A 57,671-nucleotide genomic window follows, 5' to 3' on the forward strand; every position below is an offset into this window, starting at 1 on the left:
AGTAGCGCCAGTAAATACGAAACCATTTTGAATTGTGGCATCGTCTAAATTGTAGTTGCCAGCGGTTTCAGTTCTTACAACACCACCGCCAGTAGCGGGTTCGCCATTTTTTGTATAGCTAAAAATAGCTTCACCGTTGTTAAGTTCAATATTTACTTGAAAGTCGACATTTTCTAGGGTGTTATTCATATCATTTCCTTTATGAGTAATTATAGTTGGAAGTTCGTAATGCCTAATTTAACTAGGCTTGTTTTTATTTCTGATATCTCGTCTTCTCTGTTTAAACAGGTATAAGCTTGTACTAGTGGGTATGTTATTTTTACGCTCTGACTTATTTTTGCAGCTTCAGAAATTGCTTTGATAGCACTTAAGCAAAATTGCTCTCGCTGTTTATTAGTTGTAGCTAAGTTTGCTTTGATTAAGTTTATTCTTGTATATACTAAGTAATCACCAGTTTTAGTTAGGCTGGCTAATTGATGTTTGTAGTTTTCATTATTCTCAAGCTCAGTTAATAACTCCTGCGCTTTGAGTGGTGATTGTCTATTTATAAAATATTGAATCAGTGTAATTTGTGTATTAATAGTGCTGGTATTTTTAAAATTTTGAGATTTTAAAAAATTAATTATTTTTTCAATTGTTGAGTCAGTAGCTTCATCAGTAGATAGCATTAGTGAATGTGCTAAAGAGCGATAATACATAAGCTGAAATTTATTGTTTTTTGGATCTTGTACTAAAGCTTCATTGATAACTTGATTAGCCAAGCTGGCTTTTTTATGGGCCATCCGTTTATCACTCAAATAGCTCAGTAAATAACTTTGTTGCATATATAGGTTTGCTGACGTGTAAAAAAGGCTTGCATCACTAGGGTAGTCAGCAATCAATTTTGTGATTACGTCAACTGCACCTTCCAATATATTAACTGCTTCATTAAAGTTACTTAGCTTCTCTTCTGTTTTTGCAAGCCAACTAATCGTATCGGATTTATCTCGAAGTAAATCTTTGTTATTAGGTTTCAGTTTAAGCGCTTTATTTTTAAGTAAAAGTGACTCTGCAAAGTTCTTTTTTGCAGCGCTGTAGTTGGATTTTTCTATGTATAAAGAACCTAAAGAATTAGATGAATACGATAATTCCATAATGGAGTTAAAATCATTGGCTGCCAGCGCATACATTTTTTTACTGTAAGCGTGGTATTTTTTAAACATTTGCTCAGTAGCTTGATGATCATTTTGATCATAAGCTAATTGACCAAGCCAAAAGGCATTGGCACCTGCAAGCGTTAGTAGCTCTAAGTTATTAGGCTGTATTTTTAATAATGCCTCAAGGCGGGTGCGGGCGTTTTCAAAGGCGGTAAAGGCTTCATCAGTTTTACCTCGGGAATAAGCTACTTCACCCATTGCTTCGAGGGTTTGTGCGTACTGAAAACGGTTGTTAAATTGTGCTTTATTATCGCTAAAGCTAAAAAGTGAACTTGAATCGTCAGTTTGATTAGTAAAATACTCAAGTGCTTTATTACTAATACCATCAAGTAAGTCCATACGTTCAACGCTACGTAATTTATCGGCAAAGTCGCCGACCATAAACCCTAGTAAGCTTTCGGCCTCAAGCTGCTTGTTTTGCGCATGCTGTTGGGCTTTAAAACTAATGAAGCTCATCAATAACGCGGTAAATGTAAGTAAGCACAATAAAGCAACGGTCACTCGTTTTGCTCTTATTTTTGTTTTTATTTTGTTTACAGAGCTTTTGATAAGAGCATGCTCGTTATCATCTAATTTAAACAGTTTGTCGTTAAGTAATAGCTGCGCTTCTTGTAGTGGTTTACCTGGCGCTAGGAGGTAAGCACTACTTTTGCCTTCATCTACCCAATTTCGTGTTTGATGTTGTAAACGACTTTTTATTGCTAAGGCATCTTTATGGTCATTAATCCATTGTTTTGCGCGCGGCCATTGACGCAATAATGCCTCGTGAGCAAGACTAAAACAGGCTTCTTGGTTTTGTAAATGCGATACAAATAAACGGCTATCGACCATGGCTTGCACAAGCTCTTTTTGACTTGTGTTGGTTAATGTTTGCCAGCGGGCAGCGCGGCTCGTAATGGTTTTACCATCTGGGTTTAAAGTGATCAGTTGTGATAATACGCTTTTTAGTTGCTGCTGTTGCTCATTACTAAGATCAATAAATATATCTTCTGCTTTTTTGCCTATGGCGCCCTCAATACCCCCGAGTTTTGTGTAAACACTGTGCAGTAGCTCGTTATTATCACTGCGCTGTAAGTACAGCTCTTGCAATGTGTATTGCAGCATGGGCAATGCATCGGGGTTATTGGCGGTATCGGCGCACAATATTTCATCCAGTGGTGTTTGGGTTTGTGGGTCATTGGAGAACGTTAAATTAGCGGTTAACGCTGGCAGGCGAATAATTTGTTGGAGTTCTTGGCGGTTTGGCGGTGTTAAATCGTAGTGCGCGCCATGAGCTTTGCCTGCCATTAAACTTGGTTGTTCAACCACTAAAGGATAAAAGTCGTTACGACACGCACTAAATACAATCACAGCTTTAGAGATTGCTAAGCGTTCAATAACCGATAAAAAATGGCTGCGTGTTTCGCTACTAAATATAGGAGAAGAAAGCAGTACTTCTAAGCGGTCAATAAATAAAAATAACTGGGGTGTTTTAAGTTTTGTAGAGGCTTTACTAAGTGCAGCTTGTATGGCGTTAATTACGCCATCTATTGCCAATTCTAGTTGCTCTGCAAGTGTTTGCGCGCTTAATCCTTCAAACACAGGCTGGTCGTTTATATCCCAATCAAGTAATGCAGAAGCTAAGTCTAGAAAAAGTCTATTTTTATGCACATCTGCAAAGTCGATCTGGGTGTAGGAAATAACACCGATGCCATTATAGCCTCGCTCATCTAGCAGTTTTGGTAAAATTCCAGCATTAACAAGCGAGGATTTACCTGTACCACTAGGGCCAAGTATTAAGCAAAAAGCACGACCGTAATTTACCTGGCTAGATATCCTTTCCAGCAGGGTAGCTATAGATTGGGTACGGCCAAAAAAAACGTGGGTATCATTTGGGTTATATGCACGCAGGCCTAAGAAAGGGGATCCTCCCTGCCATGTACTTTTAGTGCTTGGGATAGGATCTGCTAACGGAAAAGATAATTTTGCAATAATGCGGTAGCCACGTTTACGGATAGTTTCAATATAATGTGGTTCATTGGCTTTATCACCGAGCGCTTTTCTTAGCTGAGTGATAGTTTTATGTAATGGATTATCGCCAATATCAGTATTTTTCCAGCATTTATTGAGCAATTCATCGCTGCTTACAATGTCGCCATTTTGTTGACACAAATGCAATAAAACCTCCATCGCTTTGGGCTCTAACTGTTTGGCTTTACCAGTGAGTTGAATTGAGTTAGTTGAAGGTGTTACTTGCCAATCGCCTAGGTAGAAGGGGTTGCGCATCATCATTACTCATTATTGTTTTTTTATTATTAAAATTAAGTGCGTATTGATATTTATTAACACTATTTATATGGCAAATAAATCTATAACACAACTATTTGAGTTTATTCTGAGCAGAGGGGGGTAGTAAAGGATGAGCTTGCAGATATGCAAGCTCAAAATAAAAATAAATTAGCTTTCTAGGTCGGCTTTGTTAATTGTAATGACGCGTTGAGGGAATGGAATTTCAATATCAGCGTTATTAATTGCTTTATAAACACCACCGTTAATAGCCAGTTTGGTTTCGATAATTTTAGTAGTAGGCACCCAATATCGGTAGCTTATTGTAACACCGCTATCGGCGAAGCGTTCAATACCCACTTGTGATAACGGATTTTGTGCGACTAATTCATGTGCTTTAAGTACGTCTTCAATGAGGCTAATCGCGTTATCAGAGCATGCACTATAAGCTATATCTATTTCACCTTTGACCAATGAGTAACTAAATGAGTTATGAAGTATTTCACCCACTATGTGCTTATTTGGAATGGTGATTTCTACTTTTTCTTCATTGATTAAAATAGTGTAGCCAAGCTCAATTGTTTTAACTTGGCCGCTTACATTTTTAACTTCAATAGTATCACCAACAACAAAAGGTCGCGTGGCTATAATGGCAAGGCCTGCACCATAATTAGAAAGCATTCCTTGCAGCGCTAAACCAGCACCTAAAGATGCAGCACCAATGGCTGCTACAAATGGCGTAACGCTGATACCTATTTTGCCAAGTGCAATAATTATAACCATTACAATGAGCAGTACTTTTACCACGCTACTGACAAAGTTAGTGAGCGTAATATCAACGTTATGGCGGGTCATTAACGCGGCTACAAATTTGGCAAGCTTTTGTGCTATCCACAAACCAATGAGGACGATAAAAATAGCGCCAACAATTTGCATACTGTAGGTAACCATATACTCAGTAAGCATGGTGTAATATTTTTCAAATTGTTCGATTTCAGAACTGATCATAAAGCGCTCTATGTTAGGGCTATGTTGTATTTTTCCAACTATAGCAAAATGTTGACTAAAAATGGATATAACAGCGGCACTATAATCGCTGTTAATAAAGCACTTAGTGCCATTGCAACTGATGAGTAAGCGCCTACTTTTGGATGCTCAGCAATAGCAGCAGCGGTCCCAATTGCATGGCAAGCTGTGCCCATGGCAACGCCTTGAGATTCGTGATTAAAAATATTAATGAGTTTAAAAAGCATAAAACCAAATAAAGCGCCTAGTAAACCAATAAAAATAACTAAAGCCGCAGCAAGTGAGCTAATCCCTCCTAACGAGTCGGTAACAATTAAAGATATTGGGGTCGTCACACTGAGTGCGGCAACAGATGCACTTAGCTGTGCAGGTGCGTTAAATAATATGCTTAGCAAAAATGCCACAACGGTTGCGTTAACAATGCCTAAGCTACATGTTGCGACTATGAGTAATAGATTTTTTCGTACGTGTGTAAACTGCTGATATAAAGGAAGCGCTAGAGCCACAATTGCGGGCTCTAATAACCAGCTTAGTAATTTGCTGTGCGTGGCAAATTGCGTATAAGGCAAATTTAGATTAACGAGTAATAAAGCAATAATACTAATACTTAAAAATACGGGGTTGGTGAGCGATTTAAATACGCTGCTTTTTATACTTTGGTTTACGGCCCTTAGCGCTAAAAATAATACAATAATGAAAGGAATACTTAGCCACCATAAATTAGGTTGTAGCTCTGAAATAGCGGAAAAAGTAAAATCAGTCATTATTTTCTCTTCCCTTAAAGTACGCAATTACACTGCTAACAAGCAACAAGGTAGTTATAGGGACTAGCACCACAACTGAGGCTAAAAATGCCCAGTGCGACTTTATAAGGCCGAGATGTTCAATAAATCCCACGCCAGCTGGAATGAAAAAGATAGGCATAATATTTAAAATAGGGGAGGCGCATGGTTTTACATGTTGCTCTTTTACAATACCCGATAAGAGTAAAACTAATAAAATAACCATAGCGAGTAGCGGTGCAGGAAAGCTTCCATCAATAAAGTGCATAATGAGTTTAGCGCAGGCTAAACATAGTAATATAATAGCGCTACTGAGCAGATATTTCATCAAAGTGGCTCACAGAAAAGATAAGAGCTTAACTTTAACAAATCAAACTCTTTTATGCATTGTGCAATAGTCTACCAGTGCTTTGTATTTGCGTAGGTTATATCCGCTTTTCCTTTTGCTTTAGCAATTGCTTTTTTAGTGTTTGGGTTTAGCAGTAAGCGAATTTGGCTGAAAGTTTCTTTAGCGAGTATTTTTCGTTGGTTTGGTTTATAGCTAAGTTGTGTAACACGTTTAATAGCAGCAAGCGTATCGGGTGAGCGCTCAAGTAATGTATTGAGCATGTTTTGCGTGGCTTGTTGAGTATCATCGGTAAGCTGAGTAACTAAACCTAGCTCATTTGCTTGTTGTGCTGTGATTGGGTTTGCGTGGCTTGCAAGCCAAAGTGCTTGGTCACGCTTAACTAAACCGCTCATCATTACATTTGCGCCCATATCGGGGCACAAGCCCCAACGCGCTTCCATAATGGCAAGCTTGGCATCAATATGAACAATCCTGTAATCAGCACCCAGCGCTATTTGTAATCCTCCCCCTAAACAGTTGCCATCAATTTGTGCAATAACAGGCACACTCAGTGACTGCCAGCCTAATACTACTTTTTGCGCTAAATTTTGATTGCCAGGTAACCATTTAAGCAATAATTTTATAATATTCAATGGTGCCGCCATTACGGCTGATATATCAAGCCCTGCACAAAAATGCTCGCCATCGCCTTTTATTACTACAGCACGAATACTGCGATCTCTTTTTATGTTTTTAATGGCTTTGTTTAGCTCTACAAACATTTCAAAGCTTAATGCGTTTTGTTTTTTTGCTCTGCTAAGCGTGACGGTTGCAATGCCATTTTGTTTTTCTAGTTTTATCATTACACACTCCTCTGACCTGTTAGTTGAGCTTATGTTGTTATAAGAATTAAGTAAAGTGACGGTATTTTTTAAATAAATGGAATTTATTGCTAAAGCTGTAGTCTTAAAGGGTTAGATTTAGATGAGAAAAAGCTAAACAATTAGAACTTGAGATAATAAAATTTTTTACGTTGTTATTTTAAGCTTAAATTAAAAAAGTAATCTTGATATTCAATGGGTTAGTTAAATTGTTATTTATTGTTTGAGCTGTATGCTGAATAAAGCATGACTCAGTTACAAAAAAGTCAGTGTTTTACGCTTTTTTTTATCAAAATGATGATGAGATTTGATAATATAGCGCAACTTAAAAGCTTAAGGTTAAGCACATATGTCGGGTCCACGTTTATATACGGTAGAAGAAGCTACTCACCAAGCTTATGATATTTTTTTAGAGCTAGCGCCAAATAACTTGAGTGATAAAGATGTTGAAGACTTTAATGAGTTTAGAGAAGACCTAGGCTTTATCGAAGAAGACGAGCCAGACGATCAGTGGCAAGATTTTGTTGCCCTTGAGATTGAGCCAGAGCACTTTATTCAGGTGCTAGTTGGTTTAGAATTTGAAAATGATGATGTTTTGTTTGCTAAAATTTTGATTAGTCGTGATAAAGATGCTCCGTTTTGTCATATTTTATGGAAAGAGAGTGAATAAGCAATACCGCTTATTTTTTAATTGTGTGCAGAGAGAGTGTTGTGCGTAAGTATTTATTTTTAATTTTTTTAATAATTAGCTGCCCAAGTTGGGCTGTTGATCCATTTGAAGATTTTCATGAATATGGCAAGCTCTCTGATGAAGAAATTCATGAGTTACACAAAGGTGATATGCTTTACGGTGATACTGAATTTGGTTTTATTCTAAGTAAAGGTAACACCAATTCGACCAGTTTTAAGCTCAAAGGTAATTTATACCAAGATTTTGAAAAGTGGCGTAACCAATTTAAAATAGACTCTCTTTATAAGCGTGATGAGAACGATGAAAGCGGTGGCACAGATGTTACTGCTAATCGTATTTTTGTATCAGCGCAAGGTAACTATAAAGTAGGTGTTAAAAACTCCTCATTTTTTATTTACGGTGATTACGAAGAAGATGAGTTTAGTGGACTTGATTTTAAAAGCACGGTGGCGACAGGCTATGGTGCGCGTGTATATCAAGGCTCTAAAAACAAAGTAGATATTGATATAGGACCTGGTTTATACCGTTCAGTCGCCGATGAAGATTCGGATGTGAGCGAAGATGAAATTGATAAAACCGGTTATTTAGTACGTGTTGCAATGCAGTGGGAACGTTTGGTCTCTAAGCGTACTCGTTTTAATCAAGATGTGAGTATAGAGCAGTCGCTTTCAGGTCTTAATTCTCGCTTAAAATCGGAAACCGCACTGATAAGCCAAGTGATTGGCGCGGTATCACTCAAATTTACCTACATGTATCGTTATAATTCAAAACCCGAAGATGATAAACTCAAGTTTGACTCAGAGCTGAGTGCTACATTGGTATACAGCTTTTAAGTATTTATTTAATTTAGAGAATATTATGTATCAGCATAAACAGTATGCGGTGTTTATCTTTTTTGTATTAGCGTGGATTGGCGGTTTTGTGGCGCTTGCGTGGAACTTGTTAGGCGCTGATGGACCTTTAATAATATTTACTGGGATTTTAGTGCTGGTGGGCTTTTTGTTCCATGGCCTAACAGTAAAAGTAGATGATAAAAATATTAGCTGGGCGTTTGGTCCAGGCGTTGCTGGGCAAAGTATTGAGCTTAGCGAAGTAGCAGAAGCAAAAGCAGTTCAAAACTCTTACAGGCACGGTATTGGTATGCGAATTACTCATGATGGTTGGGTATATACAGTATCTGGCTTTAGTGCAATACAGTTAACGCTCAAAGATGGCACCTTGTATAGAGTTGGTACAAACGATCAAAAAGGTTTACTAGCTGCTTTAAAAGAAAAAAACGTATCTATCGCGCTGCCTAGTAAGCCAAAAGCTGAAATGGTTAAGCGTAACAATATGATATAAAAAAAGCGCCTAAGGCGCTTTTTTTATCTGTTTAGCAGTGCATTAGTGGTCGTGGCCACACCCACCTTCGCCATGTACGTGGCCGTGAGTTAATTCATCTTCTGTAGCATCACGTACTTCTAGTATTTCTACATCAAAGTTAAGTGTTATACCTGCAAGTGGGTTATTACCATCTACAATCACTTCTTCATCTTGAATATCGATGATCATTACTGATTGGTCACCATCATCTGTTGATGCACGAAATTGCATGCCAACTTCAATTTCCATACCTTCAAACATTGATTTAGGTACTGCTTGCATTAGGTTTTCGTGGCGCTCGCCGTAACCTTCTTCAGGTTCAACCTTTACGCTAAGCGTGTCGCCTGGTTGCTTGCCCAGCAAAGCATTTTCTAGGCCTGAAATTAAATAGCCTGTGCCAATGATAAAGTGTAGTGGCTCACCACCGAACGAGTTATCAATGCTATTGCCATCATTATCCATTACTGAATAATGCATTTTTACCACTTTGTTTGCCGCAACGATCATAGTCATTCCTATTTATTCATCTTCAAGAGAGTAGGGTAGAGGCAGAATGCTTAGCTCCACCTGAGGTGTGTGTTTTGCACGAAGTACCTGAGTTACATCAGTATCGTTTGGCAACACAACGAGGCCTGTTAATTTATTTGTTTGCTCATCAAAACTTTGTGCGATAAGTTTACCTGCACGGCGCCAATTTTCGCCTAATTGGGTTTCTAAATCAGGCTCTGAAAGAATCCCTTCGCTTTGCCCCGAAACGATATACATTGCACGTTTATTTTTACCAAGGTACTTCATACGGGCTACGGTTTCTTGACCTGTATAACACCCTTTTTTGAAACTTATACCGCCAATAGCATGTAGGTTTACCATTTGAGGAACGTACTCGCCAATTGCATCTGCACTTAGCTGAGGCTCACCGGCAAGCATCGCTGCTTGTTGCCAAGGGGCTTCGTTATCAAGTGTGGATACGTTATCAGGCATGCTAAATTGGTTATCAACCATTATTAAAACACGGTTATCAGCTAATTTTAGCGCTTTACCATTCGTAAAATCACACGCGCTTGCATCGCCTTCAAAGCTAATATCAAGTTGTGCCAGTACATCCGATAAATCATCACCAATTAAACCAATTAAACGCTTTGAGCATTCAGTAATATCAACTTTTGCAAATACAGCGTATTTTTTAAGTTCAGCTAATGATTTTTCAACTTCAGCTTGGCTACCCGCAAGGTAGTAGCTATCTTGGTAAGAAAATAATTTAAATACACCCCAAAGTTTACCTTTGGCGCTGCAATGGCCAGCCCACAAATAATTACTGCTGGTTAATTTATTTAGATCTTGAGTGATTTGTCCGTGCAAATAAGATAATTTATCAGCACCGCAGAGGCTAATAAGTTGATGAGATAACGGACATGCATAAACGCTCGACATAAAAACCTTCTTTGCAATATAAATGAAGTGACATAATAACGCAGTTGTTACGTATGGTACAGACAAGCGCTTATTGGTGCGGGTTTATTATTTAATGAGAGATTAATAGCTGCTAAATAGGCTTGTGTTTGTTAAACTCGAGTCAATTAAGTATGAGGTTTAAAATGGTTGAAATTCATAGTAAAGCACGTATTCGTTGGGCTTGTCGTCGTGGCATGTTAGAGCTAGATGTTTTGTTTATGCCGTTTGTAGAAGAAGCATACGACTCTTTGAGCGCAGAGCAACAGGCTATCTTTCAGCGTTTGCTAACAGAAGAAGACCCTGACTTATTTGCATGGTTTATGGGTCATGAAGAATGTAAAGACGAGCAGTTAAACGGTATGGTTTCGCTGATCTTAGACCGAGTTCGTGTATAGGTTTACGGTTACAAATAATAAAGCTGACCACAAACCAATTGTGGTCTTTTTTTGTATGCTCAGTTTTATATTATGTTTATTTTTAGATTCACTATTAGCCATGCTTTTTTGTTTAATACTAAATGCACTAGCTGGCTTGATAATGTGGCGCAAAGTATTAGCAATCCACCCAAATGAGGGAATTATAATATTAGAACCAAAGTTATTTAGATTTGAGGGCGAGAGCTTAAAAATTCAGGGTGAAATAAGTAACAAAAGCCGATTTTATGGTAATAATATATGGCTTCATATTAAAGGTTTTAGTAACAACCATTGGCTTATAATTTCAGCCAATGGCGTTAATGAGCAAAGTTATGCGCGTCTAAAACGTGCCACTGTCGGCGCAATTAATTGCGTTTTGGAGTCAAAATAGTCGGCGTTGGGTTTTCACTTTGTTCAGGGTAATCAATAGTGTAATGCAAGCCTCTGCTTTCTTTTCGCTCCATAGCACTTCTAATAATTAGCTCTGATACTTGCACTAAATTACGAAGCTCAAGTAAGTTGTTACTTACTCTAAAGTTTGCATAGTAATCGTGTATTTCTTGCTGTAGCAACTCAACTCTATGCAGTGCTCGTTCTAAGCGTTTAGTAGAGCGTACAATACCTACATAATCCCACATAAATAAACGTAGTTCATGCCAGTTATGGGTAATAACAATTTCTTCATCTGAGTTACTAACACGGCTCTCATCCCAATGAGGAAGCGCTATCGGCTCTGGTGCATGTTCAATTTTACTTAAAATATCTTTAGCTGCAGCGTGGGCAAATACAATGCACTCTAATAGTGAATTACTTGCCATACGGTTTGCACCATGTAAGCCTGTGTAAGCAACTTCACCTACAGCATATAAGTTATCGAGATCTGTTTTGCCGTTAAAGTCAGTCATTACACCACCACAGGTGTAATGCGCAGCAGGCACAACTGGGATTGCTTCTTTCGTTATATCGAGGCCTACACTTAAGCATTTTGCGTAAATAGTAGGAAAGTGCTCAATAATAAAGTCTTTATCTTTGTGGCTAATATCTAAATAAACACAATTGGCGCCTAAGCGCTTCATTTCAAAATCGATTGCGCGTGCCACTATATCGCGTGGAGCAAGCTCTTCACGGCTATCAAAGTCTTTCATAAACCGAGTTCCATCAGGGCGCTTTAAATAAGCCCCTTCACCGCGCATGGCTTCGGTAATTAAAAAGTTTTGTAGCTCTGGATGATAAAGACTTGTTGGATGAAATTGATTAAATTCCATGTTGGCAACTTTACAACCTGCACGCCAAGCCATTGCAATACCATCACCACTTGATACGTCTGGATTAGATGTATATAAATACACTTTACTTGCACCACCGGTTGCAAGAGCAACAAATTTAGCTGAAATGGTTTCTACCTTTTTAGCTTTTTTGTTCCACACATACATGCCTTCAATGTGTGAGCCTGTTTTACCGGCGCTTTTATCTGTGATTAAATCAATGGCGTTGTATTGCTCTAAAAGCGTTATATTTTTATGAATTTTAACTTGGCTGATAAGTGTTGTTTGCACCGCTTTGCCTGTTGCATCGGCTGCATGCAATATACGACGATGGCTGTGACCACCTTCACGTGTTAAGTGAAAACGCTCTTTTCCTTTGCTATCAAACTCCATATCAAAGGGTACGCCTTGGTCGATTAACCACTGTAGGCAATCGTGAGCATTGCTGGCGGTATAATGAACAGCGTCTCTATCGCATAAACCGCCGCCTGCATCGAGAGTATCTTCAACATGAGATTCTATGCTGTCGTTTTGTTTATCAAATACAGCAGCTATACCGCCTTGGGCATACAAAGTAGAACCTTCGGTAAGCGCTCCTTTACTGATCACGGTAACGTTACAATAATTAGCTAGAGATAATGCAAGTGATAAGCCTGCTGCGCCGCTACCTATAATAGCGACATCTGCAATGTGATGTTTATTTTGGTTCATGTCAGAGGTACTTTGCGGTTACAATGCTCATATAGAGCAATATTTGTTTTTAATATCTGTAGTTGTATCATATTTGTCATACTACTACGTAGTGATTTTAAAGGCTTAGCGCCGTTATTATCATCTATTTTATAAAAAAATAATATTAAGCAGAACTTTTTATTCATAAAGAGGTCAGAGTATTTGTGAACAATGACGACAATATGAATAACAAGCAAAAATCAGACATAGGAGTACCGGCTCGAATGAGCGAGCAGGAATTAGATTTAGTGCTAGTAAAAAGGGTCCAGCAAGGAGATAAAAACGCCTTCAACCTATTAGTAAAGAAGTATCAAAACAAAATTGCAGGTTTGATCTCACGTTATGTATCTAACCAAGGCGATATTGCTGATGTAGCACAAGAAGCTTTTATTAAAGCTTACCGTGCACTTCCTAACTTTAGAGGTGACAGCGCCTTTTACACGTGGTTATACCGTATTGCCGTTAATTGTGCTAAAAATTACTTAGTAGCCCAGGGGCGTAAGCCGCCAGCAAATGATATAGACGCTGAAGATGCCGAGTTTTATGATTGTGCAGATTCAATGCGATCGAATGCATCTCCTGAAAACCTACTTTTAAGCGAAGAAGTACGCGCTGTTATTTTTAATACGATTGATAGTTTGCCTGAAGATCTTAAAACCGCAATCACCCTTAGAGAAATAGAAGGGATGAGCTATGAAGAAATAGCAGTGGTAATGGATTGCCCAGTCGGGACTGTGCGTTCGCGTATATTTCGTGCCCGTGAAGCAATAGATAACAAATTAAACCCATTAATAGGCGAGTCTTAGTATGACAAAAGCACACCTTAACAAGTTAGATAACGAAGCGTTATCGGCATTACTTGATGGCGAGCAACATCTAACTGATGCAAAAATTGCAGAGCAAGATGTAACTACGTTTGGCCGTTATGCGTTAATTGGTGATGCGATGCGTGCTCAAAAAAATAATAACGACATACATATTGATATTAGCGATCGCGTTGCATTAGCACTAGAAAGCGAGCCTGTTTATGCTGACTTTAGTCAGTCAAAAACACAGCCTCAAGCAATCACTGAAACAGTACAAGATAATAAAGTAGTCGCTTTTAATTGGCGCAAACCAGTTGCTCAATTAGCTATTGCAGCAAGTGTAGCGATGTTTGCTATTGTGGGCGTTAATACGCTTCCTCAAAGTAACAATGAGCAGCAAAGTGAAATTCCATTACTGCAAACCACACCGCTAGCGGGTATGGCCTCGCCAGTAAGTTATTCGTCTGAGCCTGCGCTTGAAAATGCTGAGCAAGGTTTACGTGAACTACAGCAACAGCGTATTGGTGCGTTAGTTCTTGAGCATCAACGCCAAGCACGAGTTGCGAATTCTTTAGAAACAGCGCAAACTAATACCAAAGCGTCTGAGGAAAAAAACTAATTAAATGAAAGTAATCACTTTTGTTCTGTCGTTGGTAGTAAGCTTTAATGCATTTGCCAACGACACAAATCCTGCCAAAGATTTATTACTCAAAATGGCTAATGCCGTTCACACCCGTAATTTTGATGCCTCGTTTGTGGTTGTCAAAGGTAAAACAATGGAACCCTACCGATGGGTGCATGCTTTACAAGGTGACACCGAACTTGAGCATTTAAGTTTACTTAACGGTGCTGGGCTTGAAATGGTCCGTATCGATAATCAAGTTACTTATTTTGAACCTCAGTCTGAACCATATTCTCTAAAAACAGATTCAATAGCAGGTCCAATCCCTGAAGTACTATTTAAAGATATAGACCGCTTAAGTGCGCACTATGATTTTGTACTAGGCGGCAAAGGGCGTATTGCAGGGCGCGCAGCGCAACTTGTTCGCATAGAATCTAAAGACGAGTATAAATATAATTACTGGATTTGGTTGGATATGGAATCGTCGTTGTTACTAAAAGCCGCGTACGTTAACCATGAAGGTGAAGCCTTAGAGCAGTTACAGCTTACACATATTAGTGTGACAGAGCAGCCAGCCGGTATGCTAGTTGAAGTGCTCAATCGAAACTTTCCAACGCCTTTGCCAAACAATGCACTTATAAATGAAGATAGTACTGCCACTAATTGGGAAATCAGTTGGTTACCAGATGGCTTTGAGTTGCTAAAATCAGACAGACATAAGCTCGATTTAAATAACGAATTAACTGATTATTACTTGTTCTCTGATGGTTTTGTTGAGGTTTCTGTATTTATTCAGCGCCCATTACCAGGTAAGCGTTTAAGTGGAGCACTCACTTCTGGTGCAACGACAGTATATGTGCATAATGGCGGTAATTTTGATGTTTCGGTTGTTGGTAATGTACCGAGTATGACCGCAAAAGCGATTGCAGAGTCAGTTACCCGCGCACTATAGACGATTCCGTAAGGATTGTTATGATTGAACAAACCCTCACTGTTGTGGCCCTCGATGGCCACATTGCTCATTTAGAAGCACAGCAAAAACAAGCTTGTGAAGGCTGCAATGGTCGTTGCGGCTCACAAGTGTTTAGTAAATTATTTGGCACTGCAAAAAAAACCTTTCCTTATAAATTTGAATCCTCTGTAGAAATAGGGCAAAAGGTCACTTTGTCACTAGATGATAGTCATGTTGTTAAGCATGCTTTTGCGGTTTACATGCTACCGCTCCTTTTGAGTCTTATTTTTGCATTTGTTGCGGCGCAATTGTTTATAGCTTCCGAAGGCTGGCAGATTTTAGCTGCTGCTCTAGGTGGCGTTACTGGCTTTTTTATAGCTAAAACTCGCGTGAAATCTCTAAAGCACGATATAAAAGTTATAAAAATTCACCCAATTAGTATCCCTTTAACTCAAATAGATGGTGATTGACGCCAATTAAATGTAAAATTGGCGTTTTATACCAAAGTAACTTGGAAATACAGGGAACCGTGGTTTTTTAAATTATTTTATCTGGCTGAATTATTTAAGTTAAGTAAATATAACTTATTGTTATTCAATACATAAAATGGTTGTAACCCATCTTAAAAAGCGTAAGTACAGTTTGTTATATACAAATTTAGCTTATGGCATCCTAAAGCAAGTATTTTCAAGTCACTTAGGTATTCATATTTAGTCCATTAAAATAGAAGTATAGAATCCAGTTTATGAAGCATATCCGTAATTTTTCGATCATCGCCCATATTGACCATGGTAAATCGACCCTTTCAGATCGTTTGATCCAAGTTTGTGGCGGTTTAACCGACCGTGAAATGCAAAAACAAGTTTTGGATTCAATGGATATTGAGCGCGAACGTGGTATTACCATTAAAGCGCAAAGTGTAACGTTGAATTACAAAGCGAACGACGGCGAAACCTACCAACTTAATTTCATTGATACTCCAGGACACGTTGATTTTACGTATGAAGTTTCACGATCTTTAGCTGCTTGTGAAGGCGCGTTGCTTGTTGTTGATGCAGGCCAAGGCGTTGAAGCACAAACACTAGCTAACTGTTACACCGCTATTGAAATGGAATTAGAAGTAATTCCAGTACTTAATAAAATCGATTTACCGCAAGCGGATCCTTTACGTGTTGCAGAAGAAATTGAAGAGATTATTGGTATTGATGCCCTTGATGCAGTGCAGTGTAGCGCTAAAACAGGTGTAGGTATTGCCGAAGTTCTTGAAATGATTGTTAAAGATGTACCGCCGCCAGTAGGCGACAAAGATGCACCTTTACAAGCACTTATTATCGATTCTTGGTTTGACCCATACCAAGGCGTTGTATCACTAGTGCGTATTAAGCACGGTGAATTACGCACTGGCGACAAAATAAAAATAATGTCGAACGAGCATATACATACTGCCGACCAAGTAGGTGTGTTCACTCCTAAGCAAACCAACACCGGTATTTTAAGAACAGGTGAAGTAGGGTTTGTTATTGCTGGTATTAAAGAGATACATGGTGCGCCAGTAGGTGACACTATTACTCATCAAAAAAATGCAGCTCCACTTCGCTTACCTGGCTTTCAAAAAATTAAGCCTCAGGTTTATGCGGGTATGTTCCCAATTGCATCAGATGAGTATGAATCGTTCCGTGATGCACTTAATAAATTAAGCTTAAACGATGCGTCGTTATTCTTTGAACCAGAGAATTCAACTGCACTAGGCTTTGGTTTCCGCTGTGGCTTTTTAGGTATGCTACACATGGAAATCATTCAAGAGCGTTTAGAGCGTGAATACGATATTGATTTAATTACAACAGCACCTACGGTAATCTATGAGATAGTTACTAAAGAAGGTACATTTCAGATTGATAATCCATCTGATTTGCCTGCAGTAAACGATATTGTAGAGATTCGTGAGCCGATTGTTGAAGCTAATATTTTGGTACCACAAGAATACCTAGGTAACGTTATTACTTTGTGTATTGAAAAACGTGGTAGCCAAACAAAAATGACTTATCACGGAAAGCAAGTAGCTGTAACGTACGAGCTACCTATGGCTGAAGTGGTGATGGATTTCTTTGATAAATTAAAATCAACTAGCCGTGGTTTTGCGTCGCTTGATTATAACTTTAAACACTTTCAAACATCAGATATGGTGCGTGTTGATATTTTAATCAATGGTGAGCGCGTTGACGCACTTGCGATAATTGTTCACAGAGATGGTGCACAGTCTCGTGGTCGCCAGTTAGCTGATGCGTTAAAAGAGCTTATCCCACGTCAAATGTTTGATATAGCGATTCAAGCTGCTATCGGACAACATGTTATTGCCCGTACCACGGTAAAACAATTACGTAAAAACGTAATTGCTAAGTGTTACGGTGGTGATGTGAGCCGTAAGAAAAAGCTACTTAAAAAGCAAAAAGATGGTAAAAAACGTATGAAGCAAGTAGGTAATGTTGAAGTGCCTCAAGAAGCGTTTTTAGCTATTTTAAAAGTTGGCAAATAAAAACAAAGGATTATAAATGGCTGGTTATTTTTCAGTTTTATTGGTGTTATTAACTTTAGGCTCAGGCTTAATATGGTTAATAGATCACTTAATGTATGCACCTAAAAGACAGGAGCGCTTAGCGATAGCGCAAACGTCTGCTGGAGCTCCGTTAGATGAAGAAACGGCGGCATTAATTGCACCAGAACCAGTACTAACAGAAACAGCAAAGTCGATTTTCCCGATGATTGCAGCAATTACTATTTTTAGATCATTTATCTTTGAACCGTTTCAAATTCCATCCGGTTCAATGATGCCTACATTATTAGTAGGTGATTTTATTTTAGTACAAAAGTATTCATATGGAATAAAAGACCCTGTTTGGCGTACTCAATTAGTTGATATTGGGCAGCCTGAGCGTGGTGATATTGTTGTTTTTAAATACCCTTTAGATGAAAATGTTGACTATATTAAACGTACAATTGGTTTACCTGGCGATAAAATTGTTTATCGCGATAAACGTTTATATATTCAGCCAAATTGTAAAGAAGGCGAAACCCAGCAGGGTGAGCTTTTATGTAATGAATTCAATAAAATTGATTTTAAACTAATTAATGATAACGAATTTAAACAAGGCCCAATGCCTCTAGCTCGTGTAAATGAAAATTTAACAACAGTTACGCATGATATATTAATCAACCCACAAGCGCCTGAGAGAAAAGGGCGTTACTACCAGCAACCGGGCACGCCTTCTGATGAATGGACTGTTCCTGCTGATCATTATTTTATGATGGGTGATAACCGCGACAACAGCCAAGATGGTCGCTTTTGGGGCTTTGTACCAAAAGAAAACTTGGTGGGTAAAGCTGTCTTTATATGGATGAGTTTTGAATTTGAGAATGGCCCTGATGATATTTTACCAGGATGGGTTCCAACTGGTGTTCGCTTTGAGCGCCTAGGTAATATTCAGTAACGATGAAAAAAAATGTAACAGAATTATATAAAAAAATTGGCTATGAATTTGCCGATCAAGGTCTACTTGAGCAAGCAATGACGCACCGCAGCCACAAAGGCCAGCATAATGAGCGACTAGAATTTTTAGGCGACTCTATTTTAAGCTTTGTGATTGCCAATGCACTTTATGCCAAATTTCCTAAAGCGCGTGAAGGCGATTTAAGCCGCATGCGCTCAACGCTTGTGCGTGGTCAAACACTTGCCGAGTTTGGTCTTGAATTTGGCCTAGGCGATTATTTACGCTTAGGGCCGGGCGAGCTTAAAAGTGGCGGATTCCGTCGCGAGTCAACGCTTGCTGATGCAGTAGAAGCTATTATTGGCGCTGCATTTTTAGATTCAGGTATTGATAGCTGTGGCGATCTTATATTGTCATGGTACGAATCACGATTAGATGCTATTTCACCAGGGCTTAACCAAAAAGATCCGAAGACCCTGCTGCAAGAGTATTTACAAGCCCGTAAATTATCTTTACCGGGTTACACTGTGGTTGATACCAAAGGCCAAGCACACAATCAAACATTCACGGTCGAATGTATTGTTGATGGAATGGATAGCATAATTTCTGTAGGTAGCTCGCGCCGTAAAGCCGAACAAAAAGCTGCTGAAAAAGCATTGAAGATACTTAAAAATGAACCTTGATACCCTAATACAGCCTCATGAAGGTGATGTAGATACGTTTTGTGGAATGGTTGCTATTGTAGGGCGCCCAAACGTAGGTAAGTCGACTTTGCTTAATGAAATTATTGAGCAAAAAGTGAGTATTACCTCACGTAAACCACAAACCACGCGTCATCGTATTATGGGTATTCATACCGAAGATAAACACCAAGCGGTATACATAGATACACCAGGTCTACACGTTGAAGAAAAACGTGCGATTAACCGTTTAATGAACCGTGCCGCGTCTAGTTCTATCGGCGATGTTGAGCTTATTATTTTTGTAGTTGAGGGCACTCATTGGAATGCCGATGACGACATGGTACTTAATAAAGTATCGCAAAGTGGTAAGCCGGTATTATTGGTTATTAATAAAATAGACCAAGTTAAAGACCGTGACCTTGTGTTGCCTCATATGAAGTGGTTAAGTGACAAGTTTGATTTTGTTGGAATTATGCCAGTATCGGCAACGCAAGGTAAAAATGTTGATTTAATCAAAGCAGAAGTAACTAAACGCTTACCTCCTTGCGAATTTTACTTTCCGGAAGATTATGTAACTGACCGTTCAATGCGCTTTATGGCAGCTGAAGTAATTCGTGAAAAACTAATGCGTTTTATGGGCGAAGAATTGCCGTATTCTGTAACTGTTGAAATTGAGCAGTTTAAATGGCAAGACAACGGTATTTGGCATATCAACGGGTTGATTCTTGTTGAGCGCGAAACACAAAAACGCATGGTTATTGGTAATAAAGGCGAAAAGCTAAAAACCATTGGTCGTGAAGCCCGTAAAGACATAGAAGAAATGCTGGATAACAAAGTATTCTTAGAGCTTTGGGTTAAAGTTAAGTCGGGTTGGGCTGACGATGAACGTGCACTAAGAAGCTTAGGTTACAGTGAAGACTAGACCAAGCAGTAGCTTAGTGAATGGATAGCGACTTCTACACCGCGTATTTATTACATCGGCGTCCTTATAGTGACTCCCAAGTAATGTTAGATATGCTTGTAGAAGGCGTTGGTCAGTTAAGAATGCTGGCCCGAATTAGTGGTCGCCAGGCCACTAAACATAAAGCACAACTTCAGCCGTTTCAGGCACTGCTTGTTAATTACAGTGGCAAGTACGATTTAAAATATATCAATAAGTTTGAACTGCATGGGAACTCGCACTTTTTAAAAGGTGATGAGCTTTATTGTGGTTTTTATTTAAATGAGCTTACAAATCGTATCGTTCCTGTTAACGAGCCAATTGAACAAGTATTTGAGCTATATAAAACTCATCTATCAAACCTAAACAGCGGGGCTAATTTACAAGAGGTGCTTCGCTCATACGAGTTTCAACTATTGGAATTACTCGGTTATGGCGTGGATTTTAGTTTTGACGCCAGTGGTGAACCAATAGATGAAAAGCAGACGTATAGTTATTTCCCCGAACTTGGTTTTTTAGTACAAGAAGATACACGTTCTGGATTTAGTGGCAAACAACTCAACGCCATAGCAAATCATGACTTTAGCCAAAATGATGTGCTATATATGGCAAAGCAATTAAGTCGCTATTTATTAAAACCCTTATTAGGTAGTAAACCATTAAAAAGCCGCGAGCTATTTATGGCCTCTCAATAAACGTAATTTTACAGGTAAGAAAATGAAAGATATTCTTTTGGGTGTAAACGTAGATCATATTGCAACACTTCGCCAAGCGCGTGGAACAAGCTATCCAGATCCCGCTCATGCAGCCAGTGTAGCAGAGCATGCAGGCGCAGACGGTATTACGATTCACTTACGTGAAGACAGACGCCATATTCAAGATCGCGACGTTTATGTAATGGCTAAAACCATTCAAACTCGTATGAATCTTGAAACCGCTGTTACCGATGAAATGATAAAAATAGCGCTTGAAGTAAAACCTGAGTACGTGTGCTTAGTACCTGAAAAGCGCGAAGAATTAACAACCGAAGGTGGCTTAGACGTAGCCGGTAATATAGATAAAATTAAAGCAGCAACAAAAACGCTTACCGAAGCGGGTATTAAAGTATCGCTATTTATTGATGCAGATAAAGCACAGTTAGATGCAGCCAAAGAATGTGGTGCTCCTTATGTAGAAATACACACAGGCGCGTACGCCGATGCAACAAATGATACTGATTTACACAAAGAGTTAGAGCACATTCGTGAAGGTGTCAAATACGCAGCAAGCTTAGGTTTGATTGTTAACGCTGGCCATGGTCTTCATTATCATAACGTGAAACCAATCGCTGCAATGCCTGAGATTTATGAGCTAAATATTGGTCACGCTATTATTGCTCGTGCAGCGATAGATGGGCTTGATAAAGCCGTACGCGACATGAAACGATTAATGATTGAAGCAAGAATGTAAGATAAGCAAACATAAGCATTTAAAAAGCTTAATTAAAAAACGCGGTAAATACCGCGTTTTTTGTATCTAAAATTCAAAGCTTATCTTTGTAGTTCGGTCACACTTGCATCTGCAAGTAGGTTTTCAAGCTCATCTTGTAACTCAAATAATTCAGGTTCAATATTCTCTAACAAGCATTTATTTTTAAGCGATGTTTCGATTGTTTCTGCGAGTGATTTAAGTTTAGGTACACCAGTGTAACAACATGCACCATGAAACTTATGGACAATACTTAACACTTGCTGGCAATCGTTACTCTCTATTGCTTTAGCAAGTAATGTAAGGGTCTCAGGGACACTTAAAAGTAGCATGTTAAGCATCTCTAGCGCTAACTCGCTCTTTCCGCCAGCACGCTGCAGGGCTTGTGCCCAATCAATTCTACTACTTTGAAATGGTGCAGGACTTTGTGGTGTATCTGTCTTAGCTTTGTCACGATTAACAGGAGTCTGTGGACTATGGTCGCTAATAATTTGTTTAAGCATATCTTCATCAATAGGCTTAGTTAAATAGCCTTTAAAGCCATCTTTTAGTAGTTGCTCTTTTTCGCTTTGAAGGGCGTGTGCCGTTACAGCGATAATGGGTGTGTCTTCATTAAGTGATGATTCTTGTATAAGCTTACATGCGGTTATACCGTCCATAATTGGCATTTGTATATCCATAAAAATTATGTCGTATTTATGACTTTTACTTAAACTGTATGCCTGTGAACCATTATGAGCCGTTTCTATTACTTCAATCTGTTCACTTAACAAAGTATGGAGAAGTTTTAAATTAGCATCGTTATCATCAACAACCAATACTTTTAACGGCAGTAGAGCTTGATCGTTTTGTTCAATATTATGAGTCGGGTGGTCAAGTCTGTAAGGTGCTGCAAGTACTTCACATAACTTACGGTGATTAAGTGGCTTACTTAAACATGCATCAGCTCCGCTGCCTATAAAGGCTTCTCGCATATTGTGCGATACAGTATTAAGCATTAAATATAAGTAATCAGTAGATTCACGCACGGCTTTTACATAGCTTTTTAGTTGCTGCATATCATCAACTGATGCCATATGGCCAATTAAGCAAACGTCATATTTATGTTCAGTATTTTTTATAGCGTCTAAAAAGCTAGTTTCGTTAAAGCATGCCGTAACGTTTGATTCCCACTGGGTTAATAACGAAAGTACGGCATGGTGCGTATGCTCATGTGGCTCTAAATATAAGATACGCTTACCAATGAGCGATTTAGTCGGTAAGTCATTTGTAAATACGTGATTTGGCAAACTAAACACACTATTGAATGTAAAGCAGGTACCGTTACCAGGCGCAGAATTTAACGTTATACGACCACTCATTGCTTCAACAATATGCTTGGTAATAATAAGACCAAGGCCTGTACCACCAAACTTACGTGTAATGCTTGAGTCTGCTTGCCCAAATGGAGTGAATAAAGAGTCTTGCTTATCCATAGGTATACCCACGCCAGTATCTGTTACTGACACAAGTAAAGAAGTGCGTTCGTCGTCGAGTAACCGATGGCTTATGTCGACCTTAATAGAGCCTTTTTCGGTAAATTTAATCGCATTACTTAACAGGTTTATTAAGACTTGTTTAAAGCGAGTGGGATCGCCTGTTAAGTCATCCGGTACTTGTTGGTTAATGTAAATGGATAGCTCTAATTGCTTATCGTGTGCGCTAGGAGCGAGTAGTGTCATTACTTCATTTACAGCATCACGAAGTTGAAACTGAATCGACTCAAGCTCCATTGCCCCCGCTTCTAGTTTGGAGAAGTCTAAAATGTCGCTAATAATAGTCATTAAACTATTTGCTGAGAGCATAATAGTGTCGAGGTAATCTTTTTGATGTTTATTCAGCGGTGTTTTATAAAGCTGGCGTGTAAATCCAATAACACCGTTTAACGGAGTACGAAGCTCGTGACTCATTTTAGCTAAAAAGTCTGATTTTACACGGTTAGCATCTTGCGCTTCTTTTTTTGCAAACGAGAGCTCTATATTTGACGTTTCGTATTGCTCTAGTGTTTCGCGGTAGTCGCTTGTTGCTTGATCAATATTTTTTTGCATTTCATCTTTTTGCATCACCATAGTGTGAGCAATGGTGTTTAAGCCTTCGCGAAGTAACTCAAACTCACCAATCATGTTGTCGTTAAGGCCAGTACTTCTTTTACCTTCAACCAACTTGTCGGTTGCAAGTACTAACTTATTAAGCGGCGTCATAAACATGCGGCTTAACCTTAAAGCTAAAATAGCTGCAAACACCAATGATAAAATAATCACAATACCGCTAATTAATAAAGCTCGTTGTTGCCCTATAACAGCTTGGTCTTTGTTTAGCTGTATAATAACGGTGCCCAGAGATGACTGAAAAGCCGACGGGTCCCATTTAGAATCGTGACTTGTATGGTTAATAATGGGGGTGAAAAATGTAACAAGCTCATCTGACTTTTGCACATGGGTGGTTTTTAAATTTATGAGCGTTTTTTGATTAATTAACTTTTCAAATGAGCGGTGATAATTACTGGTCATTAATAGCGCATTATTTTTATCAAAAATTGCAATCGACTTAATTGTAGGAGAGTGCTTGTTATGTGTGTAGCTTATAAGGCGATTCAATAGCTGTTTGTTTTTTTCGAGCATGGGTTGCTCAAGCGCAATAGCAAGGGGCTCAGAAATAGTAGTGCCTTGCTGATATAAAATTTCATCAAGCTCAATGTAACGATTTATTGTAAAATAGCCACCAAGTAGTAATCCTATGATCACCGTTGGGATCAGGGTCAGTGTTAAAACAGAATCGCGTAAGCCTAATTTGGTCATAATGAGAGCGTTTTATCGTTATTAGTATGACTTGAGTATATACGGTTCAACACGCATTCTAAAGCATCTAAATATAGGTGCTTCATAAATAAAGTTAAGGTAATGCCTAATGGCGCAAATTTTTAAAGCGAAAAAAAAACCGTTAAAGCAACAAACACTAGAATTGACTATAACGGGAATGGATCATCAAGGGCGTGGCATTGCTAAACATAACAATAAAGTATGTTTTGTAAGCGGTGCATTACCAAACGAAACAGTCAAAGCAACACTCGTCGAAGATAAAGCTAAATACAGTAGTGCAAAAGTAACTAAAGTTATTCAAGCGAGTGAATCAAGAGTAGATGCTTTTTGTGAGCACTATAATCAGTGTGGTGGTTGCCAATTACAGCATTTAGAAGTAAGCCAACAAGTTGTAGAAAAACAAACTGCAGTTACTCAGTTATTTAGTAAGTTTGCTAAATTAAACAGCTTAAACTGGCAAACCCCATTATTAAGTAAACCTGTGCATTACAGACGCAGCGCTCGTATAGCTGTTATGTTTGATAAAGCAGCTAAAAAAATGCGCGTGGGTTACAGAGCAAGTGGCTCAAAAAATATTGTGAGTATTAATAAATGTGCAGTACTTGATGAAGTATTTACAGATGTTTTCACACTTTTTGATGATTTAATTAATCAACACAAAGCACTGCACAGTATAAGCCATTTACAGTTATGCCAAAGTGATAAACAAAACTTTGTTGTTATTCGTCACACTAAAGCAATTAATGATGATACAAAGGCTTTGGTTGAGCACATAACAAAAAGCCAGCAGTTTAAAATTGTATGGCAAAGCGAGAGCGATGCAATAGAACATTCACACTTAGCCATGCCATTTTATTATCTTAAAGAATTTGATCTAAAATTTGAATTTGGTTTAGGTAATTTTATTCAGGTAAATGCGCAAGTTAACGAAGCTATGTTAAAGCAAGCTGCAAATTGGCTTGATTTAAAAGGTGATGAAAATTTATTGGATTTATTTTGTGGGATTGGTAATTTCTCATTAGTGTTAGCAAAACAAGCAAAATCTGTAATTGGTGTAGAAGGTGTGACTTCAGCGGTTGCAATGGCTGCTCAAAATGCGCAAACTAACTCTATTACCAATGCGCAGTTTCATTGCTTTGATTTAACCCAAAGCATACAGAGCGCCCCATGGTTTAGCAAAAACTTAGATGTGCTTGTACTCGATCCTTCGAGGACTGGTGCTATGGCTGTATTAGAGGAATTACCTTTAAAGCAGTTTAAAACTATTTTATATGTCTCTTGTGACCCTGTTACTTTAGCCCGTGACAGCGCAATTATTTCACAAGCTGGCTTTGATCTTAATAAAATTGGGCTAATGAATATGTTTCCTCATACAGGGCATATTGAAACTATGGCGTTATTTCAACGGAGGTAGAACGCATTATGGTAGCTACACGACAATCACATCAACAAGATGAGACAACAGATTTTAGCACTCGGCTTTCATTTCTTGCCTTGTCTGAAGAAAAAACAGAGCTACTTACTAAAGCCCAAGCGCTCTGCGTAAAATGTGATAGTGAAAGCAGGCAAACTACTGCAATCGAAATGGTTGAAATTTTAGCTGAGCTAAATCTCGACCCCGAATCGTTAGCTACTGCGTATTTAACCCCGTATTTTTTAAACGACTTAATATCGCTTGAAACCATCGAAGAGCAGCTTGGGAATAACATTGCCATGCTGCTAACTGGGGTTGCACAAATGGCCACTATTAGTACTTTATCGCATCAAGGTAAAGGCACTATGCAAGTTGATAATATTCGAAAAATGTTATTAACCATGGTTGAAGATGTGCGCGCCGTGGTCATTAAGCTTGCCGAGCAGGTATGTCATTTACGCAATGTAAAAAATGCGGATGAAGAAGACCGCGTCATTGCCGCTAAAGAAACGGCTGATATTTTTGCACCATTGGCAAACAGATTAGGAATAGGGCAATTAAAATGGGAACTGGAAGATTTATCGTTTAGATATTTGCACCCAGGCACCTATAAAAGCATAGCCAAACAACTTGACGACAAACGTCTTGCACGCGAAGCCTACATGGAAGATATGGTTGAGCAAGTAAAAAATCGTTTAAGTGAAGCGGGCATAGAGGCCCAGGTTTATGGCCGTCCTAAGCACATTTACAGCATTTATAAAAAAATGCAGCAAAAAAACTACGAGTTTGATCAGCTTTTTGATATTCGGGCAATGCGTATCGTCGTTGAACGATTGCAAGACTGCTACGGTGCGCTGGGCATTGTGCACACCAATTGGCGTCATCTTAATAAAGAGTTTGACGACTATGTAGCAACCCCAAAACAAAACGGCTATCAGTCAATTCATACCGTGGTATTTGGACCTGAAGGTAAAACGGTAGAGATACAAATTCGTACCAGCGACATGCATCAAGATGCTGAGTTAGGGGTGGCTGCACACTGGATGTACAAAGAAGGTGCATTACCAGGGCGCGGCTCGGGTTATGAGCAAAAAATTAGCTGGTTGCGTAAACTACTCCAATGGCAAGAAGAAGTGGTTGATGGTGGCGATTTAGCAGAAGAGCTTAAAAACCAAGTAGTAGAAGACCGCGTATATATATTTACCCCAAGCGGCGATATTATTGATTTACCACTTGGCGCTACACCGCTTGATTTTGCTTACTACATCCACTCAAATGTGGGGCATCGTTGTATTGGTGCAAAAATATTCGGCAAAATAGTGCCGTTTACGCATCAACTTACAACAGGGGATCAGGTAGAAATACTCACCCAAAAACAACCAAATCCAAGTCGTGATTGGTTAAACCCGTCATTAGGATACATTAAGTCATCCCGTGCTAGAGCTAAAATCCACCACTGGTTTAAACAGCTCGACCGCGACAAAAACTTAAGTGCGGGGAAAGAAATTCTCGACAGCGAACTACAAAAGCTCAATTTAACATATAAAGATTTAGAGCCAGCCATTAAGCGTTTTAACTTTAAAGAGCTGGATGACTTAATGGTTGCGATTGGTGCGGGCGATGTTCGCCTCAATCAAATGCTTAACTTTGTAAGTGATCGGACAGAAGATGAGCCGGTTATTCGCATTAAAGCACCAAGTAAAGTAACTGGTGATAAAAACGGCATTGTGGTTGATGGTGTTGGCAGCTTAATGAGCCATGTAGCCAAGTGCTGTCGCCCAGTACCTGGCGATGAAATAATAGGTTATATAACCCAAGGTCGAGGAATAGGTGTTCATAAGGAAGACTGTGATTCGTTTAATAACTTAAAAAACCAGCATCCTGAGCGTGTTATTTCGGTAAGTTGGTCAGATGATATTAACGGCTCGTACGCACTAAGTATTAAAATAGAAGCCACCGATCGTTCAGGGTTGATACGCGATATAAGCTCAGTACTTGCTAACGAAAAAGTAAATGTTTTAAACATGAACGTAAATACGGTTGAAGATAATCAGTTAGCTATATTTACAATGCAAATAGAAGTACATGACTTATCGGGTACTAACCGTGTTCTTTCTAAATTACACCAAATTGAAGGTGTACATGATGCCAAGCGTGGTCATTAATCATGAATGATAATACAGCGCTTACACAACTTCTTAGCATAATGAAAACACTGCGAGATCCCAAGGGCGGTTGTCCGTGGGATCTCAAGCAAGATTTTAAATCTATTGTGCCGCATACGCTAGAAGAAGCGTACGAAGTTGCCGACTGTATTGAATCAGGCAACTTAGATGAGCTTAAAGGTGAATTGGGTGATTTGCTATTTCAAATAGTTTTTTATGCGCAACTTGCACAAGAGCAAAATCTATTTGATTTTAATGATCTAGTAGAGCAATTAAACGATAAGCTTACCCGTCGTCACCCGCATGTGTTTGGTGAAAAAAAAGAGTTAACAGACGATCAATTATCGCAGCAGTGGCAAGCAATCAAAGCACAGGAGCGAAGTGCTAGAGCGCAAACCGAACCCCCTTCTTTTTGGCAAGATATTCCTGGCAGTATGCCAAGCTTAAGTAAAGCCAAAAAAATTCAACAACGCGTGGCTTCCCTTGGCTTTGATTGGCCAACGTATCATGGTGCACTAGATAAAGTGAGTGAAGAAGTGCTTGAAGTAAAAGAAGCGATTGAGCAAGACCCGCTATCTGATCATACAGCGGAAGAGCTCGGCGACTTACTTTTTGCCACTGTTAATGTTATACGCCATGTTAAACGAGATCCCGAACAACTGCTTCGTAGCGCTAATGATAAGTTTTCAGCGCGTTTTGAAAAGGTAAACGCTTATTTGCATGCGCAAGGTAAAAGCTTAGATACAGCAACCTTTGAAGAGATGGATAGTGCGTGGGATGCGATTAAAAAAGTAAAATAGGCTTAATGTTAAATAGTGCACATTTTTTGTGCGCGTATTAGCTAATTTTAGCTGGATTGATAAGCAGTGTTTTGGTACAATTTCGCCCCGTCTTGATGATATACCCTTAGGCTCTTCTTTGGGTGTTATATTCCTTTTAATTCCTGATATTCTAGGGTTCGCATGAGTACAAAATTTATCTTCGTTACTGGCGGAGTTGTTTCTTCGTTGGGTAAAGGTATTGCCGCAGCTTCACTGGCCGCTATTTTAGAAGCCCGTGGTTTAAATGTTACCATTTTAAAGCTGGATCCTTACATCAACGTTGACCCAGGCACAATGAGCCCAATTCAACACGGTGAAGTTTACGTTACAGAAGACGGCGCAGAAACTGACCTTGATTTAGGTCACTACGAGCGTTTTATCCGTACCAAAATGACTAGTCGTAATAACTTCACACAAGGCCGTGTATATGAAGACGTATTACGTCGTGAGCGCCGTGGTGAATACCTAGGTGCTACTATTCAGGTTATTCCACATATCACTAACGATATTAAGCAGCGTGTATACGACGGTGCTGAAGGTTATGATATTGCTATTGTAGAAATTGGCGGCACTGTAGGTGATATTGAATCACAACCGTTTATTGAAGCAATTCGTCAGATGGGAACTGAAATTGGCCGCGAACGCGCGCTATTTATTCACTTAACGCTAGTGCCATTTTTAGGCCCTGCCGGTGAAGTTAAAACGAAACCAACTCAGCACTCTGTTAAAGAGTTACGCTCAGTAGGTATTCAACCAGATATTCTTATTTGTCGTTCAGACCGTAAACTACCTAATAATGAGCGTGCAAAAATCTCATTATTCACAAACGTAGAAGAAAAAGCGGTTATTTCACTACCCGATGTAGACAGCATTTATAAAATTCCTGCGTTATTAAAAACACAAGAATTAGATAACTTTGTATGTCGTCGTTTTCACTTAGATCCACCAGAAGCTGATTTAGCTGAGTGGGAACAAGTACTTTATCAAGAGTCTAACCCAACGGGTGAAGTGACCATTGGTATGGTTGGTAAATATATTGAATTACCAGATGCGTACAAATCGGTTAACGAAGCATTAAAGCATGCGGGTCTTAAAAACCGCCTAACAATCAACATTGAATACGTAGATTCACAAGACTTAGAAAGCAAAGGTGTTGAATTACTTTCACACTTAGATGCTATTTTAGTACCGGGTGGATTTGGCGGACGTGGTGTTGAAGGTAAAATTTTAGCAGCTAAATATGCACGTGAAAATAAAGTACCATACTTAGGTATTTGTTTAGGGATGCAAGTAGCATTAATTGAATATGCACGTAATGTTGCAGGTTTAACGGATGCAAACTCTACAGAATTTAATGCAAATTCAGAAGCGCCTGTAGTTGGCTTAATTACTGAATGGCTAGATGCTGAAGGTAATGTTGAAACACGTAGCGAAAAATCTGATTTAGGTGGCACTATGCGTTTAGGCGCACAAAAGTGTCATTTAACGCCTGGTTCTAAAGTACATGGAGTATATGGCAGCGACGAAATTGTTGAACGTCATCGTCATCGCTACGAAGTAAATAATAACTTCGTAGAAATACTTGAAAAAGCAGGCTTAAGCTTTACTGGTTTATCAGAAGATAAAAAACTGGTAGAAATTATCGAAAATAAAGATCACCCATGGTTTATTGCCGCGCAGTTCCATCCGGAATTCACGTCAACGCCACGTGATGGTCATCCGTTATTTGAAGGGTTTGTAGCAGCTGCGCACATCCACCAAAAAGCGAATTCGTAATTTTAAAAGCCGTGCATATTGCACGGCTTTTTTGTTTTAAGGGCTGACTAAGCTATATAAAACGTAGTAAAGTTAGCTGAACTCACCATTTTGGGAATATAGAGGAATCAAGATGTCAGAAATCGTAAAAGTAATCGGTCGCGAAATTATGGACTCGCGTGGTAACCCAACTGTTGAAGCAGACGTACATTTAGCAGATGGTTCTTGGGGTCGTGCAGCAGCACCTTCAGGCGCATCTACTGGTACTCGTGAAGCATTAGAGTTACGCGACGGTGATAAATCACGTTACTTAGGTAAAGGCGTATTAAAAGCAGTTGGTTATATTAATAAAGAAATTGCTGATGCTTTAGCTGGTCAAAATGCATTAGATCAAAACGCTGTTGATAAAGTGATGCTAGATTTAGATGGTACCGAAAATAAAGAAAAATTAGGTGCAAACGCAATCTTAGCTGTATCACTAGCAACTGCGAAAGCAGCTGCACAGTCTAAAAAAGTTGAGCTTTATGAACATATTGCTGACTTAAATGGCACACCAGGTGTTTACTCTATGCCACTTCCAATGATGAACATCATCAATGGTGGTGAGCACGCAGATAACTCTGTAGATATTCAAGAATTCATGATCCAACCTGTTGGCGCTAAAAACTTCCGCGAAGGCCTACGTATGGGCGCTGAAGTATTCCACAGCCTTGCTAAAGTGCTTAAAGCTGATGGTCATTCAACAGCGGTTGGCGATGAAGGTGGTTTTGCACCTAACCTTGCATCTAACGAAGCGGCTCTTGCTGCAATCAAAGTAGCTGTTGCAAACGCAGGTTACGAGCTAGGTAAAGATATTACTTTAGCGATGGATTGTGCTGCATCTGAGTTTTACGACAAAGAAGCAAACATCTACGATCTTAAAGGTGAAGGTAAAAAATTCACTTCTGAAGAATTTAACTTCTTCTTACAAGATCTTACTAATCAGTACCCAATCGTTTCTATTGAAGATGGTCTTGATGAGTCTGATTGGGATGGCTTTGCACACCAAACTAAACTAATGGGTGATAAAATCCAATTAGTAGGTGATGATTTATTTGTAACTAACACGAAGATTTTAAAACGTGGTATCGACAACGGTATTGCTAACTCAATCTTAATTAAGTTTAACCAAATCGGTTCTTTAACTGAAACTTTAGCTGCAATCAAAATGGCTAAAGATGCTGGTTTTACTGTTGTTATTTCTCACCGTTCTGGTGAAACTGAAGATTCAACAATTGCTGATTTAGCAGTGGGTACTGCTGCAGGTCAAATCAAAACAGGTTCACTGAGCCGTTCTGACCGTGTTGCAAAGTACAACCAATTGCTACGTATTGAAGAGCAATTAGGTGATAAAGCACCGTACAACGGTCTTAAAGAAGTTAAAGGTCAGTAATTCTATTTTACATAGAATATAACTTTTAATTTTAGATGATAAAATCCTCGCCTATGCGGGGATTTTTTATGCCTGATACTTTTTCCAAAGAGATGAAAATAAATTGTATGCTTTAAGCTTGTTGATGTACGCAGCACTAAAGAGTGGAGCACAAAAGTATAACGCTTTACTCATGCTTTAACTTCTTACGCACTCATAGCTGAAACTGCTGCTTTAAAATATCACCTGTAAAACTGGTTTTTAAATAAAAACCACGGGGTAGGGTTTTAATTATTTGCCCATTTGGGCCAATAGCATCAGTGACTATTTTACTATGAGCAGCTTTGGGGCGTATTTGCATAGCATCGCCTAAATGGCCTGATATTTCGTCGACTCTACCTAGCGCAATTAGCTCCATTTGCTCTTCCCAGTCGCGTTGTAACAAAGCGTCTTGTTCAGGTGAAGGCTGCCACAAAAAGCCGCTGCCGATAGTTCTGTCAAACGGCGCAATATCACGTTCGCTTAAAATTGGCAGCCATAAAACATGATTTAGTTTTTTACGCACAGAGCTGGTATGCCACGTCATTCCCGTTACGTTCACTAAAGGTGTAACCGATACAAACGTAGTTTCCAGTGGCCTACCTTTATAAGAAATAGGCAGTGTTTTTAGCTCAATTCCTAAATCTTCAAAATCGGGGAGGGGTTTTGAGCCTGCAGTAGCGCCTAGTACGTATTCAATGAGTTGCCCAGTCCAGCCTTTTTCACGTAGTAAGTCATCAGGTGTTTTAAAATGGTAGTGGTTTGCAAGTTGTCCTAGCGTTAATCCGGCAATACTGTTAACGCGCTGCATTAAGTCGTTTATTGAGTGTGGTTTTGTAGGTCGCATATTCTTAATTTCGGTTGTATAAATACCATAGCCATGATAGCAAATAGGCTAAGCCGTGGATATCTTTAGGGTTGTACGTTTTTTGCTCGCTTGTTGTTTGTGTTAATTTTGCACATATTGAAATTAAGCTACTTTACTTTAAGTTACTGACTCTGCAGGTTTTTTTAAATGTGCACGTTCAGTTTTGATTAAGCCATTTAAAAGTTGTAAGGATAAATACAACTATATGAACATGTTTATCCACAGAATCTGTGGAGAAGCTAAGTTTTAAGATCTAATATTGTGGATTTGTTTGCAAAATGAGCGTGTTTTACAAAAGTTATGCACAAACTGTGAGTAACTAGAGGAAAACAAGAACCGCAATAGCTTTGCTGAGTTATTTTCTAAATATTTACCTATTCTCTATTAATTTATCAACATACTAAAAGCTCAAACTTAGCTCACTAATTGGCTTGGGTATAATAGTATTTGCCGTATTGCGGCTAATGTGGAACAATCATTAAAAATCGACTTACAAATGAGGCACTAAGGTGATTGATGCCGAAGGTTTTCGTGCCAATGTCGGAATTGTGATTTGCAATAATCAGGGACAGGTTTTTTGGGCCAGACGTTATGGTCAACACTCTTGGCAATTTCCCCAAGGTGGTGTTGATGATGGCGAAACTGCAGAACAAACCATGTACCGTGAATTACACGAAGAAGTAGGGTTGCGACCAGAAGATGTAGAAATAGTCGCAAGCTCAAAACATTGGTTACGCTATAAATTACCCAAACGATTAATCCGCCGAGACTCTAGTCCGGTGTGTATTGGGCAAAAACAAAAATGGTTTTTACTAAAATTACGCTGTAAAGACGAAGATGTAAATTTACTTAAAACCCATCATCCAGAGTTTGATGATTGGCGCTGGGTAAGTTATTGGTATCCTGTACGACAGGTTGTATCGTTTAAACGGGATGTTTATCGACGAGTAATGAAAGAGTTTGCTCCTTTCGCCATGCCTTTTAATAAGAGAGAACAACATAAAGATCATTGGCGAAGTAAAAGGTAGTAATTTCTCGATACAATAAAGGAGCAGGGTATGCTGGCTACACTGAGATCTATTGCGGAGTCTGTATCGCGACAAGCGAATTTAGACAGCGCATTAGTGTGCTTTGTGCAAATGGTTAAAGATGCCATGAAAACCCAGTGCTGCTCCATTTATTTTGCAGATTACAGCCAAGACAATTTTGTACTTATGGCAACCGAAGGGCTAAACCCCGATGCGGTAGGTAAGTTTAGAATTGGTTTTACCGAAGGTTTAGTTGGCCTAGTAGCGCAACGCGAAGAACCTATTAATATTGCATTTGCTAAATCGCATCCTCGTTTTAAGCTCTCCCCCGAAGTAAACGAAGAAGGCTACAACGCTTTTTTATCTGTACCCGTTGTTCATCAAAAAAAAGTACTGGGTGTTATTGTTGTTCAACAAAAAATGGCACGTGTATTTAGCCAAGACGAAGAGTCGTTTTTAATAACGCTTTCTGCCCAGCTTGCTTCACAGTTAGCGCATGCTGAAATTAAAGAAATACTCCGCCAAGATGAGTCATCTCATCAAACGTCTGTTTTAAAAGGCGTATCGAGCGCGCCTGGAATAGGTATAGGGCAAGCATTTGTTGTATTACCAAAACTCGATTTTAAATCTATTGAGCTTTTAAAAGACAGTGACGTTACTGAGCAGCGCCGTTTGTTTACACAAGCCGTAGCTGCAACGCGCAAAGAATTTAATACCCTATCTATGACGCTAAGCGATTCTATTCCGCACGAAGCTCTTGCGGTATTTGATGTGTATCAACAACTGCTTGACGCTAAAAGTTTAGGGCATAATGTTGAAATGCAATTACAAGAAGGCTGGTGTGCTAAAAGCGCCCTAAAAATTGTAATAGAGCGTTTAATATCTCAATTTAATGCCATGCAAGACCCTTATATAAAAGAGCGTGCTGTTGACGTTAAAGACATTGGTCTTCGCGTATTACACCATCTTGTAAATACCGAGCACGCTGTTAAAAATTATCCGGCCAACACTATCTTAATTGCTAATACCTTAACACCCGCCATGCTAGCTGAGGTGCCAAAAGGTCACTTAACAGGCGTTGTAAGCGTAAATGGCTCTGCAAATAGCCATGCTTCTATATTAACGCGTGCGATGGGGATCCCTGCCATTTGGGGTATAGAAGATTTACCTCTACTGCAGTTTAATGGCAAACCGATGATTTTAGATGCATTTGCTGGGCGTTTATATATATCGCCTTCGCAAATGTTGATGGATGAATACACAGAGTTACAGCATCAAGATAACCTACTTAATAACCGCTTTTTAGCTGAGCAAGACTCAGAATCAATTACGCTTGACGGTGAGCATGTTAGCTTATTATTAAACGCAGGCCTTGAGCTTAATACCGAGCAAAGTAGCGCGCATATTTGTGACGGTGTGGGGCTTTATCGAACCGAAGCGTGGTTTATGCAAAAGGGTCAGTTTCCTTCGCAATCAGAGCAAGAAAATTGGTACCGAGAAGTACTAACTAGCTATCATCCTAATCCTGTGGTTATGCGTACATTGGATATTGGGGGCGATAAGGTACTCGATTACTTTAACATTACCGAAGAGAATCCATTTTTAGGTTGGCGTGGCATTCGTATTAGCCTTGATCACCCAGAGTTATTTTTAGATCAACTAAAAGCGATGCTTAAAGCCAATATTGGTTTAGGCAATCTAAAAATAATGCTCCCTATGATCAGCGGCACTGAAGAAGTTGATGAGTCACTTGCGTTATTTGAACAGGCTTATTTTGAGTTAAGTGAAAAATACCCAGAGCAAACCATAGAAAGACCCGACATAGGGATAATGCTAGAGGTACCTTCAAGTGTATTTATGCTTCCAGAGTGGTCAAAAAAAGTCGATTTTTGCTCAGTAGGTAGTAACGATTTAACACAGTATTTATTAGCAGTAGACAGGGCTAATGCACGAGTTGCCGAACTTTTTAACCCTTATCACCCGGGCGTACTCAGGGTACTAAATAAAGTAGCGCGTGAATGTGAGCAATATGAACTGCCATTTAGTTTGTGTGGTGAACTAGGCGGCGATCCTGAAGGGGCTATTTTGCTTATTGCCATGGGTTACAGGCGCCTTAGTATGAATTTATCATCGCTTAACAAAGTTAAATGGGTACTTAGACGTTTAAATGTCAGTGACATGGAACAACTATTAAATGAATGCTTAGCGCAATCCACAGCCAAACAAGTACTACGTTTAACGCGAAGCTTTATGCTAGAGCATAAATTAGGTGATTTGTTTTACACTCCTAAATAAGCTTATACGCCTAATTAATTGCAATACACAGATGCTATTAGTTTTATAATCCTTTAATATATAAACCTTAAAAGGGTATTTGAGATTACTATGTATGACTTAGGTTTGTTAGTCGCAAGCTGCGCACTACTAGGCTGTATTGTTGGGTTTTTAGCTGGGTTACTAGGCATTGGTGGCGGTTTAATTATCGTTCCAGTTCTAAGCACTCTGCTACTCTCATTTAATGTAACGTCGGCTGATCATGTATTAGTAATTGCTATTGCAACCTCACTCGCTTCTATTTTATTTACTTCAACGTCTTCAGCGCTGGCTCATCATAAAAATGATAACGTGCCTTGGAATATTGCCCCATGGGTTATGTCGGGCGTGGCTTTAGGTGCACTTATTAGTGGCTTTGCAGCAAGTTTAATCCCTGAACAAATATTGCGTACAGTGTTTGCTATAAGCGTTGTCTTTATTGCAGCAAGAATGGTGCTATCCGCGCGTAATAAACCGATGTCAGATAAACCGTTACCAGCAGGTCCTATTTTATGTGGATTTTCTGCGATAATGGGCGGATTATCAGGTTTAATTGGTATTGGTGGTGGTGCTTTAATAGTACCTATGCTTAATTATTTTTCGGTTGATATAAAAAAAGCAATTGGCTGCGCAGCCGCGTGCGGAATTGTTATAGCATTATTTGGCTCTATTGGTTACATCAGCGCAGGCTGGCATGTTACCGATTTAGAGCATGGTTTTGCTGGGTTTGTTTATTTACCTGCATTATTTGGAATTGTTATTACCTCGTGGTTTGTTGCGCCTATTGGCGCCAAAGCAACTCACTATTTACCTGTTAATACAATTAAGAAAGTTTTCGCGGTGCTGCTTGTAGTTATCGCAATTAAAATGGTTTTTAGCTAAAGGTTTATTTTTTATGGCACTTGAGTTTCCTCAAATTGATCCAATTATTTTTTCTGTTGGACCGCTAAGCGTACGTTGGTATGGCTTGATGTATTTAATAGGTTTTGCATTTGCGATGTGGTTTGCAAATCGTCAAGCATCAAAGCCAAATTCGGGTTGGACTAAAGAGCAAGTAAGCGATTTACTGTTTTACGGCATGTTAGGGGTAATACTAGGCGGGCGTATTGGCTACGTATTGTTTTACCAGTTTAGTTACTTTATAGAAAACCCACTGTATTTATTTAGAATAGACCAGGGCGGTATGTCGTTTCATGGTGGAACACTTGGCGTTATAACTGCCGTCGCAATTTTTTCGTGGACGCGTAAAAAGTCGCTTCTTCAAGTGGGCGACTTTGTTGCACCACTGGTTCCTGTAGGGCTTTTAGCTGGACGTATTGGTAACTTTATAAACGGTGAATTATGGGGGCGTGTTACCGACGTGCCATGGGCAATGGTATTTCCAACGGGCGGTCCGCTTGCGCGTCACCCATCGCAATTATACGAAGCATTTTTTGAAGGCTTAGTGCTGTTTTTAATCCTGCAATGGTTTATTAAAAAACCACGTCCAGCAGGCAGCGTAGCCGGTGTATTTTTATTAGGTTATGGCGTGTTTAGATTCTGTATTGAATATTTCCGCCAACCCGATGCACAATTAGGTTTATTTGCCGACTTTATATCAATGGGACAAATACTTTCGTTACCTATGATTGTAGGTGGTTTAGGCTTATTAATTTGGGCATATAAACAACCTAAACAAATAACCACAGCTAAAGCATAATAAGAAGTAACGCATGAAACAATATTTAGAATTATGTCAGCGTATTGTTGACGAAGGGCAGTGGGTCGAAAATAAACGTACAGGTACGCGTTGTTTAACCGTTATCAATGCTGATTTAGAATACGATGTGGCTAATAATCAGTTTCCGATGATCACTACACGCAAAAGTTACTACAAAGCAGCGATTGCTGAATTGCTAGGCTATTTACGCGGGTACGACAGCGCTGCGCAATTTCGTGAAATTGGCTGTAAAACGTGGGATGCTAACGCAAACGATAACAATGCATGGCTTAATAATCCTAACCGTAAAGGTGAGGATGACATGGGGCGTGTTTACGGCGTACAAGGTCGTGGTTGGCAACGACCAGATGGCTCAACGCTTGATCAGCTTTCCAAAGTTATTAATAACTTAAAAAATGGCATTGATGACCGTGGTGAAATAATCACGTTTTATAATCCAGGTGAGTTTGAGCTTGGTTGCCTGCGCCCGTGTATGCATACACACACTTTCTCCTTACTTGGTGATACGCTATATTTAACGTCATACCAGCGAAGCTGTGATGTGCCACTTGGCCTTAATTTTAATCAAATTCAGTGTTTTGTGTTGCTTGCGCTAGTGGCTCAAATTACCGGCCACAAAGCGGGTAAGGCGTATCATAAAATTGCTAATGCACATATTTACGAAAACCAACTTGAGCTGATGCGTGATGTGCAGTTAACGCGTGAGCCATTTGCATCTCCTCAGTTAAAAATTAATCCAAAAATTAAATCATTAGAAGACATAGAAACGTGGGTAACACGAGACGACTTTGAAGTAACAGGCTATCAATGCCACGAAGCGATTCAATATCCATTTTCAGTATAATAAAAGATTAAGGAAAACATAAAATGAAAGCAGTCATCCCAGTAGCAGGCCTTGGTACTCGTATGTTACCAGCCACTAAAGCAATTCCTAAAGAAATGCTTCCAGTGGTAGACCGTCCTTTAATTCAATATGTAGTAAACGAAGCCGTTGCTGCAGGCATTAAAGAAATAGTGTTAGTAACGCACTCAAGTAAAAATTCAATCGAAAATCACTTCGATACGAGCTTTGAACTAGAAGCTACTTTAGAAAAGCGTGTAAAGCGGCAACTACTTGCCGAAGTGCAAGCAATCTGCCCTAAAGACGTAACCATTATTCACGTACGCCAAGGTGAAGCAAAAGGCTTAGGCCATGCTATTAGTTGTGCTGCGCCTATTATTGGTAACGAACCGTTTGTAGTTATTCTACCTGATGTAATTATTGATGATGTAGAGAGCGATCTTAAAAAAGATAACTTAGCAGAAATGATCGCTAATTTTGAGCAAAACAAGCATAGCCAAATAATGGTTGAGCCAGTACCAATGGATGAAGTAGATAAGTTTGGTGTGGTTGATTTAGGCGATGTTGACTTAAAACAAGGTGAAAGCTCGCCAATTTTTAACATGGTAGAAAAACCGCCAGTAGACGAAGCGCCATCTAACTTAGCTGTAGTGGGTCGATACGTATTAAGCGAAAACATATGGCCGTTACTTGCAAAAACTCCGCAAGGAGCAGGCAATGAAATTCAATTAACTGACGCAATTGCGATGTTAATGGAACACGAAAAAGTAGATGCATACGCTATAAAAGGCCGTAGCCACGATTGTGGAAGTAAAATTGGTTATTTAAAAGCGACTATTGAATTTGCACTTCGTCGCGATGAATTTGCTGATGAATTAAAGTCATTTATTAAAAAACTGATTTAACAGTTAATGTAAATCATGAAAGGCGCCTATATCGGCGCCTTTTTTATGAGTTTTATCAGGCCTGTTTATCTTTCGAGGCTAAATTTGCAGCAGGCTGTTTGGTATTTAGGCAAGGCAGAGCCTATGTAGTGTGGTTATTCCCCATAAATAGGTGATAACGTAGTATAGATGCCAAACATGCGCTGCCCGAAGGGTTCTGCCTCGGGGCAATTTACTCTTTGTTGCCTACATGGATGTAGGTAAGGGGCGTGAGCAGGACGCGGAAGCTTTACTCGGTTTTTACTTATTCTTACAGGGATGTAAGTCAGTAGAATAACGCAGGAGCAGTTATCGAGCCCACTAGGTTACAAACCTCGCGCCGCGATTAAATAGCCCCTAGATTGAACAAGTTTTAATCCTGAAAGGTCAACAGGCCCTAGAGTAAAATAAGAAAGGAGCCTCTTTAAAAATAAAATTTTTAGGTCATTACAGACATATTGTTATTTATGTTGTAAAGTTTGTGTTAACTGGCATTAAATTTGTATTAAATAATGCTCTCAAGGAAGGGTGGGAGTATGCAACGTTGTGTTTTACAAAACACTGACAAGCATGCGAAGAGCTAAGTTTTATAGCTCACAGCTTAAATAAAGTTAAACGCTTTCTTGTGAGAATGTTTAACTGAAATGTAGTGAAAACACTGCTTTCAGGACAGCAAATACATGTTTATATATAAAAAAAATAACATTGGGCTTTTACTTAGCTTGCTAATGCTTTTATTTGGCACAGCATGCAGCGTTACGCCTGAAATAAAAACTATTGATGAACAACCTCAAAGTAACTCGCCTGACTACGTCTCAATTACAGCCTTGGAGCTTGCTCAGCTAAAAGATGCTGCAATGCAGTGGCAACAAGCTCGTGAAGGCATAGAGCGAATTTTAAGATTAGAAAAAGAAATAACTTACCTCGTAAATCATATTGATATTATAAACAGCAAAGCTATTGCGCAGTCTAATCAAGGGTATAGCAGCAAGTCTGTACGCTCACCTCGAAACACACGTAATGTTAAATCACGCCAACAAGTTAAACAAAACTACAGCAATAAAAAACAAGCTGTAAAATTAAATAAACCAAAACATGTATTTGCTTTGCAGGTAGCTTCGGTTGACTCAGAGCAAGGTGTGGCTAAAGCATGGCAAGAGCTAAATACTAAAGCAGCACCGTTATTTAGAGACAAAATATTGACTAACGTAGAAACCGCCAAAATAAACGACAAAATGTTTTACAGGCTAAAACTTGGCTCTTACCAAAACTTTAAAAATGCAAAAGCAGACTGTGACGTATTCAAGCTGTATAAACTCGATTGCATAGTAAGTAACTACACCGATAAGCCAGTAAGGCTGTAGCCCGTATTACGTAATATCAATCTGTAATAATACCTAATCAATCTTGGGGATTAAACCTGACGCAATTATCGCTAATAATTTTGATATACGAGTGCACGGAGGCAGTAGCTAGAGCAATACAGCAATAATTAGTGATAGTAATTAAATAATGCAATTTTGTTTTGTTATCAACTCGGTTTTCTTACTTCAAAATAGACTACTTAATTAAAAAGTTGCTATAAATTGGCGCAAAATTTGCTTTGATTTATTATCTTGGTTAGTAGAGTGCATTTTGCAATGCGGTATTTGAAGTCTTGTCATTTAATATCAGTTTTATTCTTATCTTTTTATTTATATGGATGCAGCAGCGCAACTGTAAATAACGAGAGCGTGCAGCATTCTTTAATAACTGATAAACAAGTAAAAGAGTATGTTTCGCAGTGGCACTTACAGCAAGAAAGCATTGGTCGTTTAACTGCTATGGAAGATGATTTACAGCTATTAATTATGGCGTTATCGTCTCAAAGTGAATTAACTGAAAACCCTCCTTTACTCATGCAAAGTAAAATCGATATCACCTATGGTAATCAGCCTTCACAGAATTTGGAACCGACGGCACTAAATAACACTCCCGAAGTAAAAACATCAAACTTACAAAACTCAGAACTCACCTTAACAGATGAAACTAAAATTGGAGCACAGCTTGGTTGGTATTTAAAGCCAGAGCTTGTTAGAGCAAGAGTCGAAAGGCTTAAGCAATTATACCCTAGTGCATTTACTCAATTTAATTTTACTGTGTTTGAACGTAAAAATAATAATATGACTTTGTATGGATTACGTGTAGGTCCATTTAAAAACGATGCTCAAGTAAGTGCGTTTTGTTATTTAGCTAATCAGCTTGATCAAGTATGTAATATTGCTGCTTTTGTCGGAAAACCAATATAATTAATAAATTAGGACTTTTAAACTTATATAGTATTAAAGTATTTGTACTAATAGTCGATACTAACTATAGTTGGGCAAATATTTGATAAAGCCCATTTTCTTATAAGGATTTAGCATGAAGTTTTATTTATCTGCATTAGCTGTAGCCACCGTGGTCAGCTCGTTTAGCACTTATGCTGCTACAGAGTCATTTGAAGCGAAAGTAACAGTACAAAATGCTGTAGTACTCACAAAAGATAACGATTTAAATTTTGGTACTATTCGTGCTATTTCAGATCCATTAGGCGCCGAACAAGCAACGCTGACAGTTAATCCTGATCCAGCTGCGAGCCCTGTTACTTCACAAGATAATCCAACTGGTAACGCTGCGAGTATCTCAATAATTGAAGGTGGTGAAGCGGGTGCTTTCAGTGTGTCAGATGTAGTACCAAACTCTATTTTAACCATTAGCGACCCAGTAAATACTTTGATACTACCCTTAGCTGGGCAAGGCTTAAATGAACCTGATTTTACTGTAGATGCTTGGACTTACTTTATAACGAGCGGAACAAATGCAGGAGCGCTTTATACGCAGGGTACTCCTAACCTACAAGCTGGTGCTGATGGCGCTGTATCATTTAATATAGGCGCGACTCTTTCTACTTCATCAAACGCATCAAGTGTGGATTACCCTGATGGTGAGTATTCTGGTAGCTTTAATATTGAAGTGTCATATTAATTAGTGTTTAAACAAACAATGCGCTTTTTGTATGTTTCTGCTTGGCTTTCGTTAATGTTTAGCGAGCAAGCCTATAGCGCAAGCATACAACAAGAAGCGCTTAATTTTGGCACTTTAGTTATCCCTCAAAATAATACTTTAAGCTCTATCACGATTAACCACAATGGTGAAATAACCACATTTGGTAGTATTTACGTATTAACTGAGGGGAATCCCGCAGAACTTTTATTTACCGATTTACCTCCGCTTACTCAAATATCGTTTAATAAAATGAGTGACTCTACATTGCAAAGTGAAGTACTTGGAGCTAATAGTGCCAAGTTTTCGGTTGTATTAGTGGATTTACCAAGCACGCAAACTAGCGATGAATTTGGAGATCTTTTACTCAAAGTAGGTGGCCGTTTAATAACGACAGGGACTAGCCAAAGTTACTTAGATGGTAGTTTTATTACTGACACCCAATTAGAAATTACGATTGATTACTAAAGGAAAAACATGCTTTATAAAGTTGTAGTGCTGCTCGCACTGAGTGTATGTATTTTAGGAAAAAATGCATACGCAAATTTACTTATCTCTCCAACCCGTATTAGTTTTGATGAACGTCAACGAACCGCTAAAGTTACCGTAATTAATACGGGGGATGAATATCAAACATATCGTGTTTTATGGAGTGAGAAGCAAGCGCAACCTAGCGGTGGCTACATACAGTTGGCAGAGGCTACAAGCGAAAGTTTAAGTTCAATGGCACGTTTGTCACCAAAACAAATGCGTTTAGCACCTGGTGAAAAACAAACAGTAAAAATAGCAATACGTAAACCTAAAGGTCTAGCTTCTGGTGAGTACCGCTCTCATCTTCTATTTCAAGCATTGCCTGGTGAAAATACTAATAAAACAAGCTCAATAAAAGTTAATATGATTATGAGCTACAGCATTCCTATTTTGTTACGTAAAGACATGAAACAGCCAGAAGTTGCCATAGAACAAGCTAAGCTAGTGCTAAATGAAAGCAATCAACGTCCTCAGTTTTTATTGAATATAAAACGAGAAGGTAAGTTTAGTAGCTACGGTAAATTAAGTGCTTACTTTGTTGATAGCAATAACGAGCAAGTTAAAATTGCAGAAATTGGTAATTTAAGTATTTATCCAGAAGTGGATAATGCGTTTGTAACCCTTAGTTTATTTAGTGACAAAAATTTAGATAAAGCAGGAAAAGTCATTTTTAAATATGAAGGCAGTCAAGAATATAAAGACCTTACATTTGCACAATACACTCTGCCTTTAACCTCACAATCACTTAATGTTTTAACTGTGAATGACGCTAAATAATTTATTGTATGCACTATTACTAAGCATAAGTAGTTTGCTTAGTAATAGTGTAATAGCTAATCCTAATTCTTCCGTGGGGGATGCTTTAACAACACTACGCGCAATTGAACTAAAGCTAACTAAGCCCGTTGAAGTAATTGATTATAAAAACAAAGAAAATCAGCAACAGCGAATCGCCACAGGCGAGTTATTAATACTTTCGCTTTATTTAAACTCATACTACTTAGGTGAAGTTGCAGCAATTAAAAGCGAGCAAAGTGTACAAGTTAGTTTAAGCGACTTATTTGATATTCTACAATTTGCAATGAATGTTGATGCTAGCAATCGAATTGCTCAAGGTGTTGGAGCAAATCAACAACCTCTTTTTCTAAATGCAGCGGTTACACCCGCTGTATTTACTAGTCCTACACAGAGCTACTTATTAGCAAAAAATCAAATTACCATTGAAGATGATATTTATGTAGATATTCAAAGTTTACATAATGCTTTAAATCTAGAGTTTAATATTGATTACCCAGATTTAGAATTACTTATAAGCTCAGAGATCCCCTTACCGGTTGAACAACAAAGATACAGACAGTCGCGCAACCTAAAATCACCTAACAAGAGATCGCCACCTACGCTCCCATGGAAAGCTAGCCCATATAAAGCGCTATCTTCTCCGGTTGCCGACTTACAACTAAATTTTACCGCGAGCGATGATAGACATTCTACGAACTATTCACTTTTAGGCACTCAAGACTTTGCGTATTTATCTGCAGAGTATTTTTTGTCTGGACGAAGTACTGACTTACTTACCAACTCTAGGTTAACGTTTACAAAGCAAAACTTAGACAAAGAAATAAAAAACAGCTTCATGCCTACTGAAATATCTTTTGGTGATGTTATCGCCACGCAAGTAGGTAATAACTACAGTAGTCAGTATGCCCGAGGTGTTAAAGTTTCTAATAATGTAACCAGTAGAAAAATAGTTAATAACCAAGTTAACTTAAGCGGTGCTATACAGCCAGGTTGGGATGTAGAGCTGTATCGTAATGAAATATTAATAGACCAACAGCTTAGCCTCGCAGATGGGCGTTATATTTTTGATAATATAAACCTATTATTTGGAGCTAATAATTTTGAGCTTATTTTTTATGGGCCTCAAGGTCAAGTTGAGCGTAAAAGTGATTATTACTTTGTGGACGGAAATCAACTTAAGCAGGGACAAGGTAACTATGAATTGTCGGTTACTGAACAAGGCAAGCAGTTACTAAATAACAATGTTTCAAGCTCGCAGGGGCAGGGTTGGCAAGTTGCGGGTAGATATGAGCAAGGGCTTACAGATAATATATCTGTATACACTGCTACATCAGGTCAAAAAAATACGGATGACGATCTACTTAAGTATGCATTTGGTACCAACATAAGCTTGTTTGACCGATTATTATTAAATGCGAATGTTGAAAAAAATAATAACAATGAACAAGAATTTGAATTTACAGCCCGAACTCAAATTGCCGAACAATCACTACTTTTTAGCGCTACAAATCGTACCGACGAACAGCAGCAAGATTTTAACAGCTACCAAATAAATTTAGCTGGTGGGCTAATGAATAATACCTATGGACGCCTTTCTTATCAAAATAACGTCTTATATGACGATAGTGATATTAGAGGGCGTTTTAAACAAGTACGCAACCAGTTCAACTACTCATACTCAGGATTTGCACTAAGTAACCAATTGCTGTGGCAACAAGACGATAGCTCTAAGAGTACTTTTGGAACAACACGTTTTCAAAAGCGCTTTGGGAGAACCTACACAAGGTTTGGTATAGATTATAGTATATCGCCAGTAAGTGAGCTTGTTAGTTACGAGGCTGAGTTTAGCCGCAACTTGGGCCGAGATTTACAAGCCGAACTGACTATAACTGATTCCCTTCGTAATAATATTCAATCGGCCGAATTAGGACTCAATTGGCAAAGCGACAAGTTTAGTTTAACGAGTAACTTAAACTACAACAGTAACGATGATTGGCGGCTCGGTATTTATAGTCGTTTTAGCTTAGGGTTTGATGTTGAACACAACACATATTTTGTCTCTAAGCGCAGCTTAACTAACACGGGTAGTTTAATGTTACGCGTATTTTTAGATCAAAATAATAACGGTATTATGGATGATGATGAGCACGGTGTTGGCGGCGTAAAGGTAAAAGGCGTTCACAATTATCGTCAAGCAATTACAGACGAACACGGCGTTGCGCTATTAACTTCAATGCCAGCAAATCGTACAACAGATATAATACTAGATAGAAATAGTTTTGAAGATCCGTTTTTAATACCAGCTAATGAGGGTTTTTCTATTACACCAAGGGCTGGTTTTGTAGAGTATATGGATTTTGCATTAAATAATGCCAGTGAAGTGGAGGGAGTTGTTTATCAACAAAAAGGTGATACAACACAGATCCAGCCCTTTGCAAATATAGCGCTATTGAATGAGAAAGGGGATCAAGTTGCACAAACTCAAGCAGCATATGATGGCTATTATTTATTTACAGACCTTAAACCGGGGCAGTATAAAGCAGTAATTGATGATGAATATAAACAACGCAAGCAGCTAAACAACACTCAAAATATAACAGTTAATTTATCGCCTCAAGGAGATGTAGTAATGGGCGTTGATTTAACGTTAAAGGCGCTCAGTGCAACAACAGGAAGCATTGCCAATGCCGGAAGTTTTAGTTCGTTAAATATCTTAAAAATTTATTACCGTTTAATAGCACCACGAATAGAGCAGCAAGAAGCTTTTTATATGTATGATAAAGCTAAAAATAAATTTATTTTAGCCTTAGCGTACGCAACAAATAGTTCGCCAAAGCTTATCTCTGTATGCGACTCAGTAAAAGCGCAAGGATTAAAGTGTGTTATTGAAACACATGAAATACTTCATTAAAGGAATTAGGATGAAAAGAGTTCAATGTATATTTTTAATCAGTGCAATGTTGCTAAGTTATGGTTGTTCGAATAATAAAGCAATTGATAATAGTATTACTCAGACGGAAATAGCTGACGAAAAAAGCTACGTAAAAATAACAAAGCAAGAACTTGAAGCTCTAAAAATGAGCTCCCAGCAGTGGCAAAATATGAGGCCTGAACTTGCGCGTTTATTACTTATTGAAGAAGACTTAAGTTTACTAATATCGCAACTTAATACAATTGCAAAAGAAAATGAGCAGAAAAACGCACCAGTAATAAAAGCAGAAATCGTTAATACCAACACAATTAATAACTCGAATATACAAGTAACAAAACCAGTTAATCCCAAATTTGCTTTACAAGTGCTTTCAATAACGCAAAAAGAACAACTCTCTTTAGCTTTTAGGCAGCTACAGAAAAAGCTTCCTAACTTACTAGGCGATAATTTTGTAATGAATGTTGAAACAATAAATGTAAAAGGAGTAATGTATAACCGCTTAAAGCTAGGCGCATACATAGACAAAAAAAACGCTATGGCTGACTGTCAAAAATTAAAGAGCCAAAATATAAATTGTTTAGTTAGTTATTACGTAGATCAGCCTTTTACCGCACAATAGCTAAGTCGGCATACAAATTGCTTTATCCTCAGTATGTTTTGAAGAGGATGGCAATTATGCGCCTTTTACTGCCTTTATTGTTTTTAAATTTAGCTGCTTGTAACTTGGTGCCACCACCAGAACCAAGTGTGCCTACAAATGCACCTAAAGCGGCCATGGCTCCTTTTACGGTTAATGACTATGTAGTTAATTTAACGTCGCAACTTAACCACCTAAATGGATCCTTAAATGCTAATGCACGTGTTGGCGTTAGTAGCTTCTTTTATGCAGATGCACTAGATACAAAATTGGTGACAGGGCAGGCCTCAGGATTAAGTCAGCAGATCCAAGAAAGTCTGCTTACACAATTTACTCAACTGGGTTATCACACCGTTGAATACAGACTTGGGAATAACCTCTCTTTATCAGAAAACTCAGACAGTATTTTAAGTCGCGATTTAAGTAAATTACGTAATCGCCAAAATATTGACTTAGTTATCACAGGAACAGTGACTCGCCAGCAGCATGCATACATAGTTAATGCACGGCTTGTGAATATAGAAAATAAACAGGTGCTCTCTGCGGGAAGTACCGAGATCCCAATTAATGTAATGTGGGGCAATGAGAAAATTCAGCAGCGTGACGGACTTTTATACCGAAGCGAATACTAATTTGGAGCACAAAATGAAAAACCTATTAATTACATTATGCTTACCACTGGGCTTTGGTTGCTCTCAAATACTAGGCACAATGAATACAGACACCACGACACCACAAAATGTGCAAAGCAACCAACTGGTGAGTAACCAACGCGACGTTGCAGCGCCTGTTTCTGATGATAACTTATTTCAGTCAGGAATGGCTCCACAGGATAACTACACAAAAGCAACACCGCCAATGCGCAAAAATATTAACCATTATGTGCGCGGCATAATGCAAGACATGGTTGAAAACTTACAGTACGTAAGTGAACAAACACCGTTAGCTGTTTCGAGTTTTGTTTTTTTAGATGAAGACTACAACGATGGTAGCTTACTAGGGAACCAAATTGCAGAAAGCTTCATGCATGAATTACACAGCTTTGGTGTACCCGTTATTGATTTTAAAACAACTGATTATATGCGTGTTACCTCAACAGGCGACTTTGTATTTAGTCGCGACTATTTAGAGCTAAATCAAGATCAAAACTTTAAATATGTACTTGCCGGTACGCTTGTAAACCATCAAGGTGGTGTACTTGTTAATGCACGTATTGTTGGGCTAGAAAGTAAGGCCGTAGTAGGTTCTGCACAAGGGTTTATTCCACAGTCGGTTGTTGATGCGCTTAATAGTAGCTATCGCACTGATGGCATAATGTTAAAACAAGCAAGCAAGTGAGATAATTATGTATAGTAAATTATTTAACCGCTTTATCGTTTTTTTTGCTTTAGCTAACTTAGCAGGTTGTGCCTTTACTCAAAATAGTGAAAGTGCTGAAATTAATACGCCTTCAACCACACAAGTAAATTATGACCTAGCAAGCATGCTTAAAATAGCCGAGCAAAAATCAACTCAAGATGATGTTAACGGTAATCAATTTACACCACTTCAGCACCATAAAACACTTGCTAACTATGTAGAGCAAATGGCACTTGATTTGGTTGATACGCTTGAGTTTGAAAGTGATACCGACACCAATATTAATATTGCCGTTACTACCTTGGTCGATCTTGATTCATCGCTTACTAAAAGTAATCAATTGGGTAATCAAATTTCTGAAACATTAATTCATCAGTTACAAAAGTTTGGTTATGGCGTGGTTGATTTTAAAACAACCCAAACAATAGATGTAAATAGTCGTGGTGATTTTGCTTTTTCGCGTGATATTGAAAAGCTTAGCGAAGAGCAAATGGCGAGCCATGTATTAGCGGGTACATTAATTTATCGCAGTGATGCTGTTGTTGTAAATACACGTGTAATTAACGCGCATACAAAAAAAATCGTCGCGAGTAGTCGAAAACTAATCCCAATTTATGTACTAAATAAAGAAGATATATACTTATCAAGTAATTAAGTTCAGTTGTCGCTTGATATAAAAAACCAGATGCCGTTATAATTCACACCTCTAAGCACACAGCTTATTTGTGGCCTCTTAGTTAAATGGATATAACGGCCCCCTCCTAAGGGGCAGTTGCAAGTTCGATTCTTGCAGGGGCTACCAATTAAATCAATGAGTTATATTTTAACTTCCCTTCCTTATACTTTGTGTATAGCGTATATGTAGTAGTGCTGCACTTTTTAATTAAAGGCGTTTAAAGCTTCTTGCTCACATTTTTCACGCTCTGAAACCATGGCTTCAAAGTCGGCTTGAATTTGTGCTAGAACAGTTGGTGGGTTAAGTCGTTTGATTCTTTTAAATTGAATGCTTTCTTCTTCATCATAGGCGAGTATTGCTAAAGTGATTTTTTCGCGTTCGATACCATTTGAAAATATTCCTTCGGCATCTAATTGTATGAGCACTTTTTCCATTGTCGTAAGCCATTGATGCCAATTATCCATTGCTTCTATATCTGATTGAAACAAATCAATGCTGTCTTCTAGTTTTTGGCACTCTAGAGTTGTTTCATCAAAGTATTCGGAATAATCCTCAAGCATCGGGTAGTCTTCTGGATTCCATTTAGCCATGTAAAAGCTACTTACATCGTTGTTGTACTCTGCTTCAAATACTTTTTTTAAATCCGATAAGGTATTAAACATTGGCAGTAGTGAGTAGCTACCTGTGTGGTAAAAGCCCATTACATAAAGATCGTTACCGTATTTTTGTATAATGTTTTTAAATGCTTTTTTGGTATCTTGGTAAAGTGTTTTTTCGAAGTTTTTAGTATCTAACATGAGGTCATTATTTCTTTTATTATTACAGAAATTTATATGAAAAAGAGAGCGATTAAAACTCACTCTACTAAAATGAAATAACCAGAGCTATTATATAACTCTGGTTATTGTAAGTTAATATTAACCATCACTTGTAATTTTATCAATCAATTCACTAAGAACAGCTTCTGCTTTACTTGTTTCTACTTGGCAAGTGCCTGCATTTAAATGGCCGCCGCCGCCGTATTTAAGGCACAGTTCGCCAACATTGGTGTTTGAACTGCGGTTAGTTATTGATTTACCTATGGCATACACTACATTTTGCTTTTTAAGGCCCCACATTTTATGAATCGAGATATTGCAGTCGGGGTACATGGCATAAATAACAAATCGGTTTGTGGCGTAAATTGTTTCTTCCTGAGTTAAATCAAGGACTACTAAGTTTTTATGAACGGTAGCGCATTGAGAAATTTGCTCTTTGGCTTTTTCGTTATGCTCGTTATATAAAGCAACACGTTCGGCTACGTCTTCCATTTGCAGGATTTCTTCGATGCTCTGATCTTTACACGCATCAATCAGTTTCATCATTAATTGGTAATTTGAAATTTTAAACTCGCGAAAACGGCCAAGTCCAGTTCGCGCATCCATAATAAAGTTCATTAATACCCAATCGGTTGGGTTTAATATTTCGTCTTTTGAAAACTGAGCAGCATCGCCTTTGTCTACCGCGTCCATCATTTCAACAGAAATATTTGGAAGTTTTTCAGCGCCGCCATAATAGTCATAAACTACGCGAGCTGCTGATGGGGCTTTTGGGTCAATAATATGGTTTTTTATGTCTCTTGAGTTGCGAACGGTTTCGCTAAGGTGATGATCGAATGCTATATGACAGCCTGCAACGTAGGGGAGGTTGGTCGTAATGTCGTTTTCGGTAATGTCTATTTTGCCATCTTGCATGTCTTTTGGATGAACAAATAAAATATCGTCAATTAGGTCTAAGTCTTTGAGCAATACGGCACAAACTAAGCCATCAAAATCGCTGCGAGTGACTAGTCTAAATTTATTATTGGGCATAGCTATTCCATCTTTTTAATTGAATTATCAATTAAGTGTAACAGCTAAATTTTTTTTTGAGAGGTTAGCTTAAAAAAATTATAAAAAAAAGCCAAAACGTTAGTTTTGGCTTTTGCTTAGCAAGTTTGTATGTGTGGCAAATAGGCTATGCGCCTGGGCCACATTCCATACATGAATTTACAATGTCTGGGCCAAATTTAAGTTTGGCGTTTAAGTCGCGAAGAGCGGTGCGTAACCCTTCTTCAATTACTGGGTGGTAAAATGGCATGTCAAGCATTTCTGGTACGGTCATTTTGTTTTGTACAGCCCAAGCTAATAAGTGAGCGATGTGTTCGGCTTGTGGGCCAATAAATTCTGCACCTAAAAATAAGCCTGTGCCTTGCTCTGCATATACACGCATATGACCTTTGTTTTTAAGCATTACTCGGCTACGGCCTTGGTTTTCAAAGCTTACTTCGCCTACTTCAAAACAACCGCATGGGCCTAATCGGTCAGTAATTTGCTTGTAGCTTTCGCCTACCATTGCTATTTGTGGGTCGCTAAATACAGCTGCAATTTTTGCTCTGCGCAGACCTATACGTACATCTGGGAAGCGCCCTGCATTTTGACCTGCAATAGCACCTTGGTCAGATGCTTCGTGTAACAATGGGAGCATGTTACTTGCATCGCCTGCTATAAATATGTTCGACTCACCACACTGCATTGTATGTGTGTCTGCGTGCGGTACGCCGCGTTCATCAAGTTCAATGCCTGTGTTTTCAAGGCCTAGTTTATCTACGTTAGGTACTCGGCCTGTGGCTGCAAGTACGTAGTCAAACTGTTCGGTGTGTTTTTCACCTTGTTTGTCGGTGTAAGTTAGCTGTGCTTTGTCGCCAACTTGCATCATGTCAGATACGTTTGAGTCGGTATCTACAAAAAATTCTTCAGCAAAAACAGTATTTGCGTAGTCTTTTACTACTGGATCTGTAAGTGGGCCAATTGCGCCGCCTACACCAAATAGTTTTACATTTACGCCTAGTCGGCTAAGTGCTTGGCCAATTTCAAGACCTATTACACCAGGGCCAAATACAGCGACTGATTCTGGTAGGTCATCCCAATCAAATACGTCGTCGTTTATAATAAGTTTGTCACCAAAGTTATTAAATACGCCAGGGTATGAAGGGCGTGAACCGGTGGCAATTACAAAGCGTTTTGCTGTAATAATTGTATGGTCGTCTATTTGTACGCGGTTTGCGTCTAAAAATTTAGCGTAACCACGAATTTTATCACCCTCTGGTAATTCATCTACGGCTTCTACTACGAACCCTGCAAAACGATCTCGTTCACTTTTAACGCGTGCCATAACTGCTTTGCCATCAATGACAGGCTTTGAGCTATGAACACCAAATGCAGGTGCCATTTCAATTGCGTGTGCGGCTTCGGCGGCTGCAATCAATAACTTGCTTGGCATACAACCAACACGTGCACATGTGGTGCCGTATGGGCCTGATTCGATCATTAATACATTTTGTGTGAACTGTTTAGCATTACGATAAGCACTTAAACCAGCAGTGCCAGCGCCTATAACAACAACATCGGTTTGCAATTCTTTCATAGTGGTATCCTTTATTATTTTCAATCTAAGCGATGAGATTGATATAGAGGGGCGCGTACGCCCCTGCTATTTTTTACTTAATTAAGCAAAGTATTTTTCTAAGTCGTCTGAACCACCGATGTGCTTACCACCAATGAATATTTGTGGAACAGTGTCACGACCAGATACAGCTTTTAGACTTGTTAGTGATGCGCCTGCACCCATAACAATCTCTTCATATGCGAAGCCTTTTTCTGCAAGAAGCTCTTTTGCTTTTTTACAAAAAGGACAGCCAGGTTTAGTAAAGATGCTTACAGGTTCTGGTTTAGCTTGCTTAGGGTTGATGTAATCAAGCATTGTGTCTGCGTCAGATACTTCAAACGGGTCACCTGGTAAATCTGGTTCGATGAACATTTTGTCAACCACGCCATCTTTAACAAGCATAGAGTATCTCCAGCTGCGCTTACCAAAGCCTAGATCGTTTTTGTCTACTAACATGCCCATGCCGTCAGTAAATTCGCCGTTGCCGTCTGGTAATAAAGTAATGTTTTGCGCTTCTTGATGCTCAGCCCATGCGTTCATTACAAAGGTATCGTTTACTGATAAACATACAATTTCGTCAACGCCGTTTTGCTTAAGTACGCCTGCTAATTCGTTGTAACGTGGTAAGTGAGTTGATGAACATGTTGGTGTGAATGCACCAGGTAGTGAAAACACTACAACCGTTTTACCTTTAAAAATTTCATCTGTTGTTACTGATTTCCATTCGTTATTTTGACGAGTTGCAAATGTAACACTTGGGACTGTTTGACCTTCGATATTGTTTAACATAGTTTTTTGTTCCTCTTGATTTGTTGATAGCCATTATGGCGAACAATTAAATATAGTTCCAATCGTTTGTTTGTATTAAACTGATAGTTATAAACTATCATGCGGAGCTGAATATGAACTTAAAAGATTTTGAATATGTAAAAGCAATAGCGCAATACAAGCACTTTCGCAAAGCTGCCAATGCATGTTTTGTAAGTCAGCCTACATTAAGTGGCCAAGTAAAAAAACTCGAACATGAGCTTGGCGTTACTTTATTTGACCGCTCAACTAAACAAGTTACGTTAACAGCAAAAGGTGAACGTTTGTTGACGCAAATAGAGATTATTTTAGAACAAACGCAAATACTCAAAGAACTTGCTGCTACTTCTAATGAGCCCCTACAAGGTAAATTAACTATTGGTATTATTCCTACCATTGCGCCTTACTTGTTGCCTGCGTTATTAACATCAATGAAAGCGGCATTTATTGATAGTCAGTTTTCATTTATTGAGATGCAAACAGCAACAATTTTAGAAGCTTTAAATAATGGCGAACTCGACTTTGCTATTTTAGCCGATGTGCCAGAGCTTATTAATTACCATACGGTTGCTTTATACAAAGAAGATTTTTTAGTGGCGGTATCACAAGATAACGCGCTTTCTAAGCATAAAAAAGTGGCGTTGAGCGACCTTCAAGGATGCAGCCTACTAATGTTAAGTGATGGTCATTGCTTTAAAGATCAAGCCCAAAAGTTTTGTTTTTCTGCGGGAGTCGATATATCTAATCAGTATAAAGGTAATAGTTTAGAAACATTATTAGCGTTAGTGGCCATGGATGACGGTATTACATTTGTACCAAAACTGGCATGTACCGACCGTGTAGGGATTGATTACTTGCCTATATTCCCTAATCAGCAGCGTAATGTGGTGTTTGCATGCAGAAAGCATTATCCGCATTTATCGGGTGTAGAACAATTGGGCAAGTGGTTATCGGCTCACCCTAATTTAAAAGCTAAATTAACTAAAGATCTTGGCTGATTATTTCTACTACATCGTTAATTTGCACGCCAGGTAGTGGTTTGTCATCAATACTGACAGCTACTGCAGTTTGCTGATAAAGCTGCTCAACGCGAATTTTATTAAGCGTGGTGATGGTGTGTGGCATAACATTACCCGCTGCGTCGGTTAAATAGTTATGGTGCGCAATGCTTAGCATCTGGCCTTTTTTTAACCCATGAGCTTTACCTAAATTAATAACGATTTTGCTATTTTCCATGTGCATTATTTTGCCTTGAGTTGGCAAACACGCCATGGCTGCTTGAATGTCATAACTTACTGCTTGGTTGATATCGGTTATGCTTTGCCCATAAGGCGATTGCCAAAACCTATCACTATTAACGTCAACTATGGTTGTTTTTTCAAATGGCCAAATTGCTTGAGTATGGTAACTATTTTGCCAAAGTTGCTCATAGGTAGTGCCATCAAATAATACAAATTCAATGTTGTAACTGCGCTCGTACGCCTCGTCTTGCCAAAATGCATAATCGTTATTGAGTTTGTCGCTAGTTGAAAGGCTGGTTATTTGGCTAAGCAGTACATATTGGGCGTTACTGCGCGAAGATATTTCTTCTAATTGGGCATTTGAATAGTCGTGCTGCTGCGAAAAGTACTTATCAACGCTTATTGCATTATTATAGTAAGCAATAGGTACTGCGCTCATTTTTGATTTTTGCAGGGAAGTAAAAATATTTTTGCTAATAGCTTTGCTTACGTCAAATATTTGACCCATTTTGGCGTGTTCACGATGAACAAGTTGGCTTTGTGTAACGGCCACAAACTTATTAAAACTATTTTGTGGGCATTGCTCTGTTTGAGAAAAAATATCGAGCCGTAATGTAACTGCAAATTTATTGTCGTATTTATTTTCGCTGACCAGTTCAATTTTTTGAATTTCTCCGTGGCTGCTAATTTTTAGCTGATCTTGCATCAACACGCCATCTACCAACGTTTGCACAGAGCTAACCCGTGCGCCAGAGAATACTAACGCCTGTGTAATCGCATCTTTTATAGCGGCAGATTTAGCCGCGCTTGTATCACCATTTTGGACGTTCGCGTGACCCGTTGATTCATACCACTGTGCTTTAGTAAAAGGGGAGAACGTTAATAATGCCGTTGCACTTAATCCTGCAAATGCCAATGATAAAAACGACTTCATACTTTTACTCCAATTAAACGTTAGCTATTAACTAGGTAGAGCAAGGACTGTACCAATGTTATTTGGTAATTATTAGTAATGCTATAAATGGCATTAAACGTGCATATGTACTGCTAATTACTATACAAGGGCTAAATGCTATGCGAGCAATTTCATTACTTATTACACTTGGGTGTTTAACCTTAGGTGGTTGTAGCAGCGTTTTTGATAAGCATGTTGAATATAAATATGTAGAGCCAAATAATTACCCCGTTTTAAAAGCGATAGGGTATGCACCTATTAGCTTGCAAAAAGGTGCTAACTTGTCGCAAAAGCAACTTATGGCCATTAAGGCTTCTAAGCTTGAAGCTTACCGGGAGCTTACTGAGCAAGTCTATGGGCAAAAAATTACCGCAGGAACAACGGTGGAAGGCTCAATTGCTCAAGACGATTACTTAGAAAGTAAAGTGCAGGGGCTTATTAAAGGTGCACAAATAATTAAAACTTACGCAGTAGATGATACTTACGTGACCGAGCTTGAGCTTAATATGAAGCGTGTGCACGATTTATACATAGGTGAAGTAAAACCACGCGAAGTTAAAAAAGTAACGTACTACTAAAAAAGTTATTCAAAATATCTCATCCTCCTATATTGAGTGCTATGCTGTTGTTAGGATTAATTTTAAGCAGATTGCGTAGTGCTCAACAGATGTATTTTATTGCCACTTATATTAACAGTGGCTCTGTAAATGGCGATTAAGCCAAGTCATTTAAATCCTCAATTATTTATATGGTGCAAAGCCAATTTGCGCTACCTATTGCTGTTTTTTGTACTCTCCAGTGGTGTGCTTGCAAGTCGACTAACTATTCAATTTAATACCTTTATAGAGCTCATGGGTCAAAAATACGGGCCTGCGCGAGCGGCGGTTGCACGCAACTGGCAAAGCATGTTGGTGCAAACTCAAAACAAGCCAGAGCAACAACAAATTCTTATTGTTAATGATTTTTTTGCGCGTAATTTACGCTACCAAACAGATATTTTGCTTTGGAAACAAAACGATTATTGGGCAACCCCTTTAGAAACATTAGGCAGAGGCCTCGGTGATTGTGAAGATTACGCAATAGCAAAATATATAAGCTTAAGAGCGTTAGGTGTGAGCGACGACAAGTTACGCCTTATTTATGTAAAAGCAAAAATTGCGGGCACTAACAAAACACAAGCGCATATGGTGTTAGGTTATTTTGCTACACCAAACGCTCAGCCACTTATTTTAGACAGTTTAATAACAAAGGTTTTACCTGCTGCAAAACGTGTAGATTTAAGCCCTGTTTTTAGCTTTAACAGCCAAGGTTTATGGGCTAATAATTCAACCAAAAGTGTAGCCAGCCCAACAGCAAGACTTTCACGCTGGCGTAAAATTTTGGAGCAGACAACCCAAGAAGGAGTTATGTGGTAATGGCATCATTTTCCTTATCTAAGTATCTTAAAAAACGAAAAATAACACTCAGGCAAGAGCTATGGATTGCATTATTAATTGTTATTTTTGTGGGCTTTATAAGTAGTGTTTTAATTAGTACTAATTCGGCTAAAAGTTATTTTTCGACCCAGCTGTACTTAAAAAATGTAGATAACGCCAGCTCACTTGCGTTGATGATCAGTCAATTAGACAAAGACCCCGTTGAGCTTGAATTATTAGTTTCAGCCACATTTGATACCGGTCACTATAAGCGAATAGAGCTACAAAACCCGAATGGTGAGGTGATTGTTAAACGCACATTTACCG

Annotated in this window: 56 protein-coding genes and 1 tRNA gene (2 of these 57 cut by a window edge); 41 read left to right on the forward strand and 16 right to left on the reverse strand. The window is 38.8% G+C overall.

Annotated features, from left to right (window positions below; genetic code table 11):
• The 6 genes from H5160_RS10885 to H5160_RS10910 all read right to left on the reverse strand — a co-directional run.
• A protein-coding gene (locus H5160_RS10885; RefSeq protein WP_165723569.1) for a DP-EP family protein crosses the window boundary here: on the reverse strand, positions 1-189 show its beginning. Its footprint begins 192 nt before the window's first position; only the first 189 of its 381 coding nucleotides appear in the window; its start codon is at positions 187-189; its stop codon lies off the left edge, out of view.
• 20 nt (positions 190-209) lie between these two features.
• Positions 210-3,464, reverse strand: a complete 3,255-nt coding sequence (locus tag H5160_RS10890; RefSeq protein WP_182737436.1) for a winged helix-turn-helix domain-containing protein — start codon at positions 3,462-3,464, stop codon at positions 210-212.
• A gap of 168 nt (positions 3,465-3,632) precedes the next feature.
• Positions 3,633-4,469: a mechanosensitive ion channel family protein gene (locus H5160_RS10895; RefSeq protein WP_002958733.1), complete on the reverse strand. Its 837-nt coding sequence runs from the start codon at positions 4,467-4,469 to the stop codon at positions 3,633-3,635.
• 38 nt (positions 4,470-4,507) lie between these two features.
• Positions 4,508-5,251, reverse strand: coding sequence for an LrgB family protein (locus H5160_RS10900; RefSeq protein WP_182737438.1), 744 nt, complete (start codon positions 5,249-5,251; stop codon positions 4,508-4,510).
• A complete protein-coding gene (locus H5160_RS10905; RefSeq protein WP_182737440.1) occupies positions 5,244-5,597 on the reverse strand; it encodes a CidA/LrgA family protein in 354 nt (117 codons plus the stop codon). The genes H5160_RS10900 and H5160_RS10905 overlap by 8 nt, the downstream gene beginning before the upstream one ends.
• A 71-nt stretch (positions 5,598-5,668) precedes the next feature.
• A complete protein-coding gene (locus tag H5160_RS10910) occupies positions 5,669-6,460 on the reverse strand; it encodes a crotonase/enoyl-CoA hydratase family protein (protein WP_024603617.1) in 792 nt (263 codons plus the stop codon).
• 367 nt (positions 6,461-6,827) lie between these two features.
• On the opposite strand from H5160_RS10910, the gene H5160_RS10915 reads away from it, so the two are divergent.
• From H5160_RS10915 to H5160_RS10925, 3 genes are read left to right on the forward strand one after another with little or no spacing between them, the layout of a single operon-like run.
• On the forward strand, positions 6,828-7,148 hold the full coding sequence (locus H5160_RS10915) for an HI1450 family dsDNA-mimic protein (protein ID WP_002958729.1): 321 nt from the start codon (positions 6,828-6,830) through the stop codon (positions 7,146-7,148).
• A 41-nt stretch (positions 7,149-7,189) separates the two neighbouring features.
• Complete coding sequence (locus H5160_RS10920; RefSeq protein WP_024597159.1) at positions 7,190-8,002, forward strand: DUF481 domain-containing protein; 813 nt, start codon at positions 7,190-7,192, stop codon at positions 8,000-8,002.
• Positions 8,003-8,027: 25 nt separating this feature from the next.
• Positions 8,028-8,510: a hypothetical protein gene (locus tag H5160_RS10925; RefSeq protein ID WP_182737441.1), complete on the forward strand. Its 483-nt coding sequence runs from the start codon at positions 8,028-8,030 to the stop codon at positions 8,508-8,510.
• Positions 8,511-8,552: 42 nt separating this feature from the next.
• Here the strand turns inward: H5160_RS10925 and H5160_RS10930 are convergent, their stop codons facing one another.
• Positions 8,553-9,038 carry a peptidylprolyl isomerase gene (locus H5160_RS10930; protein WP_002958726.1) on the reverse strand — a complete coding sequence of 162 codons (486 nt, stop codon included), beginning with the start codon at positions 9,036-9,038 and terminating at the stop codon, positions 8,553-8,555.
• Positions 9,039-9,050: 12 nt separating this feature from the next.
• On the reverse strand, positions 9,051-9,962 hold the full coding sequence (locus H5160_RS10935; protein WP_002958725.1) for a folate-binding protein YgfZ: 912 nt from the start codon (positions 9,960-9,962) through the stop codon (positions 9,051-9,053).
• A gap of 164 nt (positions 9,963-10,126) precedes the next feature.
• Here H5160_RS10935 and H5160_RS10940 point away from each other — a divergent pair, with 164 nt between their 5' ends.
• Together H5160_RS10940 and H5160_RS20435 are read left to right on the forward strand one after the other, a co-directional pair.
• Complete coding sequence (locus H5160_RS10940; protein WP_002958724.1) at positions 10,127-10,378, forward strand: succinate dehydrogenase assembly factor 2; 252 nt, start codon at positions 10,127-10,129, stop codon at positions 10,376-10,378.
• 55 nt (positions 10,379-10,433) lie between these two features.
• Positions 10,434-10,790 carry a hypothetical protein gene (locus tag H5160_RS20435; protein WP_024597157.1) on the forward strand — a complete coding sequence of 119 codons (357 nt, stop codon included), beginning with the start codon at positions 10,434-10,436 and terminating at the stop codon, positions 10,788-10,790.
• Here the strand turns inward: H5160_RS20435 and nadB are convergent.
• Positions 10,765-12,375, reverse strand: a complete 1,611-nt coding sequence (gene nadB / locus H5160_RS10945; protein WP_154903488.1) for an L-aspartate oxidase — start codon at positions 12,373-12,375, stop codon at positions 10,765-10,767. The two genes, H5160_RS20435 and nadB, sit on opposite strands and share 26 nt — an antisense overlap.
• Before the next feature lie 245 nt (positions 12,376-12,620).
• Here nadB and rpoE point away from each other — a divergent pair, with 245 nt between their 5' ends.
• The 10 genes from rpoE (at position 12,621) to pdxJ (ending at position 21,330) form a co-directional block, all read left to right on the forward strand.
• Complete coding sequence (rpoE, locus tag H5160_RS10950) at positions 12,621-13,202, forward strand: RNA polymerase sigma factor RpoE (protein WP_002958721.1); 582 nt, start codon at positions 12,621-12,623, stop codon at positions 13,200-13,202.
• Between the two features lies 1 nt (position 13,203).
• On the forward strand, positions 13,204-13,821 hold the full coding sequence (locus H5160_RS10955; RefSeq protein ID WP_002958720.1) for a sigma-E factor negative regulatory protein: 618 nt from the start codon (positions 13,204-13,206) through the stop codon (positions 13,819-13,821).
• Between the two features lie 4 nt (positions 13,822-13,825).
• Entirely contained in the window at positions 13,826-14,776 is a 951-nt protein-coding gene (locus tag H5160_RS10960) for a MucB/RseB C-terminal domain-containing protein (protein ID WP_182737443.1), read from the forward strand.
• Positions 14,777-14,796: 20 nt separating this feature from the next.
• On the forward strand, positions 14,797-15,246 hold the full coding sequence (locus H5160_RS10965; RefSeq protein ID WP_182737444.1) for a SoxR reducing system RseC family protein: 450 nt from the start codon (positions 14,797-14,799) through the stop codon (positions 15,244-15,246).
• A gap of 275 nt (positions 15,247-15,521) precedes the next feature.
• Positions 15,522-17,309: a translation elongation factor 4 gene (gene lepA / locus H5160_RS10970; protein WP_002958717.1), complete on the forward strand. Its 1,788-nt coding sequence runs from the start codon at positions 15,522-15,524 to the stop codon at positions 17,307-17,309.
• A 16-nt stretch (positions 17,310-17,325) separates the two neighbouring features.
• A complete protein-coding gene (gene lepB / locus H5160_RS10975) occupies positions 17,326-18,261 on the forward strand; it encodes a signal peptidase I (RefSeq protein ID WP_002958716.1) in 936 nt (311 codons plus the stop codon).
• Positions 18,262-18,263: 2 nt separating this feature from the next.
• Positions 18,264-18,941, forward strand: coding sequence for a ribonuclease III (gene rnc / locus H5160_RS10980; protein ID WP_002958715.1), 678 nt, complete (start codon positions 18,264-18,266; stop codon positions 18,939-18,941).
• Entirely contained in the window at positions 18,931-19,863 is a 933-nt protein-coding gene (era, locus tag H5160_RS10985) for a GTPase Era (RefSeq protein WP_182696102.1), read from the forward strand. The genes rnc and era overlap by 11 nt, the downstream gene beginning before the upstream one ends.
• 20 nt (positions 19,864-19,883) lie before the next feature.
• Positions 19,884-20,576 (forward strand): DNA repair protein RecO, encoded by a 693-nt coding sequence (gene recO, locus H5160_RS10990; protein WP_002958713.1) that lies wholly within the window; start codon positions 19,884-19,886, stop codon positions 20,574-20,576.
• A 22-nt stretch (positions 20,577-20,598) separates the two neighbouring features.
• A complete protein-coding gene (gene pdxJ, locus H5160_RS10995; protein ID WP_002958712.1) occupies positions 20,599-21,330 on the forward strand; it encodes a pyridoxine 5'-phosphate synthase in 732 nt (243 codons plus the stop codon).
• An 80-nt stretch (positions 21,331-21,410) separates the two neighbouring features.
• Here the strand turns inward: pdxJ and barA are convergent, their stop codons facing one another.
• Positions 21,411-24,185 carry a two-component sensor histidine kinase BarA gene (barA, locus tag H5160_RS11000; RefSeq protein ID WP_182720286.1) on the reverse strand — a complete coding sequence of 925 codons (2,775 nt, stop codon included), beginning with the start codon at positions 24,183-24,185 and terminating at the stop codon, positions 21,411-21,413.
• A gap of 109 nt (positions 24,186-24,294) precedes the next feature.
• Between barA and rlmD the strand changes: the two genes are divergently transcribed.
• The 5 genes from rlmD to eno all read left to right on the forward strand — a co-directional run bounded on the left by rlmD (position 24,295) and on the right by eno (position 31,793).
• Complete coding sequence (gene rlmD, locus H5160_RS11005) at positions 24,295-25,620, forward strand: 23S rRNA (uracil(1939)-C(5))-methyltransferase RlmD (RefSeq protein WP_182711524.1); 1,326 nt, start codon at positions 24,295-24,297, stop codon at positions 25,618-25,620.
• A gap of 8 nt (positions 25,621-25,628) precedes the next feature.
• Positions 25,629-27,785 carry a GTP diphosphokinase gene (gene relA / locus H5160_RS11010; RefSeq protein ID WP_182732735.1) on the forward strand — a complete coding sequence of 719 codons (2,157 nt, stop codon included), beginning with the start codon at positions 25,629-25,631 and terminating at the stop codon, positions 27,783-27,785.
• 2 nt (positions 27,786-27,787) lie between these two features.
• Positions 27,788-28,585: a nucleoside triphosphate pyrophosphohydrolase gene (gene mazG / locus H5160_RS11015; protein WP_182723989.1), complete on the forward strand. Its 798-nt coding sequence runs from the start codon at positions 27,788-27,790 to the stop codon at positions 28,583-28,585.
• A gap of 162 nt (positions 28,586-28,747) precedes the next feature.
• Entirely contained in the window at positions 28,748-30,382 is a 1,635-nt protein-coding gene (locus H5160_RS11020) for a CTP synthase (protein ID WP_033020682.1), read from the forward strand.
• A gap of 112 nt (positions 30,383-30,494) precedes the next feature.
• Entirely contained in the window at positions 30,495-31,793 is a 1,299-nt protein-coding gene (eno, locus tag H5160_RS11025) for a phosphopyruvate hydratase (protein ID WP_002958706.1), read from the forward strand.
• A 193-nt stretch (positions 31,794-31,986) separates the two neighbouring features.
• Here eno and mutH read toward each other — a convergent pair whose 3' ends face one another.
• On the reverse strand, positions 31,987-32,658 hold the full coding sequence (mutH, locus tag H5160_RS11030; RefSeq protein ID WP_182737446.1) for a DNA mismatch repair endonuclease MutH: 672 nt from the start codon (positions 32,656-32,658) through the stop codon (positions 31,987-31,989).
• 530 nt (positions 32,659-33,188) lie between these two features.
• Between mutH and rppH the strand changes: the two genes are divergently transcribed.
• The 17 genes from rppH (at position 33,189) to H5160_RS11115 (ending at position 49,587) form a co-directional block, all read left to right on the forward strand.
• On the forward strand, positions 33,189-33,707 hold the full coding sequence (rppH, locus tag H5160_RS11035) for an RNA pyrophosphohydrolase (protein WP_002958704.1): 519 nt from the start codon (positions 33,189-33,191) through the stop codon (positions 33,705-33,707).
• A 30-nt stretch (positions 33,708-33,737) separates the two neighbouring features.
• On the forward strand, positions 33,738-36,002 hold the full coding sequence (ptsP, locus tag H5160_RS11040) for a phosphoenolpyruvate--protein phosphotransferase (RefSeq protein ID WP_182732733.1): 2,265 nt from the start codon (positions 33,738-33,740) through the stop codon (positions 36,000-36,002).
• A 90-nt stretch (positions 36,003-36,092) separates the two neighbouring features.
• Positions 36,093-36,902 (forward strand): sulfite exporter TauE/SafE family protein, encoded by an 810-nt coding sequence (locus H5160_RS11045; protein WP_182732732.1) that lies wholly within the window; start codon positions 36,093-36,095, stop codon positions 36,900-36,902.
• Positions 36,903-36,915: 13 nt separating this feature from the next.
• Complete coding sequence (lgt, locus tag H5160_RS11050; protein ID WP_002958701.1) at positions 36,916-37,719, forward strand: prolipoprotein diacylglyceryl transferase; 804 nt, start codon at positions 36,916-36,918, stop codon at positions 37,717-37,719.
• Between the two features lie 13 nt (positions 37,720-37,732).
• Positions 37,733-38,584 carry a thymidylate synthase gene (locus tag H5160_RS11055; protein ID WP_024594909.1) on the forward strand — a complete coding sequence of 284 codons (852 nt, stop codon included), beginning with the start codon at positions 37,733-37,735 and terminating at the stop codon, positions 38,582-38,584.
• 23 nt (positions 38,585-38,607) lie between these two features.
• Positions 38,608-39,486 (forward strand): UTP--glucose-1-phosphate uridylyltransferase GalU, encoded by an 879-nt coding sequence (gene galU, locus H5160_RS11060; RefSeq protein WP_002958699.1) that lies wholly within the window; start codon positions 38,608-38,610, stop codon positions 39,484-39,486.
• 698 nt (positions 39,487-40,184) lie between these two features.
• Positions 40,185-40,868, forward strand: a complete 684-nt coding sequence (locus H5160_RS11065; RefSeq protein ID WP_024594911.1) for an SPOR domain-containing protein — start codon at positions 40,185-40,187, stop codon at positions 40,866-40,868.
• Between the two features lie 369 nt (positions 40,869-41,237).
• A complete protein-coding gene (locus H5160_RS11070; RefSeq protein WP_182737448.1) occupies positions 41,238-41,792 on the forward strand; it encodes an SPOR domain-containing protein in 555 nt (184 codons plus the stop codon).
• A 115-nt stretch (positions 41,793-41,907) separates the two neighbouring features.
• Positions 41,908-42,510, forward strand: coding sequence for a DUF4402 domain-containing protein (locus H5160_RS11075; protein WP_170071817.1), 603 nt, complete (start codon positions 41,908-41,910; stop codon positions 42,508-42,510).
• A 3-nt stretch (positions 42,511-42,513) separates the two neighbouring features.
• On the forward strand, positions 42,514-42,996 hold the full coding sequence (locus tag H5160_RS11080) for a DUF4402 domain-containing protein (protein ID WP_024594914.1): 483 nt from the start codon (positions 42,514-42,516) through the stop codon (positions 42,994-42,996).
• Between the two features lie 9 nt (positions 42,997-43,005).
• Positions 43,006-43,836, forward strand: coding sequence for a molecular chaperone (locus H5160_RS11085; protein ID WP_024592959.1), 831 nt, complete (start codon positions 43,006-43,008; stop codon positions 43,834-43,836).
• Complete coding sequence (locus tag H5160_RS11090; RefSeq protein ID WP_259417045.1) at positions 43,823-46,768, forward strand: hypothetical protein; 2,946 nt, start codon at positions 43,823-43,825, stop codon at positions 46,766-46,768. The genes H5160_RS11085 and H5160_RS11090 overlap by 14 nt, the downstream gene beginning before the upstream one ends.
• A gap of 10 nt (positions 46,769-46,778) precedes the next feature.
• Positions 46,779-47,408 (forward strand): SPOR domain-containing protein, encoded by a 630-nt coding sequence (locus H5160_RS11095; protein ID WP_182737449.1) that lies wholly within the window; start codon positions 46,779-46,781, stop codon positions 47,406-47,408.
• Positions 47,409-47,464: 56 nt separating this feature from the next.
• A complete protein-coding gene (locus tag H5160_RS11100) occupies positions 47,465-48,058 on the forward strand; it encodes a FlgO family outer membrane protein (protein ID WP_182737451.1) in 594 nt (197 codons plus the stop codon).
• 13 nt (positions 48,059-48,071) lie between these two features.
• On the forward strand, positions 48,072-48,764 hold the full coding sequence (locus H5160_RS11105) for a FlgO family outer membrane protein (RefSeq protein WP_182737453.1): 693 nt from the start codon (positions 48,072-48,074) through the stop codon (positions 48,762-48,764).
• A gap of 7 nt (positions 48,765-48,771) precedes the next feature.
• A complete protein-coding gene (locus H5160_RS11110; RefSeq protein WP_182737454.1) occupies positions 48,772-49,440 on the forward strand; it encodes a FlgO family outer membrane protein in 669 nt (222 codons plus the stop codon).
• Positions 49,441-49,512: 72 nt separating this feature from the next.
• Positions 49,513-49,587: transfer RNA gene (locus tag H5160_RS11115), tRNA-Arg, on the forward strand.
• Positions 49,588-49,664: 77 nt separating this feature from the next.
• Here H5160_RS11115 and H5160_RS11120 read toward each other — a convergent pair.
• The 4 genes from H5160_RS11120 to H5160_RS11135 all read right to left on the reverse strand — a co-directional run bounded on the left by H5160_RS11120 (position 49,665) and on the right by H5160_RS11135 (position 53,715).
• Positions 49,665-50,258, reverse strand: a complete 594-nt coding sequence (locus H5160_RS11120; protein ID WP_024598731.1) for a DUF4303 domain-containing protein — start codon at positions 50,256-50,258, stop codon at positions 49,665-49,667.
• Between the two features lie 120 nt (positions 50,259-50,378).
• Positions 50,379-51,311 carry an exopolyphosphatase gene (locus H5160_RS11125; protein WP_182737456.1) on the reverse strand — a complete coding sequence of 311 codons (933 nt, stop codon included), beginning with the start codon at positions 51,309-51,311 and terminating at the stop codon, positions 50,379-50,381.
• Positions 51,312-51,456: 145 nt separating this feature from the next.
• A complete protein-coding gene (locus H5160_RS11130; protein WP_182732729.1) occupies positions 51,457-52,905 on the reverse strand; it encodes a dihydrolipoyl dehydrogenase in 1,449 nt (482 codons plus the stop codon).
• A gap of 81 nt (positions 52,906-52,986) precedes the next feature.
• Positions 52,987-53,715, reverse strand: a complete 729-nt coding sequence (locus tag H5160_RS11135) for a glutathione peroxidase (protein WP_182692706.1) — start codon at positions 53,713-53,715, stop codon at positions 52,987-52,989.
• Positions 53,716-53,828: 113 nt separating this feature from the next.
• Here H5160_RS11135 and H5160_RS11140 point away from each other — a divergent pair, with 113 nt between their 5' ends.
• Positions 53,829-54,731, forward strand: coding sequence for a LysR substrate-binding domain-containing protein (locus H5160_RS11140; RefSeq protein WP_182711533.1), 903 nt, complete (start codon positions 53,829-53,831; stop codon positions 54,729-54,731).
• Here the strand turns inward: H5160_RS11140 and H5160_RS11145 are convergent.
• Entirely contained in the window at positions 54,715-55,908 is a 1,194-nt protein-coding gene (locus H5160_RS11145; protein WP_182692704.1) for a flagellar assembly protein FlgT, read from the reverse strand. The two genes, H5160_RS11140 and H5160_RS11145, sit on opposite strands and share 17 nt — an antisense overlap.
• 140 nt (positions 55,909-56,048) lie before the next feature.
• Here H5160_RS11145 and H5160_RS11150 point away from each other — a divergent pair, with 140 nt between their 5' ends.
• The 3 genes from H5160_RS11150 to H5160_RS11160 form a co-directional block, all read left to right on the forward strand.
• Positions 56,049-56,507 (forward strand): LPP20 family lipoprotein, encoded by a 459-nt coding sequence (locus H5160_RS11150; RefSeq protein WP_024593173.1) that lies wholly within the window; start codon positions 56,049-56,051, stop codon positions 56,505-56,507.
• A gap of 129 nt (positions 56,508-56,636) precedes the next feature.
• Positions 56,637-57,344 (forward strand): transglutaminase-like cysteine peptidase, encoded by a 708-nt coding sequence (locus H5160_RS11155; protein ID WP_182692702.1) that lies wholly within the window; start codon positions 56,637-56,639, stop codon positions 57,342-57,344.
• On the forward strand, positions 57,344-57,671 hold the beginning of the coding sequence (locus tag H5160_RS11160; protein ID WP_182721280.1) for a LapD/MoxY N-terminal periplasmic domain-containing protein. It continues 1,628 nt past the right edge of the window; the window shows 328 of its 1,956 coding nt (coding positions 1-328); its start codon is at positions 57,344-57,346; its stop codon lies off the right edge, out of view. The genes H5160_RS11155 and H5160_RS11160 overlap by 1 nt, the downstream gene beginning before the upstream one ends.

The organism is Pseudoalteromonas sp. SG43-4, from assembly GCF_014164325.1.
GTDB lineage: Bacteria > Pseudomonadota > Gammaproteobacteria > Enterobacterales > Alteromonadaceae > Pseudoalteromonas > Pseudoalteromonas distincta.

Excerpts from the sequence above, each read along its gene's own strand:
- H5160_RS10960 (WP_182737443.1), top strand. The coding sequence starts at position 13,826 with ATGAAAGTAATCACTTTTGTTCTGTCGTTGGTAGTAAGCTTTAATGCA.
- H5160_RS11095 (WP_182737449.1), top strand. The coding sequence starts at position 46,779 with ATGAAAAGAGTTCAATGTATATTTTTAATCAGTGCAATGTTGCTAAGT.
- H5160_RS10895 (WP_002958733.1), bottom strand. The coding sequence starts at position 4,469 with ATGATCAGTTCTGAAATCGAACAATTTGAAAAATATTACACCATGCTT.
- galU (WP_002958699.1), top strand. The coding sequence starts at position 38,608 with ATGAAAGCAGTCATCCCAGTAGCAGGCCTTGGTACTCGTATGTTACCA.
- mutH (WP_182737446.1), bottom strand. The coding sequence starts at position 32,658 with ATGCGACCTACAAAACCACACTCAATAAACGACTTAATGCAGCGCGTT.
- H5160_RS11150 (WP_024593173.1), top strand. The coding sequence starts at position 56,049 with ATGCGAGCAATTTCATTACTTATTACACTTGGGTGTTTAACCTTAGGT.
- pdxJ (WP_002958712.1), top strand. The coding sequence starts at position 20,599 with ATGAAAGATATTCTTTTGGGTGTAAACGTAGATCATATTGCAACACTT.
- H5160_RS11075 (WP_170071817.1), top strand. The coding sequence starts at position 41,908 with ATGAAGTTTTATTTATCTGCATTAGCTGTAGCCACCGTGGTCAGCTCG.
- eno (WP_002958706.1), top strand. The coding sequence starts at position 30,495 with ATGTCAGAAATCGTAAAAGTAATCGGTCGCGAAATTATGGACTCGCGT.
- H5160_RS11045 (WP_182732732.1), top strand. The coding sequence starts at position 36,093 with ATGTATGACTTAGGTTTGTTAGTCGCAAGCTGCGCACTACTAGGCTGT.
- H5160_RS10915 (WP_002958729.1), top strand. The coding sequence starts at position 6,828 with ATGTCGGGTCCACGTTTATATACGGTAGAAGAAGCTACTCACCAAGCT.
- H5160_RS10935 (WP_002958725.1), bottom strand. The coding sequence starts at position 9,962 with ATGTCGAGCGTTTATGCATGTCCGTTATCTCATCAACTTATTAGCCTC.
- ptsP (WP_182732733.1), top strand. The coding sequence starts at position 33,738 with ATGCTGGCTACACTGAGATCTATTGCGGAGTCTGTATCGCGACAAGCG.
- rpoE (WP_002958721.1), top strand. The coding sequence starts at position 12,621 with ATGAGCGAGCAGGAATTAGATTTAGTGCTAGTAAAAAGGGTCCAGCAA.
- H5160_RS20435 (WP_024597157.1), top strand. The coding sequence starts at position 10,434 with ATGCTCAGTTTTATATTATGTTTATTTTTAGATTCACTATTAGCCATG.
- H5160_RS11140 (WP_182711533.1), top strand. The coding sequence starts at position 53,829 with ATGAACTTAAAAGATTTTGAATATGTAAAAGCAATAGCGCAATACAAG.
- H5160_RS11055 (WP_024594909.1), top strand. The coding sequence starts at position 37,733 with ATGAAACAATATTTAGAATTATGTCAGCGTATTGTTGACGAAGGGCAG.
- H5160_RS10905 (WP_182737440.1), bottom strand. The coding sequence starts at position 5,597 with ATGAAATATCTGCTCAGTAGCGCTATTATATTACTATGTTTAGCCTGC.
- era (WP_182696102.1), top strand. The coding sequence starts at position 18,931 with ATGAACCTTGATACCCTAATACAGCCTCATGAAGGTGATGTAGATACG.
- H5160_RS10940 (WP_002958724.1), top strand. The coding sequence starts at position 10,127 with ATGGTTGAAATTCATAGTAAAGCACGTATTCGTTGGGCTTGTCGTCGT.
- barA (WP_182720286.1), bottom strand. The coding sequence starts at position 24,185 with ATGACCAAATTAGGCTTACGCGATTCTGTTTTAACACTGACCCTGATC.
- H5160_RS10890 (WP_182737436.1), bottom strand. The coding sequence starts at position 3,464 with ATGATGCGCAACCCCTTCTACCTAGGCGATTGGCAAGTAACACCTTCA.
- recO (WP_002958713.1), top strand. The coding sequence starts at position 19,884 with ATGGATAGCGACTTCTACACCGCGTATTTATTACATCGGCGTCCTTAT.
- nadB (WP_154903488.1), bottom strand. The coding sequence starts at position 12,375 with ATGAACCAAAATAAACATCACATTGCAGATGTCGCTATTATAGGTAGC.
- H5160_RS11120 (WP_024598731.1), bottom strand. The coding sequence starts at position 50,258 with ATGTTAGATACTAAAAACTTCGAAAAAACACTTTACCAAGATACCAAA.
- H5160_RS11110 (WP_182737454.1), top strand. The coding sequence starts at position 48,772 with ATGTATAGTAAATTATTTAACCGCTTTATCGTTTTTTTTGCTTTAGCT.
- H5160_RS11155 (WP_182692702.1), top strand. The coding sequence starts at position 56,637 with ATGGCGATTAAGCCAAGTCATTTAAATCCTCAATTATTTATATGGTGC.
- H5160_RS11065 (WP_024594911.1), top strand. The coding sequence starts at position 40,185 with ATGTTTATATATAAAAAAAATAACATTGGGCTTTTACTTAGCTTGCTA.
- H5160_RS11130 (WP_182732729.1), bottom strand. The coding sequence starts at position 52,905 with ATGAAAGAATTGCAAACCGATGTTGTTGTTATAGGCGCTGGCACTGCT.
- H5160_RS11145 (WP_182692704.1), bottom strand. The coding sequence starts at position 55,908 with ATGAAGTCGTTTTTATCATTGGCATTTGCAGGATTAAGTGCAACGGCA.
- relA (WP_182732735.1), top strand. The coding sequence starts at position 25,629 with ATGGTAGCTACACGACAATCACATCAACAAGATGAGACAACAGATTTT.
- H5160_RS11105 (WP_182737453.1), top strand. The coding sequence starts at position 48,072 with ATGAAAAACCTATTAATTACATTATGCTTACCACTGGGCTTTGGTTGC.
- rlmD (WP_182711524.1), top strand. The coding sequence starts at position 24,295 with ATGGCGCAAATTTTTAAAGCGAAAAAAAAACCGTTAAAGCAACAAACA.
- rnc (WP_002958715.1), top strand. The coding sequence starts at position 18,264 with ATGAAAAAAAATGTAACAGAATTATATAAAAAAATTGGCTATGAATTT.
- lepB (WP_002958716.1), top strand. The coding sequence starts at position 17,326 with ATGGCTGGTTATTTTTCAGTTTTATTGGTGTTATTAACTTTAGGCTCA.
- H5160_RS11135 (WP_182692706.1), bottom strand. The coding sequence starts at position 53,715 with ATGTTAAACAATATCGAAGGTCAAACAGTCCCAAGTGTTACATTTGCA.
- H5160_RS10965 (WP_182737444.1), top strand. The coding sequence starts at position 14,797 with ATGATTGAACAAACCCTCACTGTTGTGGCCCTCGATGGCCACATTGCT.
- H5160_RS10910 (WP_024603617.1), bottom strand. The coding sequence starts at position 6,460 with ATGATAAAACTAGAAAAACAAAATGGCATTGCAACCGTCACGCTTAGC.
- lepA (WP_002958717.1), top strand. The coding sequence starts at position 15,522 with ATGAAGCATATCCGTAATTTTTCGATCATCGCCCATATTGACCATGGT.
- lgt (WP_002958701.1), top strand. The coding sequence starts at position 36,916 with ATGGCACTTGAGTTTCCTCAAATTGATCCAATTATTTTTTCTGTTGGA.
- mazG (WP_182723989.1), top strand. The coding sequence starts at position 27,788 with ATGAATGATAATACAGCGCTTACACAACTTCTTAGCATAATGAAAACA.
- H5160_RS10900 (WP_182737438.1), bottom strand. The coding sequence starts at position 5,251 with ATGACTGATTTTACTTTTTCCGCTATTTCAGAGCTACAACCTAATTTA.
- H5160_RS11090 (WP_259417045.1), top strand. The coding sequence starts at position 43,823 with ATGACGCTAAATAATTTATTGTATGCACTATTACTAAGCATAAGTAGT.
- H5160_RS11100 (WP_182737451.1), top strand. The coding sequence starts at position 47,465 with ATGCGCCTTTTACTGCCTTTATTGTTTTTAAATTTAGCTGCTTGTAAC.
- H5160_RS11125 (WP_182737456.1), bottom strand. The coding sequence starts at position 51,311 with ATGCCCAATAATAAATTTAGACTAGTCACTCGCAGCGATTTTGATGGC.
- H5160_RS11020 (WP_033020682.1), top strand. The coding sequence starts at position 28,748 with ATGAGTACAAAATTTATCTTCGTTACTGGCGGAGTTGTTTCTTCGTTG.
- H5160_RS10930 (WP_002958726.1), bottom strand. The coding sequence starts at position 9,038 with ATGATCGTTGCGGCAAACAAAGTGGTAAAAATGCATTATTCAGTAATG.
- H5160_RS11085 (WP_024592959.1), top strand. The coding sequence starts at position 43,006 with ATGCTTTATAAAGTTGTAGTGCTGCTCGCACTGAGTGTATGTATTTTA.
- H5160_RS10925 (WP_182737441.1), top strand. The coding sequence starts at position 8,028 with ATGTATCAGCATAAACAGTATGCGGTGTTTATCTTTTTTGTATTAGCG.
- H5160_RS10955 (WP_002958720.1), top strand. The coding sequence starts at position 13,204 with ATGACAAAAGCACACCTTAACAAGTTAGATAACGAAGCGTTATCGGCA.